Here is a 57,159-nt window from a genome sequence, read left to right on the forward strand (position 1 = left end):
AGGTACTTCGGCGGCTCCACCCCCCGGGCCCGCCCGCTAGCGGGTCGCGAACGGCTGGTCCGTGCGCACGATTTCGCGTCCCAGAGGGAGCAGCGATACGGGGATGAGCTTGAAGTTGGCGATGCCGAACGGGATGCCGATGATCGTGAGGCACAGGGCGACGCCGGTGACGATGTGGGCGAGGGCGAGCCACCAGCCGGCGAGCACCAGCCACAGGACGTTGCCGACGCAGGACGGTGCGCCCGCGTCGGAGCGCTCCACCGTCGTATAGCCGAAGGGCCACAAAGCGTAGACGCCGATTCGGAACGCGGCGATGCCGAACGGGATCCCGATGATGGTGACGCACAGCAGCGCGCCCGCCAACACATACCCCAGGAACAGCCAGAAGCCGCTCAGGACGAGCCAGATGACGTTCAGGATTGTCTTCACTGGTGGTGGCCTGCCATCTTCTCGAGCCGGGCGATGCGCTCCGCCATGGGCGGGTGCGTGGAGAACATCTTCGACATGCCCTGTCCGGGGCGGAACGGGTTCGCGATCATCATGTGGCTTGCGGTCTCGATGCGCGGCTCGGGAGGCAGCGGCAGTTGCTTGGTGCCCGCGTCGAGCTTGCGCAGGGCGCTGGCGAGGGCGAGGGGGTCGCCGGTGAGCTGGGCACCGGACGCGTCCGCCTCGTACTCCCTGGAGCGGCTGATGGCGAGCTGGATGAGGGACGCGGCGAGCGGGCCCAGGATCATAATCATCAGCATGCCCAGGATGCCGGGTCCGTCATCATCGTTCGAGCGGCCGATCGGGATCAGCCAGGCGAAGTTGACCAGGAACATGATCACGGAGGCGAGGGCGCCGGCGACCGACGAGATCAGGATGTCCCGGTTGTAGACGTGGCTGAGTTCGTGGCCGATGACGCCGCGCAGTTCCCGCTCGTCGAGGATGCGCAGGATGCCTTCGGTGCAGCACACGGCTGCGTTGCGCGGGTTGCGGCCCGTGGCGAACGCGTTCGGGGCCTCCGTCGGTGAGATGTACAGGCGTGGCATGGGCTGGCGGGCCTGAGTGGAGAGGTCGCGGACTGTGCGGTACAGCGCGGGGGCCTCGAACTCGCTCACCGGGCGCGCACGCATCGCGCGTAGAGCCAGTTTGTCGCTGTTCCAGTACGCGTAGGCGTTCGTGCCGATCGCGATGACCAGGGCGATGACGAGGCCGGTGCGCCCGAAGAAGCTGCCGATGACGATGATGAGTGCGGACAGTCCCCCGAGGAGAACGGCGGTCCTGAGCCCGTTGTGCCGGCGGTGCACGGTACGCCCTCCAAATGGTGCCGCAGGGGAACCCTCTGCCTACTGATGCTCTGCTTCCACTCTTCAGTGGACCCTCCCGTACCGGTCAACGCCAGACGAGGAGCACTAGTTCCCTTGTGCGCGCACCTGCGGGCGTGGTCCGTCCGGGTGACGGTCCACGCGCGCGTGCCCGATGGACGTCAGAAAAGGGCGGTCGCCGAGAAGCGAAGGGCCAGCTGTGGCGCTCCCGAGAGGGCGATGCCGAGGACTGCTGCCAGGGCGATCGCCGCCGTGAGCGGGGCCGGGACTCGGTGCTTGGCGGGTTCGCCTTGGGGAGCGCGGAACAGCAGTGCCGTCCATTGCAGGTAGTAGAAGAGCGCGATCACCACGTTGACGGCCATGACCACGGCCAGCCAGCCGAGGCCGGCGTCGACGGCCGCCGAGAAGACGGTCACCTTGGCGAAGAGGCCGATGATGCCCGGCGGCAGGCCGGCGAGGCAGAGCAGGAAGAAGCCGAGGAGCAGTGCCGACAAGGGGCTCGCCGCGTAGAGGCCCCGGTAGTCGCTGATGCGGTTGCGGGGGCTCGTACGGGCGACTAGGGCGGCCACGGCGAAGGCGCCGAGGTTCACGGCGGCGTACATGAGGGCGTAGGCGACGGTGGAGCCGATGGCTTTCTCCGCGTCCTTGGAGTATGCGGCTGCCGCGATCGGCACCAGGAGGTAGCCGGCCTGGCCCACGGAGGACCAGGCGAGCAGCCTTACCGCGCTGTACGCGCGCGTGGCCTGTTGCCGAAGGGCGCCGACGTTGCCGACCGTCATGGTGAGGGCGGCCAGGGCGGCGAGTGCCGGGCCCCAGACGTCGGCGTATGACGGGAAGGCGACGACGGTGACGAGGATGAGCCCGGAGAAGCCGACCGCCTTGCCGACGACCGACAGGTAGGCGGCGATCGGCAAAGGCGCCCCTACGTAGGTGTCGGGCACCCAGAAGTGGAAGGGCACGGCGGCCGTCTTGAAGGCGAAGCCGACGAGGGTGAGGGCGACGCCTGCCTGGGCGAGCGTGTGGAACTGGCTGTCGACCTGCTGGATCTTGTCCGCGATCTCGGTGAGGTAGAGAGTGCCCGTCGTGGCGTAGACGAAGCTGACGCCCATCAGGCTCACGGCGGTCGCGGTGACGGATGACAGGAAGAACTTCAGGGCCGCTTCGGAGGATTTCTTGTCGCCGCGCTTGATGCCGACGAGGGCGAAGGCGGGCAGGGAGGCGACTTCCAGGGCGACGATGAGGGTCGCGAGGTCGCGCGAGGCCGGGAGCAGGGCGGCGCCCGCGGCGGAGGAGAGCAACAGGAACCAGTACTCCCCTTCGGGGAGTTCCCTGTTGGCGTCCTTCAGGGCGGTGACCGAGAGCAGTGCCGTCAGGAGGGCGCCGCCGAGGACCAGGAGTTGGATGACGAGTGTGAAGCGGTCCGCCGTGTAGCTGCAGGCGTCGCCGTCGCCGGTCAGGCAGAAGGTGGCGCGGTCGCCGTCCAGGAGGGGCAGCAGCGTGAGCGTGGCCGCGGCGAGTCCCGCGACCGACACCCAGCCGAGCATCGGTTTCTTGGCGGCGCCGAGGAAGAGGTCGGCGACGAGCACGATGAGTCCGACGACCGCGGCGATGGTGGGGGGTGCGATCGCGAGCCAGTCGACGGACTGGACGAGGGACTGAGCCGCGGGCTGGGCCAGGGAGCTCATCGGGTGCCTCCTGCGAAGAGCTGCTGTACGGCCGGGTCGGTCAGGCCGAGGAGGGCCTTTGGCCAGAGTCCGGCGACGACCGTGAGGACGACGAGGGGGGCCCAGGCGGCGAACTCGTAGCTCTTGATGTCGGCGAGTTTCGGACTCTCCGGCTGTGGGGTGGCGCCCATGCAGACGCGGCGTACCACGAGGAGCATGTACGCGGCGGTGAGCAGCGTGCCGAAGGCGGCGATCGCCATGAACGTCAGGAACGCGGGGCGGCTGAGGTCGTCGGCGGGCTTGAACGCGCCGAACAGCGCCAGCATCTCGCCCCAGAATCCGGCGAGGCCCGGCAGCCCGAGCGAGGCGACCGCGGCGAAGGCGAGGAGGCCGCCGAAGCGGGGGGCCTTGCCGTAGAGGGCGGCTCCGGTCTCCTCGGCGAGGGCGTCGAGGTCGGTGGTGCCCGTGCGGTCCTTCAGCGCGCCGACGAGGAAGAAGAGCAGGCCGGTGATGAGGCCGTGGGCGATGTTGGCGAACAGCGCGCCGTTCACGCCGGTCGGGGTCATCGTGGCGATGCCGAGCAGTACGAAGCCCATGTGGCCGACGGACGAGTACGCGATGAGGCGCTTGAGGTCGCCCTTGGCGCCCTGTTTGGCGAGGGCGAGGCAGGCCAGGGATCCGTAGATGATCCCGACCACCGCGAGGGCGGCGAGGTACGGGGCGAAGGTGCGCATGCCCTCGGGTGCGATCGGCAGCAGAATGCGGACGAATCCGTACGTACCCATCTTGAGCATGACGCCGGCCAGCAGGACCGAGCCGACGGTGGGTGCGGCGGTGTGGGCGTCCGGCAGCCAGCTGTGCAGTGGCCACATCGGCGTCTTGACCGCGAGTCCGATTCCGATCGCCAAAACGGCGATGACCTGCACAGATGTGGTCAGCGACCGGCCGTTGTCAGTGGCGAGTGCCACCATGTCGAATGTGCCGGACTTGATTCCGATCAGGAGCAGGCCCAGCAGCATGACGACGGAGCCGAGCAGTGTGTAGAGGATGAACTTCCAGGCGGCCTGGGTCCGTTGCTCACCGCCCCAGCGGGCGATGAGGAAGTACATCGGGATGAGCACCATCTCGAACGCGAGGAAGAACAGCAGCAGATCGAGGACGGCGAAGGTGGCGAGGGTGCCGGACTCGAGCACGAGGACGAGTGCGACGAAGGCCTTCGGGGTCGGGCCCGCGGGCATCTTGAAGTAGCTGTACAGCGCGCAGAGGAAGGTCAGCAGCGCGGTGAGGACGAGGAGGGGGAGGGAAATGCCGTCGATGCCGAGGTGGATCCGCACGTCGAGCGCGGGGATCCAGCTGATGTCCGTCGTGGCCTGCATCCTGGACGGGTGGCGGTGGTCGAAGCCGAGCGTGAGGACGATCGCGGCGACGAGGACCGCGCCGGTGACGGTCACGCCGTGCCGGAGTACGGCCTGCTCGGGCGACTTTCCCTTCAGTCCGGGCGGGGCCGGCAGAAGAGCCGCGGCGGCGCCGATGAGCGGGCCGACGACGATGAATGCCAGAAGGATCTGCATCACGGATTCACTGATATCGATCACGCCTGCTCACGCTCCCGTGGCGACTAGGAGGGCGGCGACCACCAGGACGACGGCGCCGGCGAGCAGCGCGCTCACATAGGTCTGCACATTGCCGGTCTGGGCGCGCCGGACCGCCTCGCCGAGCCAGCGGGGCAGGGCGGCCGCGCCGCGTACGTAGGTGTCGACGACCTCGCGGTCGAGGAACTGGACGAGTGCGGCTCCGGCCTGGACCGGGCGGACGAACAGTGCCGTGTACACGGCGTCGAGGTGGAAGCCGACGGCCGCGTGACGGTGCAGTGGCCCGAGGAGCAGTCGGCCAGGGTCCGCCGGGTCGGGGGTGTAGGCCACGTCTTCGTAGGCGGGCGCGTGGCTTGCGATCGCCTCGGCTTCGACCAGGCCGGCATCGGCGTCGGGGTGGGCCGCGACCGCGCCCAGCGGGGTGTGTGCTGCCAGCGTGCGGGTGTGCTGCCAGGCACCGTAGGTGACGATCACGCCGACCAGCGCGAGCCCCGTGCCGAGGACGGAGGTGGTGAGGACCGGCGCCAGGTCGCGGCCGTCGAACCAGTCGGGCAGCGGGCCGTACGCCAGACCGAGGGCGAGCGACGGGACGGCGAGCACCCACAGCACGGCGGTCATGGTGAGCGGCTGCCTGCCGTGGTCGGGGGCCTCGACACCCCGGCCGCGGAAGGCGAGCAGCCACAGCCGGGTGGCGTACGCGGCTGTGAGCACGGCGCTGACCAGGCCGGCGACGAGGACGATCCAGCCCGCGGCGCCGGGGGCGTGCTCGGTGTGGCCGATGGCGACGTGCTCGGCGGCGCCGAGCACGGCCTCCTTGGAGAAGAAGCCGCTGAACGGCGGGATGGCGATGAGTGCGAGCAGCGCCACGGTCATCGTCCAGTAGGCGTCGGGGACGCGGGCGCGCAGGTCCTTCATACGGGACATGGCGGCGAGCGAGTTGGTGCCGGAGGCGTGGATGATCACGCCGGCGGTGAGGAACAGCAGCGCCTTGAAGGCGCCGTGGGACAGGAGGTGGAAGACGGCGGCACCGCGGTCGCCGACGGCGAGTGCACCGGTCATGTAGCCGAGCTGGCCGATCGTCGAGTAGGCGAGGACGCGCTTGATGTCGTCCTGGGCGAGCGCGGCGAGCCCCGAACCGGCCATCGTGACGGCGGCCATGACGGCGAGGACGACCATCGCGGCCGAGGAGGCCTGGAAGACGGGAAGGAGCCGGGCGATGAAGTAGACACCGGCGGCGACCATCGTCGCGGCGTGGATCAGCGCGGAGACGGGAGTTGGGCCGGCCATCGCGTCGGGCAGCCAGGTGTGCAGCGGGAACTGCGCCGACTTGCCCGCCACACCGGCGAGGAGGAGCAGCGCGATCAGCGTCGGGTGGTCCAGGCCGCCGCTCGCGACGGTGCCGAGGACCTTGGTGATGCGGAAGGAGCCGGCGTCGGTGGCGAGGGCGAACAGCCCGATCAGGAAGGGGACATCGCCGAGCTTGGTGACCAGGAAGGCCTTGATCGAGGCGGCTCGTGCCTCGGGGGTCTCCCAGTAGTGGCCGACCAGGAAGTACGAGCAGATGCCCATGATCTCCCAGCCGACCAGGAGCACGATCAGGTCGCCGGAGTAGACGACAAGCAGCATCGCGGAGGTGAAGAGGGAGACGAGGGCGGCGTACGAGGGGTAGCGCGGGTCGTCGCGCAGGTAGCCCGTCGAGTAGATCTGCACGCAGGAGGCGACCAGGCCGACCAGGACGGCGACGAGGGCGGCGAAGCCGTCGATGTGCAGGGCCAGTTCGATGGGGACGGAGCCGGTGGGCGTCAGCTCGGTGGCGGCGTCGACGGCCTGGTCGCCGCCCTGCCGTACGGCGACCACCACGGCGAGGGCGAACGCCGCGAGAGTGGGGAGTACGGCGAGGGGGCGCACGAAGCCGGGGGCCGTTCGGCCGAGGAGGAGGCCGGTCACGGCGCCCAAGGACGGAAGAAGGGGGACGAGGACGGCCAGGGTGGTCGTGGTCACGCGGTGGCCTCAGCCTTCTCGACCGGCGGGGCGGCAGCTGATTCGGGGCCACCGCTGCGGGGCCCGTCACTGCGGGAGCCGTCATCGTCGGGGCCATCTTCGTCGGGGCCGTCTGTGTCCGAGCCCTCGGCGGTGTCGCGGAGCTTGTCGATGTCCGAGGTGCCGCGGTTGCGGTGGACGGCGAGGACGATCGCCAGGCCGATGCCGATCTCGGCGGCGGCGATGGCGATGGTGAAGAGGGTCAGGGCCTGGCCGGAGTGCAGGGTGTCCTGGGCGGTCTTGCTCAGCCAGACGTCGAAGGCGACGAGGTTGAGGTTGACGGCGTTGAGCATCAGCTCGACGGACATCAGGACCAGGATCGCGTTGCGGCGCGCGAGGACTCCGTACAGGCCGGTGCAGAAGAGGAGGGCGGAGAGCACGGCGGGGTAGGCGAGGTGCATCAGCGGGTGCCTTCCTTCTCGCTCCGGGGCGGAGGCGTCTCACGCCGGGGCGGAGGCGTCTCGCTCGTGGCCGGAGGCGTCGCGCTCTCGGCCGGGGGCGTCGCGCTCTGGGTCGAGGGCGTCTCACGCCGGGCCGGAGGTGTCTCCCGCCGTGCTGGCGGAGCGGCGGGGGCGGTCCCGGTGGTTGGGATGTTCCTGGGACCCGGGGCGCCGGAGGTGGTCGCCGTGACCTCCTTCGCCTTGCGGGAGAGGACGATTGCACCGACCAGGGCGGCGAGGAGAAGGACGGAGAGGGCCTCGAAGGGGAGGACCCAGTTCTGGAAGAGGGCCTTGCCGGTCACCTCGGTGGAGCCGGCGGCTGCGCCCTCCAGGTCCATCCAGGTTGTGCGGAAGGCGTCGACGACGACCCAGACCAGGGCGCCCGCGGAGGCGACGGCCACAGTCAGGGCGGCCCAGCGGTTGCCGGAGTCGGCATCCGGGGAGCGGCCGATGGGGGCTTTGGTGAGCATCAGACCGAACAGGAGGAGGACGACGACGGAACCGACGTAGATGAGGACCTGCACCCAGGCGATGAACTCTGCGGTGAGCAGAAGGTATTCGACGGCGAGGCCGCCGAGCGCGACCACCAGCCACAGGGCGGCGTGCACCAGCTGCTTGGTGGTGACGGTGACGATCGCGGCGCCGAGGGTGACCAGGCCGACGAGGAGGAAGGCAATCTCGACGCCGGTCGGGGACAGGAAGCCGTGGCTTTCGGCGGCGGCCGAGTTGGCGGTGACGGTCACTGCGTGCGCCGCCGTGACCGTGGCTGTTGCGACACTCACGACTCGCCCTCCTGCGGATCGGCGGAGTCGGGCTGGGCGGAGCGCTCGGGCCGGGCCGTGGGTTCGGCCTGGGCGGAGGACTCGGGGTGGGCAGAGGACTCGGGGCGGGCCGTGGGTTCGGCCTGGTTGGGCGGTTCGGTCGAGACCGGGGCCGGGGGGTCGGTCTGGGCTGCCGCGAGCTTCTCGGCTGATTTGCGGGCGGCGGCCAGTTCCTTGGGCTCCTCGGCGGCGGGGTCCAGGGCGGGCGGAGCGGGAACCGTCCACATCCACTCGCGGAGCTTGTCGCGCTCGTGGGTGAGTTCGTGGATGTCGGTCTCGGCGTACTCGAACTCCGGGGACCAGAACAGCGCGTCGAAAGGGCAGACCTCGATGCAGATACCGCAGTACATGCACAGGGCGAAGTCGATGGCGAAGCGGTCGAGGACGTTGCGGCTGCGCTCGCGGCCGCCGGGGGCGGCGGGCGGGACCGTCTCCTTGTGGGAGTCGATGTAGATGCACCAGTCCGGGCACTCTCGGGCGCAGAGCATGCAGACCGTGCAGTTCTCTTCGAAGAGGCCGATGACGCCGCGGGTGCGGGGCGGAAGTTCGGGCTGGGCGTCCGGGTACTGCGCGGTGACGGTCTTCTTCGTCATCGTACGGAGGGTGACGGCCAGGCCCTTGGCAAGGCCGCTGCCAGGGATCGACAGGCGGGGCCGCCCGGAGGGCGTCGTTGAGGAGTGGTGGTCGGGTGACGGGCGGGACATCAGGAGATCACCACCTTGACGATGCCGGTGAGGGCGATCTGGGCGAGGGCGAGGGGGACGAGGAGGGTCCAGGCGAGTTTCTGGAGCTGGTCCTCGCGGAGGCGGGGGTAGGTGACGCGCAGCCAGATGACGACGAACGCCAGGACGGCAGCCTTGAGAAGGGTCCAGACCCAGCCGAGACCGTCGGCGCCCCAGGGGCCGTGCCAGCCGCCCAGGAAGAGGACGGTGGTCAGACCGCACAGGACGACGATTCCGGCGTACTCGGCGAGGAGGAACAGGGCGAAGCGGAGGCCGGTGTATTCGGTGTACGCGCCGAAGATGATCTCCGAGTCGGCGACGGGCATGTCGAAGGGGGGCCGTTGCAACTCCGCGAGGCCTGCCACGAAGAAGACGATCGCGCCGACGATCTGCCACGGCAGCCACCACCACTCGAAGGCGTCCACGATGCCGGGGAGGGAGACGGTGCCGGCCGCCATCGCGACGGAGGCAGCGGTGAGGAGCATCGGGAGTTCGTAGGCGAGGAGTTGGGCGGCGGTGCGGAGGCCGCCGAGAAGGGAGAACTTGTTGGCCGACGCCCAGCCCGCCATGAGTGAGCCGAGGACACCTACGCCCATGACGGCGAGTACGAAGAAGATGCCCGCGTCGACGACCTCGCCGACGGCGCCCTCGCCCGGGCCGATGGGGATGGCGAGGAGGACCAGGAGGTACGGGAGGAGCGCCACAGCTGGGGCGAGTTGGAAGACACGACGGTCTGCCCCTGCGGGGACGATGTCTTCCTTCTGCGCGAACTTGACGCCGTCCGCGACGAGTTGGGCCCAGCCGTGGAATCCGCCCGCGTACATCGGACCAAGGCGGCCCTGCATGTGGGCCATCACCTTGTGCTCGGCCTGACCGACGATCAGGGGGAACGTGAGGAACACGACGAAGACGACGAGGAGTCGCAGGGCGACGTCGAGAGCGTCGTTCACTGCGTGCCTCCGGAGGGGTCGTCGGGGTCGGGGGTCGGGGTGGAGGTGGGGGTGGAATTGGGGGTGGAATTGGACGTGGACGTGGAGGTATCGGGGCCGGGGGGTGCGTCTGGCTGTTTCGGGGGAGCTTCGGGTTCCGGGGACGGTCCGGCCTGCCGGGCCTTCGGAGCCTGTGGGGCCTGTGGGACCTGTGGGGCCTGTGGGACGGGGACCTCTTGGTCCGGGGCAGCCACCGGCTCCGGCTCCGGCTCCGGCTCCGGCTCCGGTGCAGCCTCAGGTCGCTGCTCCCGATCCGCCTCCTGCGCCGGTTCCTGCGTCGCTTCATGCGCCGGTTTTTGCGCCGGTTTTTGCGCCGGCTCCTCCGTCGCTTCGCCCGTCGCTTCCTTCGTCGGCTCGTGCTCGTCGAAAGCGGGGCGGGCGTGGTGCCAAGGGGCGTCCGAGGCGCGGGGGGCGGCGGGGCTTGGCGGCGCCGCGGGGGCCGTCGGCTCAGAGAGCGTCGGCTCAGGGGCCGTGGGCTCAGAGACCGTCGGTTCAGGAGCCCCCGGGGCGTCCGGAGTCGTGGGTGCCTGCGGAGCCCGAGCACCGGGATCCGCCGGAGGTGCCGCAGCCCCCGGGGCAGGTGTCGCCCCCTGGGCAGGTGTCGCCCCCGGCTCGTCGGCCGCCGGAGCCGTGGCCCCCTGCTGGCTGACCGACCCCTGACTCGCGCTCCGAGCCCGGCGCGGCGTCCCCGGCGCCCCCGGAGCGCCGGCAGCAGCACTCGCACCGGCAGAGCCCGTGCCCACCGGCCCCCTGTCCGCAGGCCCCGCTTCCGCGGAACCCGCACCCGTCGTCTGGCTGGCCGAGCCCTCGCCCGCCGTGCGGGCCCGGCGTGCCGGGCGGTCGCCGGTCGGGCGGGGGGTGCCGCGGGCGGGGCGGGCCGGCGCCGGCGGGAGCTGGCCCTTGAGGGGGCCCCACTCGTTGGGGTCGGGGACGCCGGGCGGGAGCATCTGGCGGCGCTTCGGGCCCCCGTGGCCAGCACCCGCCGCAGGCTCCCCGGGCTCCTTCGCGCCGGGCCAGGCCTTGGCGACGCGCGCGGCGAGGACGAAGTCCTTGCGGAGGGGGTGGCCCTCGAAGTTCTCCGGCAGGAGCAGGTGGTCCAGGCCCGGGTGGCCCTCGAAGGTGACGCCGAACATCTCGTGCGTCTCGCGCTCGTGCCAACCGGCGCCGGCGTACACGGACACGGCCGACGGGAGGACGGGCGCGGAGTGCGGGACCGTCGTACGGAGGAGGAGGCGCCGTAGCGGACTCAATGCCGCCACATGCGCCATGACGCGGAAGCCCATGGCCGGTTCGTCGACGGCGCTCAGCCAGTCGAAGTAGGTGCAGCCCAGAACCTCGCGTGTGGTCTCCAGGGCCGCAATCCAGGAGGCGGGCGGGACGTCGACGGTCAGGACCTCGTACGACTCCTCGGCTGTGGCCTCGGGGCCGAACAGTTCCTCGACAGGAGCGGGGAGCCAGCCGGTCATCGGGCGTCTCCCAAGTCCTGGGACGGGGATGGGGACGGGGAGGGGGAGGGTGCCACGTCCGGGGCCGGGGACGGGGCCGGGGCCGGGGCCGGGGCCGGGGGCTGGACCAGACCGCTCTGGAGGGCGGCCGTCGACGGTCGTGACACCGACCCGTACCGCTCGCCCAGGGACTCGCGGGCGATCTTTTCCTGGAGTTTCAGGATGCCCTGGAGGAGGGCTTCCGGGCGGGGCGGGCAGCCCGGCACGTAGACGTCGACCGGGATGATCTGGTCGACACCCTTGGTGACGGAGTACGAATCCCAGTACGGGCCACCGCAGTTGGAGCAGGCGCCGAAGGAGATGACGTACTTGGGCTCGGGCATCTGCTCGTAGAGACGCTTCACCGCCGGCGCCATCTTGTCCGTGACCGTGCCTGACACCACCATCAGGTCGGCCTGGCGCGGTCCGGGCGCGAAGGGGATCACGCCGAGCCGGATGAAGTCGTGCCGGGCCATGGACGCGGCGATGAACTCGATGGCGCAGCAGGCGAGGCCGAAGTTGAAGACCCAGAGCGAGTAGCGGCGGCCCCAGTTGAGGACCACCTTCATCGGCTCGGGGGCCAGCCGGGAGAGCGCGCCGAGGCGCTGGGGTTCCGGCACGAAAACCGGCTGCCCGGAGGTCACCGAATGCCCTGAGGTCTCGGGCTGTCCGGAGGTCTCGGGGGTCTCGGGGGTCTCGGGGGTCTCGGGGGTCTCGGGGGTCACGTCCATTCCAGGACGCCCTTCTTGTAGGCGTACAGCAGGCCCACGGCCAGGAAGCCGAGGAAGATGAACATCTCCACGAGCGTCGCCGCGCCGTAGCCGGGTGCGGCGAAGACGGTCGCCCAGGGGAAGAGGAAGATCGAGTCGACGGCGAAGATCACGTAGAGGAAGGCGTAGACGTAGTAGCGGACCTGGGTGTGGGCCCAGCCCTCGCCGACGGGGTCGACGCCGCACTCGTACGTCAGGAGTTTCTCGGGAGTGGGGACGATCGGCCGCAGCAGACGTCCCGCCCCGAATGCGACGGCGACGAACAGCACGCCGACGACGGCGAGAAGCCCGACGACCGAGTACGACTGGAAGTAGTCCGCCGCGACAGCGGTCCCGGTTGCCGTGACAACGGTCGGTTCCGGCACTTCAGCCCTCACTCCCTCTGTGCTGCGCCTCGTTCGACGATCTGTACGGACGGGAGTCTAGAGCCTGCTAAAGAAACGGTAAGCAGCCCGTCACGGCCGGGCGTGAGCGGAGTTGCCGCCCGGGTCCGCTCCGGGGTGGGGTTTTCCCCAGTGGATCCCGGAGGTCCGCCTCATGGCGCCGCGGCTCGCGGCCGGGCACGCTAGCGGATATGACCGAACGCAGCCCACTCCCCGGACCGCCGGACAGAACGTCCGACGTTGACCGGCTCCCTCCCGCGCGCTTCGCCCTCGACGGACAGACGTGGAAGGAGATCGCGCATCTGCTCGCCAATCTGCCGGTGGCACTGCTCGGATTCACCTATGTGGTGACAGTGCTGTTCACGGGCGTCGGGCTGACCGTGACCGTGATCGGACTTCCGTTGCTCGCGGCCGGGCTGATGGGTGCGCGCCTGCTGGGCAGGATGGAGCGGGCCAGGGCCCGGGCGCTGCTCGGGGTGCGGATCGACGAGCCGAGCCCGCTGCCGTTGCGCGGCCGGGGCGGGTTCTTCGCCCAGCTGTGGCTGGCGCTGAAAGACCCGGTGGGCTGGCGAACGGTCCTGTACGACTTCATACGGCTGCCCTGGGGCATCCTCACCTTCACGATCACGCTCACGTCGCTGTTCGTGCTGTGGCCGGTGCTGCCGTTCCTCGCGCGGGGGCTGACGAACGTGGACCGGGCCATGGTGCGCGGGCTGCTGTCGCCCTCCGAGGATCTGGAGCGGCGTATCGCCGAACTTGAGTCGGACCGGGGGGTCGTGGTCGACACCGCCGCCGCCGACCTGCGGCGCATCGAGCGCGATCTGCACGACGGGGCACAGGCCCGGCTGGTCAATCTGGCGATGGGGCTCGGGCTGGCCAAGGAGAAGCTCCTGGAGGGCCAGGCCGACGACACCGTCGCGGCCATGGTCGACGAGGCGCACGGCGAGGTGAAGCTCGCGCTGCAGGAACTGCGCGACCTGGCCCGCGGCATCCACCCGGCCGTCCTCACCGACCGAGGCCTCGACGCCGCGCTGTCCGCGGTCGCCTCGCGCTGCACCGTGCCGGTGAAGGTGACGGCCGACCTGGATGCGCGACCGGCCGCGGCGATCGAGGGCATCGCGTACTTCACCGTCTCCGAACTCCTGCAGAACATCAGCAAGCACAGCGGTGCGCGGTCCGCGTCCGTCGACGTGTGGCGGACGGACGAGCGGCTGCTCATCCAGGTGTGGGACGACGGGAACGGCGGGGCCAGCATCGACGGCGGTACGGGTATGGCGGGGCTCGCGGACCGGCTCGGCGCCGTCGACGGCCTCTTCGTCATCGATTCGCCGCCCGGCGGTCCGACCGTCATCACGGCGGAGCTGCCCTGGCGGGACCGGGACCGGGACCGGAACCAGCGCCGGGACGGAGACGCGGACCGGGACCAAGACCAGGACCGGCGGGACGAGCCCGCGCTGTAGTGGTCACAGTCACTCGGTCCGTCAGCCTGTCCGTTCGTCCGTCCGCGTTTCGTCCGTCAGCGCGTTTCGTCCGTCAGCGCGTGCCGCCCGGCGTTCCGGCGTCCCCCGCCGGCCGCCCGGCCGCCCGCCCAGCCGCCCGCCCGGCCGCCGAGGTAGGGAAAACCCCCGCTCCAAGACGCCGACGCGCTCCATGGTCGCTGGGCGCCGTGGACAGCAGGGTTGAGGTACGAGCAGACGAGCAGGACGAGCAGAACGGACGGGACCAATGGCCACGGATTACGGACAGGGGTACGGGCAGCACGGTGGGCCCGGATTCCACGGGGCGGGTGCCGGTGAACGGCGGCTGCGTCTCCCGGCCCCGTTGCGGGCGCCGATCGAGGCCCGCAGCTGGCGTGAGTTCGGCTACGTGATGCTGAGCCTGCCGCTCGGCATCCTCATGTTCACGTACGCCGTCACGATGTTCTCGCTCGGCGCGGGCCTGCTGATCACCTTCCTCGGAGTCCCGGTGCTCGCCGGCGCCCTGGCCGGCTGCCGCGGGTTCGGCTCGCTGGAGCGGGCGCGGGCGCGCCGGCTGCTCGGGGTCGAGGTGGCCGCGCCCGAACCGCTGCGGATGCGGAAGCAGGGGGCGATGGCGTGGATGGGCGCCGTACTCAGGAGCGGAGCGTCCTGGCGGCATCTGCTGTACGCGGTCGTGCAGTTCCCGTGGTCGGTGTTCTCGTTCGTGGTGGCGCTGAACTTCTGGGTGTACGGGTGGGCGCTACTGACGTACCCGCTGTGGTTCTGGGTCTTCCCGATGTACGGGGGGCAGGACGGACTTCAGCTCTACGGCGACGACACGCACAGCGTCTATCTGAACAACCCTTTCGAGATCACCGTGACCGCGCTGGTGGGGCTGCTGTTCACCATGGCCACGCCGTGGATCGTGCGGGGACTGACCACGGTGGACGGGCTGATGGTGCGCGGGCTGCTCGGGCCCTCGCGACTGGCGACGCGGGTGGTCGAGCTGGAGTCGGACCGGGGGGTCGTGGTCGACACCGCCGCCGCGGACCTGCGGCGTATCGAGCGCGATCTGCACGACGGGGCGCAGGCCCGGCTGGTCGCCCTCGCGATGGATCTGGGGCTGGCCAAGGAGAAGCTGACGGAGGACCCGGAGGCGGCCGCGCGGATGGTGGGCGAGGCGCACGGTGAGGTGAAGACGGCGCTGCAGGAGCTGCGCGACCTGGCCCGCGGTATCCACCCGGCGGTCCTCACCGACCGCGGCCTGGACGCCGCGCTGTCCGCGGTGGCCTCGCGGTGCACCGTGCCGGTGCAGGTCGATGTGGATCTGCCGGCCAGGCCCGCACCCGCGATCGAGGGCATCGCCTACTTCACGGTCTCCGAGCTGCTGCAGAACATCAGCAAGCATTCGCGGGCGACGCGCGCCACGGTGGATGTCTGGCGCGTCGAGAACCGGCTGATGCTTCAGGTCGTGGACAACGGGGTGGGCGGCGCCGATGGCTCCGCCGGGTCGGGGCTGGCGGGGCTCTCGGAGCGGCTCGGGGCGGTGGACGGGATCCTGGTGGTGGATTCGCCGGTGGGCGGGCCCACGCGGATCACCGCGGAGCTGCCCTGGCGGGGGTGATTCCCCAGAGGGGCCTGCGCGGCGCGGGGTGTTTTTCCCCCCGCGCCGCCCCTGCATGTTTCCCGTACCCGTACCCGTGCCCGTACCCGTACCCGTGCCCGTGCCCGTGCCCGTGCCCGTAAGAGGCCCGCCCCCCACCCGTTCCCGTACAGGGCCCGCCTCTGCCCGTTCCCGTACCGCGGGGCCCGTCCCACCCGTTCCCGCACCCCCATTTCGGCCTGAACGGCCTCGTCCTCGAACGCCGGACGGGGTGAATCGCTCCCCTCCGGCCCCGATGCTGGAATGCTGGGGAGCTGTCACACAAATGGGGGGCCGAAAATCGTGGAGGACAGGGTGCGGGTCGTCATCGCCGAGGATTCAGTGCTGCTCAGGGAGGGCCTGACCCGGTTGTTGACCGATCGCGGACATGACGTCGTGGCGGGGGTCGGGGACGGGGAAGCGCTGATCAAGACGATCACCGAGTTCGCGGACCGCGATGAGCTGCCGGACGTCGTCGTCGCAGACGTCCGGATGCCGCCGACCCACACCGACGAGGGGGTCAGGGCCGCCGTACAGCTGCGCAAGGCGCATCCCGAACTCGGTGTGCTCGTGCTGTCGCAGTACGTGGAGGAGCAGTACGCCACCGAACTGCTGGCCGGTTCGAGCCGTGGCGTCGGCTATCTGCTCAAGGACCGGGTGGCCGATGTGCGGGAGTTTGTGGACGCGGTGGTGCGGGTGGCCAAGGGCGGTACCGCCCTGGACCCGGAGGTGGTCGCACAGCTGCTCGGGCGCAGCCGCAAGCAGGACGTGCTCGCGGGGCTCACCCCGAGGGAACGGGAAGTGCTGGGACTGATGGCCGAGGGTCGGACCAATTCCGCCGTCGCCCGGCAGCTCGTCGTGAGCGACGGCGCCGTCGAGAAGCACGTCAGCAACATCTTCCTGAAGCTGGGGCTCTCCCCGAGCGACGGGGACCACCGACGTGTCCTGGCGGTGCTCACCTACCTGAAGTCCTGACGGTACCCAACCCGTCCGAACCACTCACCGTACATACCTGAACCACCGGACATCTGACACAGTGTCAGACGACTACCGAAACACCGGCCCGAACGGGAGCCGACCGAACGAGAGCCGACCGAAACGAGAGCCGACCGAAACGAGAGCCGGCCGAAACGAGAGCCGGCCGAGGGGCACGAGAACCGAAGGATGAGTGGGAGCGTCTTCAAAGGAAGCGTCGGGGGGCGGGCAAGTCGTGACAAGTCAGGTCGTCAAGCAGTCTCAAAATGGTGTCCACTGTGCGAATGACCCCGGGAAGGCGACCCTTACAGACGTAGGGTTGATCCTGGGACGGCCTGCGGGAAGGCCACTCCCAGACAGCCGCCTCGAGGGAGGTCCAGTTCAGTGACCAGCCAGGTCAGTAGCGCAGCGGAACAGGCCGACGGAGCCGTCGTAGGAGAACAGCGCAAACCGGCGGGGGCCAAAGAGCTCCGTCGGCTGGACCGGGTGATCATCCGGTTCGCGGGTGACTCGGGTGACGGTATGCAGCTCACCGGCGACCGCTTCACGTCGGAGACGGCGTCGTTCGGCAACGACCTCTCGACCCTTCCGAACTTCCCCGCCGAGATCCGAGCGCCCGCAGGCACCCTGCCGGGCGTTTCGTCTTTCCAGCTGCACTTCGCCGACCACGACATCCTCACTCCCGGCGACGCGCCCAACGTCCTGGTCGCCATGAACCCGGCGGCCCTGAAGGCGAACATCGCCGACGTGCCGCGCGGCGCGGAGATCATCGTCAACACTGACGAGTTCACCAAGCGGGCGATGGCGAAGGTCGGCTACGCAACGAATCCGCTGGAGGACGGTTCGCTGGACGGTTACAGCGTCCATCCCGTCCCTCTCACCACCATGACCGTCGAGGCGCTCAAGGAGTTCGACCTCTCCCGCAAGGAGGCCGAGCGGAGCAAGAACATGTTCGCGCTGGGTCTGTTGTCGTGGATGTATCACCGGCCGACGGAGGGGACGGAGCGGTTCCTGAAGGCCAAGTTCGCGAAGAAGCCGGACATCGCCGCCGCCAATATCGCGGCGTTCCGGGCGGGCTGGAACTTCGGCGAGACGACGGAGGACTTCGCGGTCTCGTACGAGGTCGCCCCGGCCTCGCAGACCTTCCCGACCGGCACCTACCGCAACATCTCCGGGAACCTGGCCCTGTCGTACGGTCTGATCGCGGCCTCGCAGCAGGCGGATCTGCCGTTGTATCTGGGCTCGTACCCGATCACGCCGGCCTCGGACATCCTGCACGAGCTCAGCAGGCACAAGAACTTCGGCGTCCGCACCTTCCAGGCGGAGGACGAGATCGCCGGCATCGGCGCGGCGCTCGGCGCGGCCTTCGGCGGCTCGCTGGCTGTCACCACCACCTCCGGCCCCGGAGTGGCTCTGAAATCGGAGACCATCGGCCTCGCGGTGTCCCTGGAACTGCCGTTGCTGGTCATCGACATCCAGCGCGGCGGCCCGTCGACCGGTCTGCCGACGAAGACGGAGCAGGCGGACCTGTTGCAGGCGATGTTCGGCCGCAATGGCGAGGCGCCGGTGCCGATCGTGGCTCCGCGGACGCCGGCGGACTGTTTCGACGCGGCGATCGAGGCGGCCCGTATCGCGGTGACCTATCGCACCCCGGTGTTCCTGCTCTCCGACGGTTATCTGGCCAACGGCAGCGAGCCGTGGCGGATCCCGGACACCGACGAACTCCCCGACCTCCGCGTCCAGTTCGCCCAGGGACCCAACCACACCCTGGACGACGGCAGTGAGGTGTTCTGGCCCTACAAGCGTGACCCGCAGACCCTGGCCCGGCCGTGGGCGATCCCGGGCACGCCGGGTCTTGAGCACCGCATCGGCGGCATCGAGAAGCAGGACGGCTCGGGCAACATCTCCTACGATCCCGCCAACCACGACTTCATGGTCCGCACCCGGCAGGCAAAGATCGACGGCATCCGGGTGCCGGACCTGGACGTGGACGACCCGTCCGGGGCGGCCGACACCCTTGTCCTGGGCTGGGGTTCGACCTATGGGCCGATCACGGCGGCGGTACGGCGATTGCGGGCGGCCGGGGACTCCATCGCGCAGGCCCATCTGCGCCACCTCAATCCCTTCCCGTCCAATCTGGGCGCGGTGCTGAAGGGTTACGACAAGGTGGTGATCCCGGAGATGAACCTCGGCCAGCTCGCCACCCTCGTCCGGGCGAAGTACCTGGTGGACGCCCACTCCTACAACCAGGTCAACGGCATGCCGTTCAAGGCTGAGCAGCTCGCCACGGCGCTCAAGGAGGCCATCGATGACTGACATCGGCAACGGGCTGCTGCAACTGGTCCCCAGGGCCGAGGGCGTGCAGTCCATGAAGGACTTCAAGTCCGACCAGGAAGTGCGCTGGTGCCCCGGCTGCGGTGACTACGCGATCCTCGCCGCCGTACAAGGCTTCATGCCCGAACTCGGCCTGGCGAAGGAGAACATCGTCTTCGTCTCGGGCATCGGCTGCTCCTCCCGCTTCCCGTACTACATGAACACCTACGGGATGCACTCCATCCACGGCCGCGCCCCCGCCATCGCCACCGGACTGGCCTCCAGCAGACGGGACTTGAGCGTGTGGGTGGTCACCGGTGACGGTGACGCACTGTCCATCGGCGGCAACCACCTCATCCACGCCCTGCGCCGCAACGTGAACCTGAAGATCCTTCTCTTCAACAACCGGATCTACGGCCTCACCAAGGGCCAGTACAGCCCGACTTCAGAAATCGGCAAGATCACGAAGTCGACGCCGATGGGCTCGCTGGACGCGCCCTTCAACCCGGTGTCGCTGGCGATCGGCGCAGAGGCCTCCTTCGTGGCCCGCACGGTGGACTCCGACCGCAAACACCTCACCGACGTGCTGCGCCAGGCCGCCGCCCACCCCGGCACGGCGCTGGTGGAGATCTACCAGAACTGCAACATTTTCAACGACGGCGCCTTCGAGGTCCTGAAGGACAGGCAGCAGGCCCAGGAGGCGGTGATCCGCCTGGAGCACGGGCAGCCCATCCGCTTCGGCACCGACCTCGCCAAGGGCGTCGTACGGGACAGGCTGACCGGCGACCTCGAGGCCGTCACCGTCACCGCGGACAACGAGGCCGACATCCTGGTCCACGACGCCCACTCCGTGTCCCCGACCACGGCCTTCGCGCTCTCCCGGCTCGCCGACCCGGACACCCTGCACCACACCCCCATCGGCGTGTTCCGCAGCGTCGAACGCCCCGTCTACGACACCCAGATGTCCGACCAGCTCGACACCGCCATCGAACAGCACGGCAAGGGCGACCTCGCCGCACTGCTCGCGGGCGGCGACACCTGGACGGTCGTCGGCTGATCGCTCAGTGACCTCCTACAGGGCCCGGGTCACCGCGTACGTCCTACCACAGGGCTCGGGCCATCAGGTCCGGGCCCTGTCGTATGCCTCGGCCCGGGCCATCAGGTCCGGGCCCTGTCGTACTCCTCGCGCGCCTTCACCACGTCGTCCATTCGCTCTTCCGTCCAGACCCCCAGCGCACTCACCAGCCGGGCGGCCTCGCGGCCAAGATCGGTGAGGGAGTAGTCGACCCGGGGTGGGATCACGGGCTTGGCGTCGCGATGGACGAGACCGTCGCGCTCCAGGGTCTGCAGGGTCTGGGTCAGCATCTTCTCGCTGACGCGGCCGATCGCGCGGCGCAGCTCGCTGAAGCGGTGGGAGCGTTCGTTCAGCTCGATCAGGACGAGGACGCCCCATCGGCTGGTGACGTGCTCCAGGACGAGGCGGTGCGGGCACATGGCCTCGCTCTCGGTGTTCCAGTTCCTTACCGGCATGTCAGTACCTTACTTTAAAGTGGGTACTTTCTATAGGTTAGTACGTCTCCTAGGGTTAGTGCCAAGCCACCCGCAAGGAGAGAGCAAACATGAGCATCGTCGTCACCGGAGCCACCGGACACCTCGGCCGCCACGTCATCGAGGGACTGCTGGAGAAGGTTCCGGCCGATCGGATCACCGCTGTCGTGCGGGACGAGGCGAAGGCCGCCGGGTTCGCGGCCCGCGGGGTGAAGATCGCGGTCGCCGACTACAACGCCCCCGAGACCTTCGACGGCCTCCTCTCCACCGGCGACAAGGTGCTGCTGATCTCCGGGAACGAGTTCCACCTCGGCCGCGTCGGCCAGCACCAGGTCGTCATCGACGCCGCCAGGGCCGCCGGCGCCGCGCTCCTCGCGTACACCAGCGCTCCCGGCAACCTCACGGCCGCCCTGGCCGACGACCACCGGGCCACGGAGGAGGCGATCCTCGCGTCCGGAGTGCCGTACTCCCTGCTGCGCAACGGCTGGTACAACGAGAACTACACCGAGAATCTCGCCCCCGTCCTCGAGCACGGCGCCGTCGTCCAGGCCGCGGGTGACGGCCGTGTCGCAGGTGCCGCGCGTGCCGACTACGCCGCTGCCGCCGTGGCGGTGCTGACCGGCGAGGGCCACGAGAACACGACGTACGAGCTGAGCGGCGACACCACGTTCGGCATCGCCGAGTACGCCGCCGAGGTGGCCAAGCACTCCGGCGAGGAGATCGCGTACAACTCCGTCTCCCCCGATGTCTACCTCGGCATACTGACCGGCGCCGGACTGCCCGAGGCCCTCGCCACTCTCCTGGTGGGCGTGGAGGCGTCCATCGAGAAGGGTGAGCTCGCCGGCACGACCGGCGATCTGTCCCGGCTGACCGGTCGCCCGACCACGCCGATCGCCGAGTCGGTCGCGGCGGCGCTGAAGGGCTGACTCCCCTCGGACCCTCGCTACCGCTGCCCTCACCCCCGACCGCCGAGCAGGTCGCCGCGTGCCCTGTCACGACCGTATGGCGATACGGGCATGACAGGCGGGGGTGCCCGGCGCTACCTTCTTGAAGGCCGTACGGGCGCGGCCGCACGGGCGAGGAGGACGCGGTGGCGAAGGCCAGGGGCGAGCAGCACATAGGTCTGCTGAACGGCATCGCCGCGTACGGCATGTGGGGCCTCGTCCCCCTCTTCTGGCCGCTGCTCGAACCCGCCGGGGCGGCCGAGATCCTCGCCCACCGGATGGTGTGGTCGCTGGCCTTCGTCGGGATCGCGCTCGTCGTGATGCGCCGCTGGGCCTGGGCCGGTGAGCTGATCCGGCAGCCGCGCAAACTCGGGCTGATCACGGTGGCCGCCGCCCTCATCACCGTGAACTGGGGCGTCTACATCTGGTCCGTGAACTCGGGGCACGTGGTCGAGGCCTCGCTCGGCTACTTCATCAACCCGCTGGTCTCCATCGCGCTGGGTGTACTGATCCTCAAGGAGCGGATGCGGCCCCTGCAGTGGACGGCGGTCGGTGTCGCCTTCGTCGCGGTGGTCGTCCTCACCCTCGGCTACGGCAGCCCGCCCTGGATCTCCCTCACCCTCGCCTTCTCCTTCGGCACCTACGGGCTGGTCAAGAAGAAGGTCAACCTCGGCGGCATCGAGTCGCTCGCCGCCGAGACGGCCGTCCAGTTCCTGCCCGCGCTGGGCTTTCTGCTGTGGCTGGGGTCGACCGGGAAGGCGACCTTCGCCGCCGAGGGCGCCGGGCACATGGCGCTGCTCGCGGCGACGGGTGTGGTGACCGCGATTCCGCTGGTCTGCTTCGGCGCCGCCGCGATCCGCGTACCGCTGTCCACGCTGGGGCTCCTCCAGTACCTCGCCCCGGTCTTCCAGTTCCTGCTCGGCATCCTCTACTTCCACGAGGCCATGCCGCCCGAGCGCTGGGCCGGGTTCGCGCTCGTCTGGCTCGCGCTGTCGCTGCTCACCTTCGACGGGCTGCGCACCGCGCGCCGGGCGGCCCGGACGCTCAGGGCCGAGACCAGGGTCCCCAGGACCACCATCGCGACCGGCACGGTCAGCGCCGCGCGGACCGCGGACAGCGTCGCGTCCGGCTCAGTGACAGCCGGCCTCGATCCCGTCGACGCCAAGCCGTAGACCGCGGTCACCGCCGAGATCCCGATCGCCGAGCCGAACTGCGTCGGCCGGGGGAGACTGTGACCTGGGCCGTCGTCGAGGCGTGAGTGACGCGGATCCGTGCGCCCTCCTGATAGCCGCGGACCTCGCCCTTGGTGGGTTTCCTATCGGGCTTCCTATCGGGTTTCCTGTCGAGCTTCTGAGTCGGCCCTGCGGGCTCGGTGGGCGCGGGCCTTGTGGAGGTTGCCGCAGTGCTCCATGGCGCACCAGCGGCGGCGGCCGGGGCGGGAGGTGTCGACGAAGAGCAGGTAGCAGTTGTCGGACCCGCACTCGCGGATGCGGTCGGCGTACGGGCCGGTGAAAAGGTCCACGGCGTCGCGCGCGACGGTGGAGAGGAGCTGGGTGCCCGTGGCATCGGGGGCCCAGGCGTACGTACCGTCCGGCGCGATGCGGCCGACCAGTGGCGGTTCGGCCGCGGCCGCGTTGAGGACGGCCAGGTCTCGGGGGTTCGGCGGGCGGCCGTGGGCGCGGTCGGCGGTCAGCAGGAACAAGGCGTCGCGCACGGTTCGAACGTGCGCCAACTCCCGCTGCTCTATCGACAGTTCGAGCCCAGGCGAAAGGCGACTGCGGGCCGCCCAGTGCGCCAGGTCCGACGGCTCGTGCAGCACCTCGTAGCGGGCGAACTCGCCCGGACCGCCCGTCGTCAGCAGTTCCAGGCAGAGCGCGCCCGGGTCGAAGCGGAAGGACTTCCCGCCGTACGACACGAGGGTCAACCCCGGCGATTCCATTGCGCGCTCGCTCACGTAACCACTATAAGTGGTTACCATGACTCACGCGACCCTGCACTGGAAGCTCGTCATCGACGCGGCCGACCCGCACGCCCAGGCCGACTTCTGGGCCGCCGCCCTCGGCTACGAGGTCGAGGACAACAGCGCGCTCGTCGAAAAACTGCTGGGCCTCGGTGCCGTACCGGCCGAGCTCACCGTCGAGTCCCACGGCCACCGGGCCTTTCGGGATCTGATCGCCGTACGGCATCCGGATGATCCGTACGAGGAGGAGAGCGGGACCGGGCTCGGGCGGCGGCTGCTCTTCCAGCGTGTACCGGAGCCGAAGACCGTCAAGAACCGCCTTCATCTCGACCTGCACGCGGGGGCCGAGCGGCGTTCGGACGAGGTCGCCCGGCTGGAGGGGCTGGGGGCGGCGGTGCTGCGGCAGGTGAAGGAGCCGGGCGGCGAGTGGGTGGTGATGACGGACCCCGAGGGGAACGAGTTCTGCGTGCAGTGACCGCGGACCACATCAACACAGCGGCCCAGGCCGCCAAGTGGAGCGGCACGGCGGGCCTGGCACCTTCGACCGCCGTTACCGCCGTTACCGCTGTTGCCGCTGTTGCCGCTGTTGCCGCTGCTACCGCTCCCCTGCGACGCGCGTCGAACATCAACGCCGAGGCGTTGCTGTACCGGAACGGGGACGCGCCGGCTTGGGCGGTGTGGGAGTTGTCCTGACTCCCCGTGGTGCCCCCGCAGTTCCCCGTTCTGGTGGGTGCAGGGTCAGTCGGACTGGCTGCGGGCTCGTTCGGTCAGGCGGCCCATGCGGGTGCGGGTCTTTTCGAGCTGTTCGATGTCGTCGGCGGCCGGGCCGCCGTCGGCCGTGAGTTCGGTCCACACGCCGATCAGGTCGCGTCCGAGGTCCAGACCCAGCGAGGGGTCACGTACCGCACGCCAGGCCGTGGCCGCGCTCTGTACGTTGCCGTACGCGGCATCCGCGTCCCGGTGCCTTCGGTGCACCCTGGCCAGGTCGAGCGAGAGCTGGAAGGACCGGGGCGCGTCGCCGCCCAAGTAGGCGATGTATGCGGTCAGTTCGCGCACCCGCAGCGCCTCCGGGTGCTCCGGGCCCAGTGCCTGCGCGGCCTCCGCGACAGCGCGCTCCGCCATGCCCGCGGCCTCTTCGATCCTGCCCTCCTGCACGGCCTCGTTGATCCGCGTCACGTGCTCCGACAGGAAGGCCGCCTCGCCCGCGCCTTCCGGCACCGGCGCCAGTACGGCTTCGGCGACGGCGTCGAAGCCCCGCACGGGAGGGGGCTTCGACTCCGGTTCGGGGACGGGTTCCAGATCGAGGTTCAGATTCAGATTCAGGTTCAGGTCGATCGGGGACCTGGCAGCCTTCCGCGCGGTCAGGTCGGGCGGCGGGCCGAACTCGCCCGTCGGGGAGACCGCGACGCCGGGCGGCCTGTCCGTATCCCCCGTCGACTCCGGCAGCGACCGCAGTGCGAAAGCCGACGGAGGGAGGACACTCGGCGCGGGGTCGGTGGGCGCCGAGGGCCATACCGGGTCGACCGGCGGGGCGGGGGGCACCGGGGGCGTCCCGCCCGACGACGTGGGCGGAACCGGCGGCGACGACGGCAGCGGTGACGATGACTGCGGAGGCGGTGGAGGCATCGGCGGTTGCCGCATCTGCCCGGGCTCAGGCTCGGCCGGGTACGAGTGCGGATCCGGGTACGGCTGCCGCTGCGGCTGCGGCTGCGGATCCGGGTACGGCTGTGGATCGGGGTACGGCTGCCGCTGCGACTGTGGATCCGAGTACGGGTACGACTGCGGATCCGGATACGGCTGGGACTGCGGCTCGCGCTGTGGATACGGCCGGGACTGCGGCTCGCGCTGTGGGTGCGGCTGGAATCGGCGTGGCTCGCCCACGTAGGAACTCGACCCGTCCACGTACACCTGAATCGGTACGACGAAGCCGGTGCGTTCGTCGTGGATCGAGGCGAGCACAGGCCGGCCGCTGGTGAGGGCGAGGCGGTGGAGGTGGTCGAGGACGGCGGCCTGGACGGTCTGGCCGGCGGCGGCGTAGACCGGCACGCCGCCGACCGTGGCGCCGCCGCCCGGAGCGGTGCCCCCCGGAGCGGTGCCTCCCGCGGAGGCGGGCACCCGTACCTCGACCGGCGTCACCGCGGGGTCCACACACTCCCCGGGATCGGCGCCTTCCTCCGCGCGCCGCCGTTTGAGTTCCCGCTTCTGTTCGCGGCTGAGTCGAGACATCGTGCCCTCACTCGGGGTGATCGGGGGAGGAAGGGGGGACAGGGAGGTCGGCGCCGAAAGGGATGTCCGCGCGTGTGCCCACCGGTCCACCCTGGTCCCGCGGACCACAGTGCGTCAACGCCGACGGTCGCGAGGCGGGGACGGCCCCGGTGCCGATCACCCTCGTACATATCCTCGCCTCCCTCCTCACTTCAGTCCCAGCCGGGGTGCGCCCACTGCACCCAGCCGGGGCACCGAATGGATGCCCACTGGACAACTAGATGCGTACGCATATATTGTCCACGCATGTAGTTGCGGCAGCCATCGTTCGCCGCGCGCACCCTAGGGGGACCCATGAGCCGCCATTTCCTGTTCCTGCTCGGCAGCAGCCGCTCCGACGGCAACACCGAACTGCTGGCCCGCGAGGCCGCCGAACAGCTGCCGGCGGAGGCCGAGCAGCGGTGGCTCAGCCTCGCCGACCATCCACTGCCGGACTTCGAGGACCTGCGGCACGACAGTGACCACGTCCGCCCGACCGAGGGCAGCACGGGCCTGCTCCTCGACGCGACGCTCGCAGCGACGGACATCGTCATCGCGTCGCCTCTGTACTGGTACTCGGTCTCCGCCTCCACCAAGCGCTACCTCGACTACTGGTCGGGCTGGTTGCGCACCCCCGGCGTCGACTTCAAGGCCACTATGGCGGGGCGCACGCTTTGGGGTGTCACCGCGCTTGCGCACGAGGAGCAGGAGGTCGCCGACCCGCTGATCGGCACCCTCAACCACTCGGCCGCGTACATGGGCATGCGCTTCGGCGGAGTCCTGCTCGGCAACGGCAGCAAGCCCGGTGACGTACTCGACGACACCGAGGCCCTGGCCCGTGCGAAGACCTTCTTCGCAGAGCAGCCGCCGCTCGCCCGCTTTCCCTACGACGGCTGAGGACCGGTTCCGGGGCCGGAGTCCGAGGGGTTCGTGGGGATCCGGAGGGGGCCGGTGCTCAGGCCGTGATGTCCTTCGTCGTGAATCGGGCCCACGCCGCCGACCCGAACACGGCCGCGTACAAGGCTTGCAGGCCGAGGTTGTGGACCAGGTCGTCCCAGTACACCGGGTCGCGCATGAGGTCGGCGAAGGACAGCCAGTAGTGGGAGAAGAAGTACGGCTGGAGCGCGTGGAGTTGGGGGATCTGGTCGAGGATCTGGATGGTGATGAGGAGTCCGACGGTCGTCGCCATCGCGGCGATGCCGCTGCCCGTCAGCGTCGAGATGAACAGCCCGAGCGCCGCGACACCGATCAGTGAGGCCGCGACGACCAGGGCGATGAGCAGGGCCCTGCCGAGTCCCTCCGCAAAGCTGATCCGGGTTCCGGAAATCGTCGTCAGCTCGCCCAGGGGGAACAGCAGCGCCCCCACCGCGAGCGCCGAGGCCGCCACGACGAGGGTCGCGACCAGGCAGAACGTCATGGTGGTCGCGTACTTGGTGAGGAGGAGGCGGGTCCGGCCGGCGGGCGCGACCAGGAGGTACCGCAGGGTTCCCGCGTTCGCCTCGCCTGCGATCGCGTCGCCCGCGATGACGCCGATCGCCATCGGCAGGAAGAAGGGGAGCGTCGCGGCAAGCGCCGTGAACACCAGGAACAGGCCGTTGTTGGTGATCTGCGCGATGAACGCCGGTCCTTCGCCACCGCCGCCGCCCGGGCCGCCCCCGGATCCGTCGTTCGTCTCGATCTTGATGGCGATACCGATGAGGACCGGCACCGCCGCCAGCACACCGAGCAGCGCGATGGTCCGCCAGCGCCGGAAAGTGGTGACCAGCTCGCTGCGGAACAGCCCGAACGTCCAGAGCGGACCGGGGACACGTGGAGACCTGGGCGCACGCGCAGGACTGGAGGCGCCCACAGGACCGGGGGCACCCACAGGACCGGAAGCACCCACAGGACCGGGGGCACCGGCAGCTACCGCTTCGGTCTGGGAAACAATCTCAGCCCGCGACATCGAAGCCCTCCCCCGTCAGCGCCACGAACGCGTCCTCCAGCGAGGCCCGTTCAACCCCGAAACCGCGGACCCGGACGCCCGCCGTGACCAACGCGGCGTTCAGGTCGGCGAGTTCGCGCTCCGGGGGCTCGGCGGTCACCCCCGTGTCCGTCACGACGAGATCCCCGACTCCTTGTTCCTTCAGTACGCGCGCCGCGTCCGCGGGATCGGGCGTCGTCACGACGAGACGCCCGCGCGCACCCGCCGCGAGATCGGCCACCGCGCCCTGCGTGATGAGCCGGCCCTGCGCCATCACGGCCGCATGCGTGCACACCTGCTCGATCTCGTCGAGCAGGTGCGAGGAGAGGAAGACGGTCGTGCCGTCCGACGCCAACTCCCTCACCAGGGCACGGATTTCGCGCATTCCCTGCGGATCGAGGCCGTTGGTCGGCTCGTCCAGGACAAGCAGGCGGCGGGGCTGGAGCAGCGCCGCCGCGAGCCCGAGCCGCTGCTTCATACCGAGTGAGTACGCCTTCGCCTTCTTGCCGGCGGCAGCGGCGAGCCCGACCCGGTCGAGGGCGGCGGCGACGCGTGTACGCCGGGTGCGGGGGTCGGCGGTCGGGTCGGCGGCGTCGTACCGGAGGAGGTTGTCGCGGCCGGAGAGGAAGCCGTACAGCGCGGGGCCCTCGATGAGGGCGCCCACCTGCGGGAGCACGGCGCGGGTGGCCCGGGGCATGGGCTGCCCCAGGACACGCGCCGTGCCCGAGGTCGGCTGGATCAGGCCCATCAGCATGCGGATGGTGGTGGTCTTGCCCGAGCCGTTCGGCCCGAGGAAGCCGAAGACGCTGCCCGCCGGGACGGTCAGGTCCAGGCCGTCGACGGCGAGCTGTCCGCCGCGGAAGCGCTTGGTGAGCCCACGGGTCACGATCACGGTGTCGTCGACCGGGGTCGTCTCGACCGCGCTCGCCGTGGCCGGAGCCGCCGCGGCCGTGCTCGCTGTTGCCGGGGCCGCCGCGACCGGAGCCACCGTGGCCGTGTTCACCACGCCCGGCTCCGCCCTGGCCGGGGCCGCCGCGCCCGTGCTCGCCGCCCCCGGGTTCGCCGCGGTGGCGCTCACCGCCCCTCCCGGCTCGCCCACCGGGTCGGGCTCCGCGGCGGACAGTTCCTCCATGGGCTCCCTCAATCAGTCGGAATTCGTCGCGCGGCTACGGGACTTTCGCTGCCGCGCGACGAGACTCACGAGTCCTGCTGGGCCTCCTACTGGGCCTCCTACTGGGCCGCGTTGGCCGCCTTGACCAGCGCGTCCTTGGTGACGGCACCGGCGTACACCTTGCCGTCGTCCGTGATCAGCGCGTTGACCAGGCGGGTCGAGAAGACCGTGCCCGAGCCGAACTCGCCGGTGACCTGGTCGCCGAGAGAGTTCAGGAACCCGTCGACGTCGCTGTTGCCGGAGGAGCCGGACGGTACGCCCGCGCCGCCCTTGCCGCCCGTGTCGAACTCGGCGATGGCGTTCCACCCCTCGCCGATGGTCTTGAGTCCCTCGAGCCCCTTGCTCAGGTCCTCTTCGGACTTCTGGGAGGACTCCGGCGCCTTCACGTCGTCGCCCTCGGTGACCTTCGCACCCTTGGGCGGGGTGAAGTCGAAGGTCGACGCGGCCGGCTTGGAGAAGTCGACCTTGGTGAAGCCCGCGTCCACGACGGCCGCGCCGCCGCTCGCCGGAGTGAGCGTGAACTTCAGCGGCAGCCCCGTCTTGGAGTCGACGGCGATGGTGATCGCACCGACCGTGGTGCCCGACTGCTTCGGCTTGATGAGCAGCTTGTACGCGTCACGGCCCGCGACCTGCGCGGTGCCGTCGACCGTCACGGAGGTGGTGTCGTCGACGGCCTTGAGGGCCTCGTCGGCGAGCTCCTGGGGAGTGGCCGGGACGTCCGCCTGGCCCTTCTCCGTCCCGGACTTGGGCGCGGTCGAGTGGTAGACCTCGTTCGACTTGCTGTCGTACCCCCACAGGTCCGTGCCGTTGTGGATGACGCTGTACTCGGAAGCGCTGTCCAGGAGGGAGACCTTGGCCTTGTCGGGGCCGTCGGCCGCGACGCGCAGTGTGTGCGTGCCGGTGGCCAGTTCCAGGAGCTTGGACGACGGGTCGGCGGACGAACCGCCACTGCCACCGCCCTGCACGGCCCCGGAAGCGAAGCTGCTCTCCAGGCCACCGAGGTCGGGAAGCCCCAGGTCGGTGCTGATCTTCACGGTGCCGGACAGTTGCTCGACGTCCGACTTGGCGATCTTCTCGATGAGCTGCTGGGCGCTGATCTTGGGCAGATCGGGGTCACCGGAGTCGGCGAGCGCCGGGACGAGCCCGATGGTCGCCGCCGCCACCCCCATCACCGCGACCGGGACGACGTAACGCGCCGCCTTCCGCCGGCCGGCGCGCACGTCCTCGGCCTCGGCCTCGCCGGCGTTCGTGCTGTGGTCGGATTCGTACGGTGCCATGTGTGCCTTACCTCCGTCGTCGGCGGCGGCTCGTCGTGCTGCACTGGTCCACTCTTAGCCGCCATTCTCACCCGAACCGGTGAGGAGTGGTGTTCTCCATCTGACCAAATCGACGGCAGAGATACGTCAGACCCCGGACTCAACTCCACGTACTCCTGCGGTATGACGTCACGCGATGGTGCCTCTCGCAACCCGTAGGGGTCGGAGGAGACACCGGAGGACACCGGAGGACACCGGAGGACACCGTACGAGGCACCCCCGATCCGATCCGTTCCTTGCGTGGCCGGCGGCTTGGCGCAGCCGACCGAAGTGAAGGCCACCCCGCTCCGGCGGCCTGGTGCAGCCGACCGGAGTGAAGGCCACCCCCCTCCGGCGGCTTGGCGCAGCCGATCGAAGTGAAGGCCACCCCGCTCCGGCGGCCGGGTACAGCCGACCGAAGTGAAGGTCACCCCGCCCGGTGCACCACCGCGTCGCACAGTTCCACCAGCGCCGCCTTCGCATCGCACTCCGGCAGCGGGGCCAGCGCGGCCCGCGCGTCCTCCGCGTACTGCACGGTGTCCCGCCGGGCCTGCTCAAGAGCCGGGTGCGTCCGCAGCCGGGCCAGCGCCTCGGCGTGCCGGGCGTCATCCGTCAGGTCGGAGTCCAGCAGCTCGCACAGCGCGATGTCCTCGGCGAGGCCGAGCCGGGCCACCCGCTCCCGCAACCGCAGCACCGGCATCGTGGGGATACCCTCGCGGAGGTCCGTCCCCGGCGTCTTGCCCGACTCGTGCGAGTCGGACGCGATGTCCAGTACGTCGTCCGCGAGCTGGAAGGCGACACCCAGCCGCTCCCCGTACTGCGTCAGCACATCCACGACGGCCTCGTCGGCCCCCGACATCATCGCGCCGAACCGGCACGCGACCGCGACCAGGGAACCGGTCTTGCCGCTGAGCACGTCGAGATAGTGGTCGACCGGGTCACGGCCGTCGCGCGGGCCCGCGGTCTCCAGGATCTGCCCGGTGACGAGGCGTTCGAAGGCCTCGGCCTGGATGCGGACGGCGTCGGGACCGAGGTCCGCCAGGATGTACGAGGCGCGCGCGAAGAGGAAGTCGCCGGTGAGGACGGCCACCGAATTGCCCCAGCGGGTGTTCGCGCTGGGCACTCCGCGCCGTACGTCCGCCTCGTCCATCACGTCGTCGTGGTACAGCGTGGCGAGATGCGTCAGCTCGACGACCACGGCCGAGGGCACGACACCCGGCGCGTAGGGATCCCCGAACTGCGCGGCGAGCGTCACGAGCAGTGGCCGGAAACGTTTGCCGCCTGCTCGCACGAGGTGCTGCGCGGCCTCCGTGATGAACGGAACCTCGCTCTTGGTGGCTTCGAGCAAACCCTCCTCGACAGCCGCCAATCCGGCCTGGACATCGGCTTCGAGAGCCTGGTCCCGCACGCTCAGCCCGAACGGCCCGACGACGGTCACGAGAGGTTCTCCTGTCTGCTGACGATCACATGGCGAACTCGGTCGATCATTCGGTCGGTGACGCGGTTTGTCGATGTGTCGCTGCCATCACTCAAGTCAGCGTATCCGGTCACGTTTCGATCACCACGAGCGCCCACCGTCCCCATTGCCGACTTCCCTCACGAGTTCCCCCAGGCGCGAGGGACAGTCCACAGCCCGACGAACAGGCAACCGCCACCCGAACGGGAGGCGCCTTCACGTCCGGCGGTGCGACTTCAGGAACGGTATGTTCTTGATCAATTAATACGATCAGATTTAAGTCGATATGCGCCGATTCGCCATACTCCCCTCTCCCCCCGTCAGTGCCCTTGAGGAGACCCGCCGCCGTGTCCCGCAGCACCGTCGAATCCGAGCCAGGCAGCGAGCCGCAGCCGCCCGCCGGGGACGACCACGCCTTCTTCGGCCAGCCCAGGGGGCTGCTCACCCTGTCCGGCCTGGAGGTCTGGGAACGCTTCTCGTTCCTCGGCATGCAGGCGATCCTCGTCCTCTACTTCGCCGACACCATCGCCCACGGCGGCATGGGCATGTCGCCGGGCACTGCCGCCTCCGTGTCGGCCGCGTACGGAACGCTCGTCTACCTGGTCTCGGTCGCCGGTGGCTGGCTCGCCGACCGGATGCTCGGCTCGTACCGCGCGGTCCTGTGGGGCGGCATCCTGATCGCCTGCGGCCACTACTCCATGGCGGTCCCGACGGCCACCATGACCTGGGTCGGCCTGGGGCTGATCAGCGCGGGCACCGGCCTGCTCAAGCCCAACGTCGCCACCATGGTCGGCAAGCTCTACCGCACCGAGGACGAGCGCCGTGACGCCGGGTTCGCCCTCTACTACATGTCGATCAACATCGGCGCCTTCGCGGGCCCGCTCGTCACCGCCTGGCTCGGCGATCACCGGGGCTGGCACTGGGGTTTCTCCGCGGCGGCGGTCGGCATGACGTTCGGCCTGATCCAGTACGTCGCCGGCCGCCGTCACCTGGCCGGACGCAAGCACGCGGCGGAATTCGCCCTCGCCCCCGAAACGATGCGCCGCACGGTCCTGCTGATCGTCCTCGGCGTCCTCGCGGCGGCCGTACTCGCCGCCCTCCTCACCGTGGCCGGCTATCTGACGATGGACCGCTTCGTCGACCTGCTCACCCTCATCTCGGTGATCGCGCCGGCCGTCTACTTCGCGGTGATGTTCAGAAGCCCCCGCGTGACGGACCCCGAACGCGGCCACCTGCGCCCGTACATCGTCCTCTTCCTCGCCTCGACCGTCTTCAACTTCATCCTCTTCCAGGCGTACTCGACGATGATGCTGCTCGCCGCGTCGAACGCCGAGAGCAGGATCCTCGGTTACGACTTCCCGGCCGGCTGGTACGCCTCCGCGCTCGGCGCCTTCGAGGTCGCCCTCGCGCCCGTCGTCGCCGCGCTGTGGGTCAGGATGGGCCGCAACCAGCCGCACGCCTCCAACAAGATCGCGATCGGCGTCGTACTCGGCGGGCTGTCCTTCCTCCTGATCGTGCTGCCGACGAGCGGCCACAGCAGTGACGACTACCTGATGTCGGCCTGGTGGATCGTCGGCTCGTACCTGCTGCTCGGCCTCGGCGACATCCTCCTCGAAACGTCCGGCATGTCCGCCACCACCAAGCTCGCCCCCGTCGCCTTCTCCAGCCAGACGATGTCCCTCTGGTTCCTGTCCCTCGCGCTCGCCAACGGCATCCAGGCGCAGACCGTGAAGCTCTACGACGACGTCTCCAAGCCGGCCTACTTCGGCGTCAACGGCGCGATCGCGGTGGCCGCCGGCCTCGCCGTGATGGCACTCGCGCCCTGGCTGCGCCGCACGATGCACCCCGTCCACTGAGGTGACCCCATGAGCATGCACATCCGTACGTCCTTCCCCTACCAGTCCGCTCACGAGGACGTCCTCATCCCCCTCCCGGACGGCACGCGTCTGTACGCCCGCATCTGGCGCCCCCTGACCGAAGAACCCGTACCGGCGCTCCTCGAATACCTCCCGTACCGCCTCACGGACTGGACCGCGCCGCGCGACTGGCAACGCCATCCCTGGTACGCCGGCCACGGCTACGCCTCCGTCCGCGTGGACGTCCGCGGCCACGGCAACTCGGAGGGCATGCCGGGGGACGAGTACTCGGAGGTGGAGCTGGCCGACGGGGTGGAGGTGGTCCACTGGCTCGCGTCCCAGCCCTGGTGCTCGGGCCGGGTCGGCATGTTCGGCATCTCCTGGGGCGGCTTCAACTCCCTGCAGATCGCGGCCCTCGCGCCCGAGCCGCTCAAGGCGGTCGTCACGGTCTGCTCGACGGACGACCGCTACGACAACGACGTGCACTACATGGGCGGTTCCGTCCTCGCCGTCGACATGCACGCCTGGGCGGCCACGATGCTCGCCTTCGTCGCCCGCCCGCCGGACCCGGTGCACGTCGGCGAGGTGATGTGGCACGACCTGTGGGTGAAACGGCTGGCGGCGGTCGAGCCGTACCTCCACACCTGGCTGTCGCACCAGACCCGGGACGCGTACTGGAAGCACGGCAGCGTCTGCGAGGACTACGACGCGATCCAGGCCGCTGTCCTGGCGGTGGGCGGCTGGCACGACCCGTACCGGGACACGGTGTTGCGGCTGGTCGAGAATCTGCCACCGGATCGCGTACGGGGCCTGATCGGCCCCTGGTCGCACCAGTACCCCGACAGGGGCCTGCCCCCCGGCCCCGCGATCGGCTTCCTCCAGGAGACCCTGCGCTGGTGGGACCACTGGCTGCGCGACGGGGACACCGGCGTGATGGCGGAACCGCTCCTGCGCTCGTACGTCATGGACTCGCACCGCCCGGCAACGGTGTACGACACGTTGCCGGGCCGCTGGGTGGGCGACGAGGCCTGGCCGTCCCCCTCCGTGACACCGGTCTCGTACGGCCTCCCGGGCACATCGCTGCTGATCCGCTCGCCGCAGCACACAGGCGTCGACGCGGGTCGGTTCTTCCCCTTCGGGAACGACGCGGATCTGCCGCCGGACCAGCGGGAGGAGGACGGGCGGTCAGCGTGCTTCGACTTCGAAGTACCCCACGAGACATGGGTGTTGGGCCGTCCGAAGGTGCGCTTGCGGCTGACTTCGGAGGTCGGGCGCGGCCAGGTGATCGCCCGGCTCTGCGACGTGGCGCCCGACGGCTCCTCCACGCTCGTCACCCGGGGGGTACTGAATCTGTCGGCGCGCCATGGCCGTCACCAGACGGTCCCCTGGAAACCGGGCTCCACGGAGGACGTGGTTCTCGAACTGAACGGCATCGGTTACGCGTTCCCGCCCGGTCACCGGATCCGTCTCGCGATCTCCTCCGCCTACTGGCCCTGGATCTGGCCCCAGCCGGGCTCGGAGGCGGGCTTCACCCTGGACCCGGCGGGCAGCACCCTCGAACTTCCACTACGGGCAAGGCAGTCGGCGTTCCCGATCTCCTTCGAGGAGCCGGAGGAGTCCGAACCCCTGGGAGTGGTCGTGCCGGCGACTTTGGACGAACCCCGCCCCGAACGCCTTGTCGTGCGCGACGTGGCCAAGGGCGAGTGGCGCCTCGAAGTCGACCCCCGCTACGGCGGTACCCGCCTCTATCCCGACGGACTCGAATTCACGGAGGACGCGGTGGAGACGTACACGATCAACGAGTCGGATCCGCTGTCGGCCCGCACCCGCTCGACATGGTCGATCCGTCTGCATCGCCCGGACCTGCCGTGGGACGCGCGGGTCCGGGCGACTTCCGAAATCTCCTGCGACGCCGATGACTTCATCACCTCGAACGAGGTGATCTGCCGGGACGGGGACGAGGTGGTCTTCCACCGGACTTGGGAGAAGAGGATCCCGCGGACGGCGGGGTAGGCGGCGGCGGAGTCCTCCGCCGGCAGCGGGGGCCGGTCGACAGGGGGACCGGTTGGCCGGGGGGACCGGTCGGCAGGGGGACCGGTCGGCCGGGGAGACCGGTCGGCAGCAGGGCAGCGGCCACCACCGCGAGTTGCCCGTATTGACCCTGATTGACTTCGGTGCCGCTTTGTTCATGCTTGGTCGCGTGAAATGGGTCACGTCCGGACAAGATCGACACCCCGGCCCGCCCCGCAAGGCCTCGCAATTACCCATTCGCGAAAGCCAAGTTGAGTTTCTTATTCCGGGCACAATCGGACGATTCCCCCTGTTCTGTGCGCAGGCGAAAGCGATCTACACCGCCAAATCGGGCCTTGTTCCAGACATGTGCTCTCGCATACGTTCACGTCGTTCCAGGCGGAACGCCGAATCCTGCCGCCGCCCGGAACCCCACCCATCCAGACGCTCACGGCAGGAGCGGGGGACCCAGGTAAGCCGCCGATCCGGACACCGGAACGGCTAGGGGTGAAGCCGCACCCACCACGCGGCCGGGCAGCTCCCGCCCGAACCCGACAGCTCACCTCGCAGGCGCCGGAGAGGAATTCGCCATGCCCGCACGAGGCAAGCACCGCCGCCCCAGGACCAGCCACCTCACCCGCGGCATGGTCGCCGCCGGAACGGGCGGAGCCGCGCTCGCACTTCCCCTGGTGAGCGCGACCGGCGCGCACGCCGCTACCGCGACCAGTGTTCCGGCTCAGGCAACCGCCGCGACGAAGGCCGCTCCGGCCGCCGTCCCCGACGTCAAGCTCGTCACGTACAAGGTCGTCGCGGGCGACACCCTGTCCAAGATCGCGCGGGAACACACCACGGACGCCGGCTGGCAGGCGCTCTACAAGGCCAACGCCGCGGTCATCGGCTCCGACCCGGCGCTGCTCCGCCCGGGCACCACCCTGACCGTGGGTACGAAGTCCGGGGCGTCGACCGCCTCGACCGCCAAGTCCGCGGCTACTCCTGCGACCTACAGCAACGATCTCGACGGCTGGATCAAGGAGTCCCTGGCCGTCATGGCCGAGTCCGGGATCCCGGGTACCTACGACGGCATCTACCGCAACATCATGCGCGAGTCCGCGGGCAACCCCGCCGCCATCAACAACTGGGACTCCAACGCCGCCGCAGGCACCCCCTCCAAGGGTCTTCTCCAGGTCATCGACCCGACCTTCGCCGCCTACCACGTGGCCGGCACCTCGATGGACCCCTACGACCCGGTCGCGAACATCACGGCGGCCTGCAACTACGCCGCGGACAAGTACGGCTCGATCGACAACGTCAACGGACCCTACTGACAGGGCAGTTCAGACGTACGTACGACTGTGATGGGGTCTGCCCCGGGCAAGCGGGCTCGCCCGGGGCAGACCCACCCGCGCCGCCCCCCGGCGCCGCAACCGGCAACCCCCACGCCGGATTCCCACGTCGAGTGCTCAGACGGGACAACCACGCCGGATTCCCATGTCGAGCGCTCAGACCGAATGGCCGGGCGCGGAAACCCAGGCGGGAAACCCGGGCGGGAGGGCCGGGCGCGGAAACCCAGGCCGGATGGCCGGGCCGGATGGCCGGGCCGGATGGCCGGGCCGGATTCCTAAGGGCCGCTAGCTGAAAAGTCGCTCGAGGACCACCGCGATCCCGTCCTCCTCGTTCGACAGCGTCACCTCATCCGCCACCGCCTTCAGCTCCGGATGGGCATTGGCCATGGCCACGCCCCGCCCGGCCCAGTCGAACATGGGGATGTCGTTGGGCATGTCGCCGAAAGCGATCGTGGCGGAGGCGGTGAGACCGAGGTGACGGGCGGCAAGGGCCAGACCCGTCGCCTTGGTCACGCCACATGGCTGGAGTTCGACGGTCCCCGGCCCCGACATGGTGACGGTCGCCAGCGAACCAGCCACCGCCCGCGCCGTCATCGCCAACTCGTCGTCCGACAGGAACGGGTGACGGAGCAACACCTTGCTGATCGGTTCCGCCCACAGGTCGTCGCGCCGCCGCACCCGCACCGCCGGGAGGGTCGGGTGCGGCATCACATACCCCGGCTCGGTGAGCGTGAGTCCGTCCACACCGTCCTGGTCCACGGCCGCGTAGACCTGCCCGACCTCCGCCTCGATCTTGCCGAGCGCCGTCTCGGCCAGCTCCCTGTCCAGGGCCACCGACCACAGCAGACGGTCCGCCCCCGCGTCGTACAACTGTGCCCCCTGCCCACACACCGCCAGCCCCTGACCGCCGAGTTCATCGAGCAGCGGTCGCACCCTCGGCGCGGGCCGCCCCGTCACCACCAGATGCCGGGCACCTGCTGCCATGGCCTTCGCCAACGCGGCCCGCGACCGGTCGGAGAGCGTGTCGTCGCCGCGCAGCAGCGTTCCGTCCAGATCGGTGGCGATAAGTGAATATGCAGTCGGAGCGGCCATGATCCGAAGAATACGGATCGAACGACACATCGGCCCGGCGCGAACCGGACGACGTCCGGTATCCCGTCAGCAACGCCGTTCACCGCACGGGGACTACGAGCGCCACGAGCGGTACGGCAACCGCCTCCTGGGCATCTACGACGCCTACCGTGGCCACAACCTGTCCGGCGACGCGCTGTGCGAGTTCGGCGAACAGCGCCGGCCGTACGAGGCCAGACGGCCGCCCCCGGGAGCGCCATGGACAGCGTAACTGGACACCCTCGAAAGAGACTTATGGGGCATTACGAACCCGCCAGCCCGCTGTCGGATCAAGTTCACCCCCCGTAACGTGTGCCGCGCCCAAACAGAACACCTGGAACCCGTGGACGCCACGGATCACGCAGACCACGCGTTCCACAAACTCCACCTGCCACCAGATCTCCCGCATGTCCTGCATACCCTGCATGTCTTACATGACCCGCATGTTCTGCATGTTCTGCATATCGCGTACGTACCCCGCAAGCCACGAGAGCGAGGCACCCCCGATGCCCCCCTTCGATGTCCCAGAGAGCGATCCCTTCGGCCCGCACAACCTGCCGTACGGGGTGTTCTCCCTGAACGACCCGCCCCCGAACGGCCCGGCCACCGCCACCGATCGAACCGTCGGTGTCCGCCTCGGCGACCACGTACTCGACGCGGGCGCGGCTGCCCGGGCACTCGGCTCCCCGTACGCGGAGCTGCTCGCCCGACCGACCCTGAACCCCCTCCTCTCAGCCGGCCGCACCGCCTGGTCCGACGTCCGCCGCGCCCTCACCGCATGGGTGACGGTCCCGGCTCACCGCGAGACCCTCGAACCCCACCTCCACCCCCTCTCCGGGGTGACCCTGCACCTCCCCTTCGAGGTCGCGGACTACGTCGACTTCTACGCCTCCGAGAACCACACCCGGAACGTCGGCCAGATCTTCCGCCCCGACGCAGCCGACTCCCTCACCCCCAACTGGAAGCACCTGCCCATCGGCTATCACGGCAGGTCCGGCACCATCGTGGTGTCAGGAACGGACGTGGTACGCCCCTCGGGCCAGCGCAAGGCACCCGCTGACGCGACCCCCGTCTTCGGCCCCTCCGTCCGGCTGGACATCGAGGCGGAGGTCGGCTTCGTGGTCGGCGCCCCCTCGGCCATGGGCACCCCCGTCCCCCTCGCCGGCTTCCCCGACCACGTCTTCGGCCTGTGCCTCCTCAACGACTGGTCGGCGCGCGACATCCAGGCCTGGGAGTACGTCCCCCTCGGCCCCTTCCTGGGCAAGTCGTTCGCCACCTCGGTGTCCGCGTGGATCACCCCGCTCGACGCCCTGACCGACGCCCGGGTCGCACCCCCCTCACGCACGCACCCCCTCCTCCCCTACCTGGACGACTCCGCGGAGGAACCGGGCGGCTACGACCTCCGCATCTCCGTCGCCATCAACGGCCACGTCGTCTCCGAGCCCCCCTTCTCCACCATGTACTGGACGGCCGCCCAGCAGTTGGCCCACATGACGATCAACGGCGCCTCCCTCCGCACGGGCGACCTCTACGGCTCCGGAACGGTGAGCGGCCCCTCCGACTCCGAGCGCGGCTCCCTCCTCGAACTCACCTGGAACGGACGGGACACCCTCGACCTCCCCACCGGCAAGCGCACCTTCCTGGAGGACGGCGACGAGGTGACACTGACAGCGTGGGCTCCGGGACCGGGCGGCGCGCGCGTGGGCCTGGGCGAGGTAACGGGACGAATCACGCCGAGCACCTGAGCGTCTCCCCGACCCGCAGGGGTCCGACGAGCCCCACGCCCCCAAAGCCGGAGTCGAAGCCGCAGTCGAAGTCGGAGTCGGAGTCGAAGCCGGAATCGGACTCGCAGCCGGAGCCGGCTCCGGAGCCGCGGTCGCGGTCGCAGTCGCAGTCGCAGTCGCAGTCGCAGTCGCAGTCGCCCAACCACGGAAGGGGCCGTGCCGGTACGTCCAGATGCTCGTCGCGTACGTTCGCGTCACCGGACCCCTCGCCTCCTGCCCAACGTCTGATCCGGCGGCGACGAGCGGGACGTACCGGCACGGCCCCGACCCACCCACGGCCCGCCCGCTCGATGGCAGACCCCACCCCGGAGAGCTACCCCCAGTCCTCCGGCTCGGGCTCCTCCCCCATCTCCGGCCAGTCCTGATCCGGAGCCTCGCCGACCGCTTGAGCCACCGCTTCCCCGGAAGCGTCGGCAGCACCCCCAAGCACATCAAGCCCTCCGAGCACCCCCAACACCCCCTCCCCCCACGTCGCCAGCTTCTTCTCGCCGACGCCGCTGATCGTCCCCAACTCAGCCACCGACTTGGGCCACACCGTGGCAATCTCCCGCAGCGTCGCATCATGGAAGATGACGTACGCCGGAACGCCCTGCTCGCGAGCCTGCTCGGCACGCCAGGCCCGCAGGGCCTCGAATGCGGGGACCAACTCCGGTGCCAGCTCGGCCACCGCGGCCTTGGCCTTCTTCTCGCCCCGGGAGGAGGACGCACGGGCACCCACAGGCTTCGGCGGCTCCTTCCGCAACGGCACCTCCCGCTCGCGCCGCAGCACCGTCCCACTCTCCTCGGTCAGCACCAGCGTCCCGTACTCGCCCTCGACGGCAAGCAGCCCCTGCGCCAGCAACTGCCGTACGACGCCCCGCCATTCGTTCTCGGACAGATCCTCACCGATCCCGAACACGGACAGCTGGTCGTGATCGAACTGGATCACCTTGGCGGTCCGGCGCCCGAGCAGGATGTCGACGATCTGGACCGCACCGAACTTCTGCCCGCGCTCACGCTGCAACCGCACCACCGTGGACAGCAGCTTCTGGGCCGCGACCGTACCGTCCCAGGTCTCGGGCGGCGTCAGGCACGTGTCGCAGTTGCCGCACGCGGGAGTGTGCGGGTCCTGGCCGAAGTAGGCCAGGAGCTGGGAGCGCCGGCACTGGGCCGTCTCGCACAGGGCCAGCATCGATTCCAGGTGGGCGGCCGCCCGTCGGCGGAACGCCTCGTCGCCCTCCGAGCCCTGGATCATCTTGCGCTGCTGGACCACGTCCTGAAGCCCGTAGGCCATCCAGGCCGTGGACGGCAGTCCGTCGCGACCCGCTCGGCCCGTCTCCTGGTAGTAACCCTCCACCGACTTCGGCAGATCGAGGTGGGCGACGAACCGTACGTCCGGCTTGTCGATGCCCATGCCGAACGCGATGGTGGCGACCACGACCAGGCCCTCTTCGCGCAGGAACCTCGACTGGTGGCGCGCGCGGGTCCCCGCGTCCAGACCCGCGTGATAGGGCACGGCCTCGATGCCGTTGCGGGAGAGGAACTCGGCCGTCGTGTCCACCGACTTGCGCGAGAGGCAGTAGACGATGCCCGCGTCGCCTGCGTGCTCCTCGCGCAGGAAGGACAGCAGCTGCTTCCTGGGGTCGGCCTTCGGCACTATCCGGTACTGGATGTTGGGGCGGTCGAAGCTCGCCTCGAAGTGCCGGGCGTCCGGCATGCCCAGGCGCTGGGTGATCTCCTTGTGCGTGGCGCGCGTGGCCGTGGCCGTCAGCGCGATCCGCGGCACGTCAGGCCAGCGCTCACCCAGCACCGAGAGCGCCAGGTAGTCGGGGCGGAAGTCGTGCCCCCACTGGGCGACGCAGTGCGCCTCGTCGATCGCGAAGACCGAGATCTTCCCGCGTGACAGCAAGTCCAGCGTCGTGTCCAGACGCAGCCGCTCCGGAGCGAGGTAGATCAGGTCGAGCTCCCCCGCGAGGAACTCCGCCTCGACCGTCCGCCGCTCGTCGAAGTCCTGCGTCGAGTTCATGAAGCCGGCGCGCACGCCCAGCGCCCGCAGCGCGTCCACCTGGTCCTGCATCAGCGCGATGAGCGGGGAGACCACGACGCCCGTACCAGGTCTGACCAGGGCCGGAATCTGGTAGCAGAGCGACTTTCCGCCGCCGGTCGGCATCAGGACGACCGAGTCACCGCCCATCACCACATGGTCGATGATCGCTTCCTGTTCACCACGGAAGGCGTCATACCCGAAGACCCGGTGAAGCGTGGCCAGCGCCTCGCTGTCGCCCAGCGTCTCCGTCGCACCCGCTTCGGTCATCACACTCGTCCCACCCATCGCCCGTCCCCCGTCCGTCGTACTTCGCCCACGACAGCCACCTTAGGCCTCCGCGCCGACAGCCTCTGAGTTATCCACAGGCCGCCCCTCGGACCGCCCTCAAGGCCGCCACCGCCATCGCCCTCTGCGGACTACACCCTCCACGCGTGGATCTACGAGCCCAACAACAGGCTTCAGGCTTCCCCTTCCCCGTATGTGAGGCGTGACAAGGGTGAGCGGCCTGTTCGCCGCCGTGCAATCGGGCGGCGAGGGGCCCCTGAAAACGCGTCGGACCCGCTCCCCGAGGGGAGCGGGTCCCGCCGCCTGCTCGGCCCGGCTCAGCGCACGAACACCCCTGCCTGACCCGCCAGGTCCAGGAAGTACTGCGGTGCCACACCCAGCACCAGCGTGACCGCCACGCCCACCCCGATCGCCGTCATGGTCAGCGGCGACGGCACGGCGACCGTCGGGCCGTCCGGCCGCGGCTCGCTGAAGAACATGAGCACGATCACGCGGATGTAGAAGAACGCCGCGATCGCCGACGAGATCACACCGACCACGACCAGCGCGCCCGCGCCACCCTCCGCCGCCGCCTTGAACACGGCGAACTTCCCGGCGAATCCGGAGGTCAGCGGGATTCCGGCGAAGGCCAGCAGGAAGACCGCGAACACGGCTGCCACCAGCGGAGACCTGCGCCCGAGCCCGGCCCACTTGGACAGGTGCGTCGCCTCTCCGCCCGCGTCCCGCACCAGCGTCACCACGGCGAACGCGCCGATCGTGACGAACGAGTACGCACCGAGGTAGAAGAGCACCGACGAGACGCCGTCCGGCGAGGTCGCGATGACACCCGCGAGGATGAAGCCGGCGTGCGCGATGGACGAGTACGCCAGCAGCCGCTTGATGTCGGTCTGCGTGATCGCGACGATCGCACCGCCCAGCATCGTGACGACCGCGACGGCCATCATGACCGGCCGCCAGTCCCAGCGCAGGCCGGGCAGGACGACGTACAGCAGGCGCAGCAGCGCGCCGAAGGCGGCCACCTTCGTCGCGGCGGCCATGAAGCCGGTGACCGGTGTCGGCGCGCCCTGGTAGACGTCCGGGGTCCACATGTGGAACGGCACCGCGCCGACCTTGAACAGCAGGCCCATGACGACCATCGCGACGCCGATGAGGAGCAACGCGTCGTTGCCCATGGTGTCGGCGAGCGCCGGGTCGACGTTCTGGATGGTGCCGTCGACGACCTGGGAGATAGTGGCGTACGACACCGAGCCCGCGTAGCCGTACAGCAGGGCGATGCCGAAGAGTGTGAACGCGGACGCGAAGGCGCCGAGCAGGAAGTACTTGACGGCCGCTTCCTGTGACAGGAGCCGCTTGCGGCGGGCCACGGCGCACAGGAGGTACAGCGGAAGCGAGAAGACTTCCAGCGCGATGAACAGCGTCAGCAGGTCGTTGGCCGCCGGGAAGATCAGCATGCCGCCGACCGCGAAGAGCAGGAGCGGGAACACCTCGGTGGTGGTGAACCCGGCCTTCACGGCGGCCTTTTCGCTGTCGCTGCCGGGTACGGACGCGGCCTGCGCGGCGAACGAGTCGACCCGGTTGCCGTGCGCCGCCGGATCGAGCCGCCGCTCGGCGAAGGTGAACACGCCGAGCAGTCCGGCAAGGAGGATCGTGCCCTGGAGGAACAGTGCGGGCCCGTCGACGGCGATCGCGCCCATGGCCGCGATGTGCGCCTTCGTGGTGCCGTATCCGCCGGCCGCGAGCGCAACGACCGCGGCGAACGCGGCGGCGAGTGCGACGGCGGACACGAACACCTGGACGTAGTAACGGGACTTGCGCGGGACGAACGCCTCGACCAACACTCCGATGATCGCCGCCCCGATGACGATCAAGGTGGGCGACAATTGCCCGTATTCGATCTTCGGCGCGTCGATCTTCGCGATCGGGTCGGCTGCGGTTGTCCACAGGCTGTGGACGGCTACTGTACTCACTTGGCCGCCTCCACCTCGGGCTGGGGGTCCGTTTTATGGACGTCTGACATGGTCTGCTTGACCGCCGGGTTGACGATGTCGGTGAGCGGCTTCGGGTAGACGCCCAGGAAGATCAGCAGGGCGATCAGCGGGGTGACGACCAGAAGTTCACGCACCCTGAGGTCGGGCAACGCCGCCACCTGTGGCTTCACCGGGCCGGTCATCGTCCGCTGGTAGAGGACGAGGGTGTACAGCGCGGCGAGGACGATGCCGAAGGTGGCGATGATGCCGACGGCCGGATAGCGCGCGAACACGCCGACCAGGACCAGGAATTCACTCACGAAGGGCGCGAGCCCGGGGAGCGAGAGAGTCGCCAGGCCGCCGATCAGGAAGGTGCCCGCGAGCACCGGGGCGACTTTCTGCACCCCTCCGTAGTCGGCGATCAGACGCGAACCGCGCCGCGAGATCAGGAAACCCGCCACCAGCATCAGGGCGGCGGTCGAGATCCCGTGGTTGACCATGTAGAGCGTCGCGCCCGACTGGCCCTGGCTGGTCATCGCGAAGATGCCCAGGATGATGAACCCGAAGTGCGAGATCGAGGCGTACGCCACCAGGCGCTTGATGTCCCGCTGGCCGACCGCGAGCAGCGCCCCGTAGATGATGCTGATGAGCGCCAGTACGAGGATGACGGGCGTCGCCCACTTCGAGGCCTCCGGGAAGAGCTGGAGGCAGTAGCGGAGCATCGCGAAGGTGCCGACCTTGTCGACGACCGCCGTGATCAGTACCGCGACCGGGGCCGTGGCCTCTCCCATGGCGTTGGGCAGCCAGGTGTGCAGCGGCCACAGCGGCGCTTTCACCGCGAACGCGAAGAAGAAGCCCAGGAAGAGCCATCGCTCCGTGTTGGTCGCCATCTCGAACGAGCCGTTGGCCCGGGCGTCGGCGATCTCCTGGAGCGAGAAGTTTCCGGCCACCACATAGAGACCGATTACGGCGGCCAGCATGATCAGGCCGCCGGCCAGGTTGTAGAGGAGGAACTTCACGGCGGCGTACGACCGTTGGGTGGCCGCCACTTCGTCGCCGTGTTCGTGGGCCTTGTCCCCGAAGCCGCCGATGAGGAAGTACATCGGGATGAGCATGGCTTCGAAGAAGATGTAGAAGAGGAAGACGTCGGTGGCCTCGAAGGAGATGATCACCATCGCCTCGACGGCCAGGATCAGGGCGAAGAAGCCCTGCGTCGGCCGCCAGCGGCCCGCAGCGAAGCTGCCAAGAGATTCAGCGCCCGTCTCGTGCGGGTCGGCGTCGTGCCAGCCCGCCAGGATGATGAACGGGATCAGCAGCGCGGTCAGCGCGACGAGCGCCACGCCGATGCCGTCCACGCCCAGCTCGTACCGCACCCCGAAGTCCGCGATCCAGGCGTGGGATTCGGTGAGCTGGTAGCGGCCGCCGTCGGGATCGAAGCGGACCAGGACCACGATCGCCAGCACCAGGGTGGCCAGTGAGACGAGCAGCGCCAGCCACTTGGCGGCGACTCTTTGCGCGGCCGGCACAGCGGCCGTGGCGATCGCCCCGAGGGCCGGGAGCGCCGCCGTCGCTGTCAGCAGAGGAAACGACATCGGTATCAGACCGCCCTCATCAGCAGGGTCGCGGCGATGAGAATCGCCGCACCGCCGAACATCGAGACCGCGTACGACCGTGCGTACCCGTTCTGCAGCTTGCGGAGGCGGCCGGAGAGGCCGCCCATCGAGGCCGCCGTGCCGTTGACGACGCCGTCGACCAGGGTGTGGTCGACGTACACCAGGGAGCGGGTGAGGTGCTCCCCGCCGCGCACCAGCACGACGTGGTTGAAGTCGTCCTGGAGCAGGTCACGCCGGGCCGCCCGGGTGAGCAGCGAACCGCGCGGGGCGACGGCCGGGACGGAACGGCGACCGTACTGGGCGTACGCGGTTGCGACGCCGATGACGAGCACCACCATGGTGGCCAGGGTGACCGTCGTGGCGCTGATGGGTGCGTGCCCGTGGTCGTGTCCGGTGATCGGCTCCAGCCAGTGCAGGAACCGGTCGCCGACGCTGAACAGGCCGCCCGCGAAGACCGACCCGAAGGCGAGCACGATCATCGGAATCGTCATCGACTTGGGCGACTCGTGCGGGTGTGGCTCGGCGTGCTCGCCGCGGTGCTCGGCCGCGGGCTCCACGCTCGGCTCGGCCGGGGACGCGGTCGGCGCGTTGCGCCAGCGCTCCTCGCCGAAGAACGTCATCAGCATCACGCGCGTCATGTAGTACGCGGTGATCGCCGCGCCCAGCAGGGCCGCACCGCCGAGGATCCAGCCCTCGGTGCCACCCTTGGCGAAGGCCGCCTCGATGATCTTGTCCTTGGAGAAGAAGCCGGACAGGCCGGGGAAGCCGATGATGGCGAGGTAGCCGAGGCCGAAGGTGACGAAGGTGATCGGCATGTACTTCCGCAGGCCGCCGTACTTCCTCATGTCGACCTCGTCGTTCATGCCGTGCATGACCGAGCCGGCGCCGAGGAAGAGCCCGGCCTTGAAGAAGCCGTGCGTCACCAGGTGCATGATCGCGAAGACGTAGCCGATGGGGCCGAGCCCTGCGGCCAGCACCATGTAGCCGATCTGCGACATCGTCGACCCGGCGAGCGCCTTCTTGATGTCGTCCTTGGCGCAACCGACGATCGCACCGAAGAGGAGCGTGACGGCGCCGACCACGGTGACGACGAGTTGTGCGTCCGGCGCCGCGTTGAAGATCGCGCCGGAGCGGACGATCAGGTACACGCCCGCGGTCACCATCGTCGCGGCGTGGATGAGGGCCGAGACCGGAGTCGGGCCCTCCATCGCGTCACCGAGCCAGGACTGCAGCGGCACCTGGGCGGACTTGCCGCAGGCCGCGAGCAGCAGCATCAACGCGACGGCCGTGAGCTTGCCCTCGGTGGCGTCGCCGACGAGTCCCGGCTCCTCATGGGTGCCGAGCAACGGTCCGAAGGCAAAGGTCCCGAAGGTCGTGAACATCAGCATGATGGCGATCGAAAGGCCCATGTCGCCGACGCGGTTGACCAGGAAGGCCTTCTTCGCGGCGGTGGCGGCGCTGGGCTTGTGCTGCCAGAAGCCGATCAGCAGGTACGAGGCGAGGCCCACGCCCTCCCAGCCGACGTACAGCAGCAGGTAGTTGTCGGCGAGGACGAGCAGCAGCATCGCCGCCAGGAACAGGTTCAGATAGCCGAAGAAGCGGCGGCGCCGCTCGTCGTGCTCCATGTACCCGATCGAGTACAGGTGGATCAGCGAGCCGACGCCGGTGATCAGCAGCACGAACGTCATCGACAGCTGGTCCAGCTGGAAGGCGACGTCCGCCTGGAAGCCCTCGACGGGGATCCAGCTGAACAGGTGCTGGCCGATGGCCCGGTGCTCGGCGTCCTTGCCCAGCATGTCGGCGAAGAGGATCGCGCCGATCACGAAGGAGGAGGCCGCGAGGGCGGTGCCGATCCAGTGGCCGACGGCATCCAGCCGCCGCCCGCCGCACAGCAGTACGGCCGCTCCGAGCAGAGGCGCCGCTACGAGCAGCGCAATCAGGTTGTCCACGATTCAGCGACCCCTTACAGCTTCATCAGGCTGGCGTCGTCGACCGAGGCCGAGTGGCGGGAACGGAACAGCGACACGATGATCGCGAGCCCGACCACGACCTCCGCGGCGGCGACGACCATCGTGAAGAAGGCGATGATCTGGCCGTCGAGATTGCCGTGCATACGGGAGAAGGCGACGAACGCGAGGTTGCAGGCGTTGAGCATGAGCTCGACGCACATGAACACCACGATCGCGTTCCGCCTGATCAGCACACCGGTGGCGCCGATCGTGAACAGGAGGGCGGCGAGGTAGAGGTAGTTGACGGGATTCACTTCGACGCCTCCTCTGTCTTCGTGCGCTCCAGGCGTTCCTCGGCGCGCTGTTCCAGGGCCTTCAGGTCGCTCAGTGCCTCGGTCGACACGTCACGGATCTGGCCGCGGTCCCGCAGCGTCTTCATGACGGTCAGCTCGGACGGGGTGCCGTCCGGGAGGAGGCCCGGGATGTCCACCGCGTTGTGCCGGGCGTACACACCGGGCGCCGGCAGCGGCGGCAGGTGCTTGCCCTCACGTACGCGCTTCTCGGACATCTCGCGCTGGGTCAGCGCCCGTTCGGTGCGCTCGCGATGGGTGAGGACCATGGCGCCGACGGCGGCCGTGATGAGCAGGGCGCCGGTGATCTCGAAGGCGAACACGTACTTCGTGAAGATGAGGGCCGCGAGGCCCTCCACATTCCCGCCCGCGTTCGCCGCGGCCAGGCCGTTGAACTCCGTGATGGACGCGTTGCCGATACCCGCGAACAGCAGGATGCCGAAGCCGAGTCCGCACACCAGGGCCAGCCAGCGCTGCCCCTTGATGGTCTCCGTCAGGGAGTCCGCCGCGGTGACACCGACGAGCATGACCACGAAGAGGAACAGCATCATGATTGCGCCCGTGTAGACGACGATCTGCACGATGCCAAGGAAGTACGCGCCGTTGGCGAGGTAGAACACCGCCAGGATGATCATGGTCCCGGCGAGCGAGAGCGCGCTGTGCACGGACTTCTTCATGAAGACGGTGGACAGCGCGCCGATCACGGCGACGGTGCCGAGGACCCAGAACTGGAAGGCCTCTCCGGTGGAGGTGGAGTAGGCGGCCAGGTTGCTCATGTGCCCACCCCCTCTTCCTCGGGCTTCTCGCCCCTGGAGACGGCGACCTGGCGCTGCGTACCGGGCGCGGCCTCCGTGACCAGGCCCTGGTAGTAGTCCTGCTCGTCCGTACCGGGGAAGATCGAGTGCGGGCTGTCGACCATGCCCTCTTCGAGTCCGGCGAGCAGCTGCTCCTTGGTGTAGATCAGGTTGGCGCGGCTGCTGTCGGCGAGCTCGAACTCGTTCGTCATCGTCAACGCGCGCGTGGGGCACGCCTCGATGCACAGGCCGCACAGGATGCAGCGGGCGTAGTTGATCTGGTAGACGACGCCGTACCGCTCGCCGGGCGAGTAGCGCTCCTCGTCGGTGTTGTCCGCGCCCTCCACATAGATGGCGTCCGCGGGACAGGCCCAGGCGCACAGCTCGCAGCCGACGCACTTCTCCAGGCCGTCCGGGTGGCGGTTGAGCTGGTGCCGGCCGTGGAACCGCGGGGCGGTGGTCTTCGGCTGCTCCGGGTACTGCTCGGTCAGCCGCTTCTTGAACATGGCCTTGAAGGTCACGCCGAAGCCGGCGACGGGGTTCTGGAAGCCCGGCTTCGTCTGCCCGGTCTCCTTAGGCTCCTCAGCCATCGGACCCCTCCTTTCCGTCACGAGATCCGCCAGTTGATCCGTCACTCGCAGTATCGGACCCACCACTGACAATCAGCTCCCGCTCGCGGCGCGGGCGGCGCCGTGGCACTGGTGGAAGCTCCTGCCCCGGCAGCGGCGGCACGGGGAATCCGCCGGCCATCGGGTCGAACGCCGGTGTCTCGGCGGGCACCTCCTCGGCTCCCTGCTTCTCCCGGAAGATGTCCGCGACGAACGAGAGCAACAGCAGGACGAGGACGCCGGCGCCGACGTACAACGCGATGTCGGCGAAGTCGTAGTTCTCGTTCCTGAGCGTCCGCACGGTCGCGACGAGCATCAGCCAGACCACGGAGACCGGGATGAGGACCTTCCAGCCGAGCTTCATCAGCTGGTCGTAGCGGACGCGCGGGAGCGTGCCGCGCAGCCAGATGAAGAAGAACAGCAGCAGCTGCACCTTCACCACGAACCAGAGCATCGGCCACCAGCCGTGGTTGGCACCCTCCCAGAAGGTGCTGATGGGCCACGGGGCACGCCAGCCGCCCAGGAAAAGGGTGGTCGCCACGGCCGAGACCGTCACCATGTTCACGTACTCGGCGAGCATGAAGAGTGCGAACTTGATCGACGAGTACTCGGTGTTGAAGCCGCCGACCAGGTCGCCCTCGGACTCGGGCATGTCGAAGGGTGCGCGGTTGGTCTCGCCGATCATCGTCACGATGTAGATCAGGAACGAGACCGGCAGCAGGACGATGTACCAGCGGTCCTGCTGTGCGTCGACGATCGTCGAGGTCGACATCGACCCCGAGTAGAGGAACACCGAGGCGAACGCGGCGCCCATGGCGATCTCGTACGAGATCATCTGCGCGCAGGATCGCAGACCGCCGAGCAGCGGGTACGTGGAGCCGGAGCTCCAGCCGGCGAGCACGATCCCGTAGATACCCACCGAGGCGACCGCGAGGATGAAGAGCATCGCGATCGGCAGGTCCGTGAGCTGCATCGTGGTGCGGTGGCCGAAGATCGAGACCTCGTTGCCGGCGGGCCCGAAGGGGATCACCGCGATCGCCATGAAGGCCGGGATGGCCGCGACGATCGGCGCGAGGACGTAGACCACCTTGTCCGCGCGTTTGACGACGAGGTCTTCCTTGAGCATCAGTTTCACGCCGTCGGCGAGCGACTGGAGCATGCCCCAGGGGCCGTGCCGGTTGGGGCCGATGCGCAACTGCATCCAGGCGACGACCTTGCGCTCCCACACGATGGAGAAGAGCACGGTCACCATCAGGAAGGCGAAGCAGAAGACCGCCTTGACGACGACCAGCCACCAGGGGTCGGTGCCGAACATGGAGAGGTCTTCCGCTGCGAGGTACGGCGTCATGCCTCCACCTCCTTGGGGGCCTCGGTGGCGAGCGTCGCCGGACCGATGCGGACGAGGGCGCCGGGCAGCGCCCCGGTGTCGGAGGCGACGCCCCCTCCGGTGGAGTTCAGCGGGAGCCAGACCACCCGGTCGGGCATCTCGGTGATCTGCAGCGGCAGTTCGACCACCCCGAAGAGGCCGGTCACGGCCAGGAGGTCGCCCTCCTTGACACCCGCCTCCGCGGCGGTGGCGGGCGACACGCGTGCGCGTGCGGCGTGCCTGGTCCCGGCGAGCGCGTCGTCACCCTCCTGGAGACGGCCCTGGTCGAGCAGCAGGCGGTGGCCCGCGAGCACGGCCTCCCCCGCGGCGGGCCGCGGCAGCCCCACCGCGGTCTCCAGGGGTTCGGTGGCCCGCGGCCCGTCCCATGCGCCCAGCCGGTCCAGTTCCCCGCGCGCGGTGCGCAGGTCCGGCAGACCGAGGTGTACGTCCATGGCGTCGGCCAGCATCTGCAGGACGCGCGCGTCGCTGGGCGCCAGTCGGCGTGTCATCTGGTCGGGCTTGAGCGCGGCCTCGAAGAGGCGTGCCCGGCCCTCCCAGTTGAGGAAGGTGCCGGCCTTCTCGACGACCGCGGCCACCGGGAGGACGACGTCCGCGTGCTCGGTGACCTCACTGGGACGCAGTTCGAGCGACACCAGGAAGCCCACTTCGGAAAGTGCTTCACGCGCGCGTGCCGGTTCGGGGAGGTCGGCGACCTCCACACCGGCGACGACCAGCGCCTGCAGCTCACCGGTGGCGGCCGCTTCGACGATCTGCCCGGTGTCGCGGCCGTGTCGGTGCGGGAGTTCGGATACTCCCCAGGCCACCGCGACCTCGTCCCGCGCGCGCGGGTCGGTCGCCGGGCGTCCGCCCGGCAGCAGCGTGGGCAGTGCCCCGGCCTCGATCGCGCCGCGCTCTCCGGCCCGGCGTGGAATCCACACCAACTGGGCGCCGGTCGCGGACGCGGCCCGGACGGCGGCGGTGAGTCCGCCCGCCACGGCGGCGAGCCGCTCTCCGACAGCGATCACCGAGCCTTCGGCCCGCAGCGCCTCGCCGGCCCTGGCCCCGTCGCCCTCCAGACCGAAGCCGCTTGCGAGCGCGTTCAGCCACTCGGTCTCGGTGCCGGGTGCGGCGGGCAGCAGCGTGCCTCCCGCCTTCTCCAGACCGCGCGTGGCGTGCGTGGCGAGTGAGAAGGTCTTCTGCCCGTGTCCGCGCCACGCCTTGCGCAGCCGCAGGAAGACACCGGGCGCCTCCTCCTCGGCCTCGAAACCGACGAGCAGGACGGCGGGCGCCTTCTCCAGGGAGGTGTACGTGACGCCCGTACCGTCGAGATCCCGTCCACGTCCGGCGACCTTGGCGGCCAGGAAGTCGGCCTCCTCGCTGCTGTGCACGCGCGCGCGGAAGTCGATGTCGTTCGTGTCGAGGGCCACGCGCGCGAACTTGCTGTACGCGTAGGCGTCCTCGACGGTGAGCCGGCCGCCGGTCAGCACGCCGGTCCTGCCGCGAGCCGCCAGCAGCCCCTGGGCTGCGGCTTCCAGAGCCTCGGGCCACGAAGCTGGTTCAAGGACCCCTTCCGGGGAGCGCACCAGAGGCGTCTCGATCCGGTCCCGCTGCTGCGCGTACCGGAAACCGAACCGCCCCTTGTCGCAGAGCCACTCCTCGTTGACCTCGGGGTCGGGAGACGCGAGGCGCCGCATGACCTTGCCGCGCCGGTGGTCGGTGCGGGTGGCACAGCCTCCGGAGCAGTGCTCGCAGACGGAGTGCGAGGAGATGAGGTCGAAGGGGCGCGAGCGGAAGCGATACGCCGCCGAGGTCAGGGCGCCCACCGGGCAGATCTGGATGGTGTTCCCGGAGAAGTACGACTCGAAGGGGTCACCCTCTCCGGTACCGATCTGCTGGAGCGCGCCCCGCTCGACCATCTCGATCATCGGATCGCCGGCGATCTGATTGCTGAACCGGGTGCACCGGGCGCACAGCACGCAGCGCTCACGGTCGAGGAGTACCTGCGTGGAGATCGGGACCGGCTTCTCGTACGTTCTCTTCTTGCCCTCGAAGCGTGACTCGGCCTGGCCGTGCGACATGGCCTGGTTCTGCAGGGGGCACTCGCCGCCCTTGTCGCAGACCGGGCAGTCCAGCGGGTGGTTGATGAGCAGCAGCTCCATCACACCGTGCTGGGCCTTCTCGGCGACGGGCGAGGTCAGGTGGGTCTTGACGACCATCCCGTCCGTGCAGGTGATCGTGCAGGACGCCATGGGCTTGCGCTGGCCCTCGACCTCGACGATGCACTGGCGGCAGGCGCCGGCCGGGTCGAGGAGCGGGTGATCGCAGAACCGCGGGATCTCGATGCCGAGTTGTTCGGCGGCCCGGATGACCAGGGTGCCCTTGGGCACGCTGATCTCCACGCCGTCGATCGTCAGCGCGACGAGGTCCTCAGGCGGAACCGCCGCATCCCCGCCTCCGGAGGGAGCGCTGGTGGTCACTGTCATGCGTTCACCTCCGTGTGGTGGTCCGCCCAGACGGTCGACTTGGCGGGGTCGAAGGGGCAGCCGCGGCCCGTGATGTGCTGCTCGTACTCCTCGCGGAAGTACTTGAGCGAGGAGAAGATCGGCGAGGCGGCGCCGTCGCCGAGGGCGCAGAAGGACTTGCCGTTGATGTTGTCGGCGATGTCGTTCAGCTTGTCGAGGTCGGACATGACGCCCTTGCCGGCCTCGATGTCACGCAGCAACTGCACGAGCCAGTACGTCCCTTCGCGGCACGGTGTGCACTTGCCGCAGGACTCGTGGGCGTAGAACTCGGTCCAGCGGGTGACCGCGCGCACGACACAGGTCGTCTCGTCGAAGCACTGGAGCGCCTTCGTGCCGAGCATGGAACCCGCGGCGCCCACTCCTTCGTAGTCAAGAGGGACGTCGAGGTGCTCGTCGGTGAACATCGGGGTCGAGGAGCCGCCCGGTGTCCAGAACTTCAGCCGGTGTCCGGGGCGGATCCCGCCGCTCATGTCGAGGAGTTGGCGGAGCGTGATGCCGAGCGGGGCCTCGTACTGACCCGGATTGGCGACGTGGCCGCTGAGCGAGTAGAGCGTGAAGCCCGGGGACTTCTCGGTGCCCATCGACCGGAACCATTCCTTGCCCTTTTGCAGAATGGCGGGAACTGACGCGATCGATTCGACGTTATTTACAACAGTTGGGCACGCATAGAGGCCCGCGACAGCAGGGAAGGGGGGACGGAGCCGCGGTTGACCACGGCGGCCTTCGAGCGAGTCGAGCAGTGCGGTCTCCTCACCGCAGATGTACGCACCCGCACCCGCGTGCACGGTGAGCTGGAGGTCAAGGCCACTGCCCAGGATGTTCTCGCCGAGGTAACCCGCCGCGTAGGCCTCACGTACGGCCTCGTGCAACCGCCGCAATACGGGGACCACTTCACCACGTAGATAGATGAAGGCATGCGAAGACCGGATGGCATAACACGCGATCACAATGCCCTCGATGAGGCTATGCGGGTTCGCGAAGAGGAGCGGGATGTCCTTGCAGGTTCCCGGCTCCGACTCGTCGGCGTTGACAACTAGATAGTGTGGTTTTCCATCGCCCTGAGGAATGAACTGCCACTTCATTCCGGTAGGGAATCCAGCACCGCCGCGGCCACGCAGGCCGGAGTCCTTGACGTACGCGATCAGGTCGTCCGGCGACATCGCGAGCGCCTTGCGTAGACCCTCGTACCCCTCGTGCCTTCGGTAGACGTCGAGTGTCCAGGACTTCTCCTCGTCCCAGAAGGCCGACAGCACGGGTGCGAGCAGCTTCTCGGGGCTCGTCTCGCTCCCACGGTCGAATTCGCTCGCGTGGGCGGTGCCCCCGTTTTCGGGTGCCAAGGTCATCACTCCCCCTCCTCGGCGACAGGACCCGCCGGGTGGGACGGGTCGGACGCCGACGTGTCCTGCGGCGCGTCGTGTGAGCTCAGGTGCTCGGCAGGCGGCTGGTCCTGGGGACCCCGACCACGCGGATGTACTACGCGCGCAGGCTGCGTCTCGCCCTTGGCCAGGCGCAGCCCGATCAGTGAGGCCGGTCCCGCACTGCCGCCCGCCTCGACGGCGCCCTCGCGCTCGTCGGGGAAGCCCGCCAGGATCCGGGCGGTCTCCTTGAAGGTGCACAGAGGGGCGCCCCGGGTCGGATCGACGGGGGCTCCCGCGCGCAGGTCGTCCACGAGGCGCTTCGCGGAGGCCACGGTCTGGTTGTCGAAGAACTCCCAGTTGACCATCACGACCGGCGCGAAATCGCAGGCCGCGTTGCACTCGATGTGTTCCAGGGTGACCTTGCCGTCGTCGGTGGTTCCGCCGTTGCCGACGCCCAGGTGGTCCTGGAGGGCCTCGAAGATGGCGTCACCGCCCATGACCGCACAGAGGGTGTTGGTGCACACACCCACCTGGTAGTCACCGCTCGGTCCGCGCCGGTACATGGAGTAGAAGGTCGCGACCGCGGCGACCTCGGCCGTGGTCAGGTCCAGCACCTCCGCGCAGAACCGCTGTCCCGTGCGCGTGACATGGCCCTCCTCCGACTGCACGAGATGCAGCAACGGAAGGAGCGCGGAGCGGGAGTCCGGATAGCGGGCGATGATCTCGCGCGCGTCGGTCTCGAGCCGGGCCCGGACGTCGTCCGGGTAGGCGGGCGCGGGCAGTTGGGGCATGCCCAGGCCTACACCCTGGGAGGGAGTGGTGGTCACCGGTCGACGCCTCCCATCACGGGGTCGATGGACGCGACGGCGACGATGACGTCGGCGACCTGGCCGCCCTCGCACATCGCCGCCATGGCCTGAAGGTTGGTGAAGGACGGGTCTCGGAAGTGGACCCGGAAGGGGCGGGTGCCTCCGTCGGAAACGGCGTGCACCCCGAGTTCCCCCTTGGGTGACTCGACTGCCGCGTACGTCTGTCCCGGTGGGACGCGGAAGCCTTCGGTCACCAGTTTGAAGTGGTGGATCAGGGCCTCCATGGAGGTGCCCATGATCTTCTTGATGTGGTCGAGGGAGTTGCCGAGACCGTCGGGGCCGAGCGCGAGCTGGGCGGGCCAGGCGATCTTCTTGTCGGTGACCATGACCGGGCCGGGCTGCAGCCGGTCCAGGCACTGCTCGACGATGCGCAGGGACTGGCGCATCTCCTCCAGGCGGATCAGGAAGCGCCCGTAGGAGTCACAGGTGTCGGCGGTCGGGACCTCGAAGTCGTAGGTCTCGTAGCCGCAGTAGGGCTGCGACTTGCGCAGGTCGTGCGGCAGACCTGCGGAGCGCAGAACCGGGCCGGTGGCGCCGAGGGCCATGCAGCCGGCCAGGTCGAGATAACCCACGTCCTGCATACGGGCCTTGAAGATGGGGTTCCCGGTGGCGAGCTTGTCGTACTCGGGAAGGTTCTTCGTCATCTTCTTCACGAACTCGCGGATCTGGTCCACCGCGCCCGGCGGCAGGTCCTGGGCGAGTCCGCCGGGGCGGATGTACGCGTGGTTCATCCGCAGGCCGGTGATCAGCTCGTAGATGTCGAGAATGAGTTCACGATCACGGAAGCCGTAGATCATGATCGTGGTGGCGCCCAGCTCCATCCCGCCGGTGGCGATGCACACCAGGTGGGAGGAGAGCCGGTTCAGCTCCATCAGGAGCACCCGGATGATCGTGGCGCGGTCGGGGATCTGGTCCTCGATGCCGAGGAGCTTCTCGACGGCGAGACAGTAGGCCGCCTCGTTGAAGAAGGGCGTCAGATAGTCCATGCGCGTCACGAACGTGGTGCCCTGCGTCCACGTGCGGAACTCGAGGTTCTTCTCGATGCCGGTGTGCAGATAGCCGATGCCGCAGCGGGCCTCGGTGACCGTCTCACCGTCGATCTCCAGGATGAGCCGGAGCACGCCGTGGGTGGACGGGTGCTGCGGACCCATGTTGACGATGATGCGCTCGTCGTCGGACTTGGCGGCGGACTGGACGACCTCGTCCCAGTCGCCGCCGGTGACCGTATATACGGTGCCCTCGGTCGTCTCGCGGGCCGCAGCCGCGGACGCGCCCGAGGAAGGGGTCTGCGTGCTCATGAGTACGACCTCCGCTGGTCCGGAGCCGGGATCTGGGCGCCCTTGTACTCGACGGGGATGCCGCCGAGGGGGTAGTCCTTGCGCTGCGGAAAGCCCTGCCAGTCGTCCGGCATCATGATCCGCGTCAGCGCCGGGTGACCGTCGAAGATCAACCCGAAGAAGTCGTACGTCTCGCGCTCGTGCCAGTCGTTCGTCGGGTACACGGCGACGAGCGAGGGGACGTGCGGGTCGGCGTCGGGGGCGCTGACCTCCAGGCGGATCAGCCGGTTGTGGGTGATCGAGCGCAGGTGGTAGACGGCGTGCAGTTCGCGGCCCTTGTCGTGCAGGTAGTGGACCCCTGAGACGCCGGTGCACAGCTCGAAGCGCAGGGCCGGGTCGTCGCGCAGGGTCTGGGCGACGCGGACCAGGTACTCGCGTTCGATGTGGAAGGTGATCTCGTCGCGGTCGACGATCGTCTTGTCGATCACGTTCCCGGGGACGAGTCCCTGTTCCTCCAGGGCGCCTTCGAGTTCGTCGGCGACCTCGTCGAACCAGCCGCCGTACGGGCGGGTCGTCGGGCCCGGCAGCCGGATCGAGCGGACCAGGCCGCCGTAGCCGGAGGTGTCGCCGCCGTTGTCGGCGCCGAACATGCCGCGCTGGACGCGGATCTCCTCGCCGCCCTCGCCACGCATGCCGGGCAGGTTGGAGGCGCCGAGGTCCTTCTCGGGGTTGACCCCGTTGCTGGCGTCGCTCACCGCAGCAGCCCCTTCATCTCGATGGTGGGGAGCGCCTTGAGCGCCGCTTCCTCCGCCTCGCGGGCCGCCTCCTCGGCGTTCACGCCGAGCTTGGAGGTCTGGATCTTCTGGTGGAGCTTGAGAATCGCGTCGATCAG

51 protein-coding genes and 1 riboswitch (2 of these 52 only partly in view) are annotated in these 57,159 nt (G+C 69.5%); of the genes, 15 read left to right on the top strand and 36 right to left on the bottom strand.

Annotation, left to right across the window (positions count from 1 at the left end; genetic code table 11):
- From ACFYPC_RS25150 to ACFYPC_RS25210, 13 genes are all read right to left on the bottom strand, one after another.
- Positions 1 to 20, bottom strand: the 5' end (the start) of a protein-coding gene (locus ACFYPC_RS25150; RefSeq protein ID WP_388680185.1) for a barstar family protein. It extends 1,138 nt beyond the left edge of the window; 20 of the gene's 1,158 nt are visible here — the first part of the coding sequence; it begins with the start codon at positions 18 to 20; its stop codon lies off the left edge, out of view.
- 16 nt (positions 21 to 36) lie between these two features.
- A complete protein-coding gene (locus tag ACFYPC_RS25155) occupies positions 37 to 429 on the bottom strand; it encodes a YccF domain-containing protein (protein WP_388680188.1) in 393 nt (130 codons plus the stop codon).
- Positions 426 to 1,289, bottom strand: a complete 864-nt coding sequence (gene htpX, locus ACFYPC_RS25160) for a zinc metalloprotease HtpX (protein WP_388680191.1) — start codon at positions 1,287 to 1,289, stop codon at positions 426 to 428. Before htpX ends, ACFYPC_RS25155 begins: the two co-directional genes overlap by 4 nt.
- Positions 1,290 to 1,468: 179 nt before the next feature.
- Positions 1,469 to 2,992, bottom strand: a complete 1,524-nt coding sequence (locus ACFYPC_RS25165; RefSeq protein WP_388680193.1) for an NADH-quinone oxidoreductase subunit N — start codon at positions 2,990 to 2,992, stop codon at positions 1,469 to 1,471.
- Positions 2,989 to 4,566 (bottom strand): NADH-quinone oxidoreductase subunit M, encoded by a 1,578-nt coding sequence (locus tag ACFYPC_RS25170; RefSeq protein WP_388680196.1) that lies wholly within the window; start codon positions 4,564 to 4,566, stop codon positions 2,989 to 2,991. The genes ACFYPC_RS25165 and ACFYPC_RS25170 overlap by 4 nt, the downstream gene beginning before the upstream one ends.
- Before the next feature lie 6 nt (positions 4,567 to 4,572).
- Complete coding sequence (locus ACFYPC_RS25175; RefSeq protein WP_388680199.1) at positions 4,573 to 6,564, bottom strand: NADH-quinone oxidoreductase subunit L; 1,992 nt, start codon at positions 6,562 to 6,564, stop codon at positions 4,573 to 4,575.
- The gene (nuoK, locus tag ACFYPC_RS25180; RefSeq protein ID WP_388680202.1) at positions 6,561 to 7,004 is read right to left on the bottom strand and encodes an NADH-quinone oxidoreductase subunit NuoK; all 444 of its coding nucleotides are present in this window, start codon (positions 7,002 to 7,004) and stop codon (positions 6,561 to 6,563) included. Before nuoK (ACFYPC_RS25180) ends, ACFYPC_RS25175 begins: the two co-directional genes overlap by 4 nt.
- The gene (locus tag ACFYPC_RS25185) at positions 7,004 to 7,786 is read right to left on the bottom strand and encodes an NADH-quinone oxidoreductase subunit J (RefSeq protein ID WP_388680665.1); all 783 of its coding nucleotides are present in this window, start codon (positions 7,784 to 7,786) and stop codon (positions 7,004 to 7,006) included. The genes nuoK (ACFYPC_RS25180) and ACFYPC_RS25185 overlap by 1 nt, the downstream gene beginning before the upstream one ends.
- 35 nt (positions 7,787 to 7,821) lie before the next feature.
- Positions 7,822 to 8,457: a 4Fe-4S binding protein gene (locus ACFYPC_RS25190; RefSeq protein WP_388680205.1), complete on the bottom strand. Its 636-nt coding sequence runs from the start codon at positions 8,455 to 8,457 to the stop codon at positions 7,822 to 7,824.
- 110 nt (positions 8,458 to 8,567) lie between these two features.
- Positions 8,568 to 9,536, bottom strand: coding sequence for an NADH-quinone oxidoreductase subunit H (locus ACFYPC_RS25195; RefSeq protein ID WP_388680208.1), 969 nt, complete (start codon positions 9,534 to 9,536; stop codon positions 8,568 to 8,570).
- Positions 9,533 to 11,041, bottom strand: coding sequence for an NADH-quinone oxidoreductase subunit C (locus ACFYPC_RS25200; RefSeq protein ID WP_388680210.1), 1,509 nt, complete (start codon positions 11,039 to 11,041; stop codon positions 9,533 to 9,535). The genes ACFYPC_RS25195 and ACFYPC_RS25200 overlap by 4 nt, the downstream gene beginning before the upstream one ends.
- Positions 11,038 to 11,790 (bottom strand): NADH-quinone oxidoreductase subunit B, encoded by a 753-nt coding sequence (locus ACFYPC_RS25205; RefSeq protein WP_388680212.1) that lies wholly within the window; start codon positions 11,788 to 11,790, stop codon positions 11,038 to 11,040. Before ACFYPC_RS25205 ends, ACFYPC_RS25200 begins: the two co-directional genes overlap by 4 nt.
- Complete coding sequence (locus ACFYPC_RS25210; protein ID WP_388680215.1) at positions 11,781 to 12,194, bottom strand: NADH-quinone oxidoreductase subunit A; 414 nt, start codon at positions 12,192 to 12,194, stop codon at positions 11,781 to 11,783. The genes ACFYPC_RS25205 and ACFYPC_RS25210 overlap by 10 nt, the downstream gene beginning before the upstream one ends.
- Positions 12,195 to 12,403: 209 nt before the next feature.
- On the opposite strand from ACFYPC_RS25210, the gene ACFYPC_RS25215 reads away from it, so the two are divergent.
- The 5 genes from ACFYPC_RS25215 to ACFYPC_RS25235 all read left to right on the top strand — a co-directional run bounded on the left by ACFYPC_RS25215 (position 12,404) and on the right by ACFYPC_RS25235 (position 19,656).
- On the top strand, positions 12,404 to 13,672 hold the full coding sequence (locus ACFYPC_RS25215; protein ID WP_388680217.1) for a sensor histidine kinase: 1,269 nt from the start codon (positions 12,404 to 12,406) through the stop codon (positions 13,670 to 13,672).
- A gap of 265 nt (positions 13,673 to 13,937) precedes the next feature.
- Positions 13,938 to 15,293 (top strand): sensor histidine kinase, encoded by a 1,356-nt coding sequence (locus ACFYPC_RS25220; RefSeq protein WP_388680220.1) that lies wholly within the window; start codon positions 13,938 to 13,940, stop codon positions 15,291 to 15,293.
- Between the two features lie 321 nt (positions 15,294 to 15,614).
- Entirely contained in the window at positions 15,615 to 16,286 is a 672-nt protein-coding gene (locus ACFYPC_RS25225) for a response regulator (protein WP_388680224.1), read from the top strand.
- A gap of 384 nt (positions 16,287 to 16,670) precedes the next feature.
- Entirely contained in the window at positions 16,671 to 18,602 is a 1,932-nt protein-coding gene (locus ACFYPC_RS25230; RefSeq protein ID WP_388680227.1) for a 2-oxoacid:acceptor oxidoreductase subunit alpha, read from the top strand.
- Positions 18,595 to 19,656 carry a 2-oxoacid:ferredoxin oxidoreductase subunit beta gene (locus tag ACFYPC_RS25235; RefSeq protein WP_388680229.1) on the top strand — a complete coding sequence of 354 codons (1,062 nt, stop codon included), beginning with the start codon at positions 18,595 to 18,597 and terminating at the stop codon, positions 19,654 to 19,656. Before ACFYPC_RS25230 ends, ACFYPC_RS25235 begins: the two co-directional genes overlap by 8 nt.
- Before the next feature lie 101 nt (positions 19,657 to 19,757).
- Here the strand turns inward: ACFYPC_RS25235 and ACFYPC_RS25240 are convergent, their stop codons facing one another.
- Positions 19,758 to 20,129 (bottom strand): winged helix-turn-helix transcriptional regulator, encoded by a 372-nt coding sequence (locus tag ACFYPC_RS25240; protein WP_388680232.1) that lies wholly within the window; start codon positions 20,127 to 20,129, stop codon positions 19,758 to 19,760.
- Between the two features lie 89 nt (positions 20,130 to 20,218).
- Between ACFYPC_RS25240 and ACFYPC_RS25245 the strand changes: the two genes are divergently transcribed.
- Positions 20,219 to 21,073: an NAD(P)H-binding protein gene (locus tag ACFYPC_RS25245; RefSeq protein ID WP_388680235.1), complete on the top strand. Its 855-nt coding sequence runs from the start codon at positions 20,219 to 20,221 to the stop codon at positions 21,071 to 21,073.
- 224 nt (positions 21,074 to 21,297) lie between these two features.
- Positions 21,298 to 22,263, top strand: coding sequence for an EamA family transporter RarD (rarD, locus tag ACFYPC_RS25250; RefSeq protein ID WP_388680668.1), 966 nt, complete (start codon positions 21,298 to 21,300; stop codon positions 22,261 to 22,263).
- A gap of 155 nt (positions 22,264 to 22,418) precedes the next feature.
- On the opposite strand, the gene ACFYPC_RS25255 is transcribed toward rarD, so the two are convergent.
- Positions 22,419 to 23,030 carry a CGNR zinc finger domain-containing protein gene (locus tag ACFYPC_RS25255; protein WP_388680671.1) on the bottom strand — a complete coding sequence of 204 codons (612 nt, stop codon included), beginning with the start codon at positions 23,028 to 23,030 and terminating at the stop codon, positions 22,419 to 22,421.
- 37 nt (positions 23,031 to 23,067) lie between these two features.
- On the opposite strand from ACFYPC_RS25255, the gene ACFYPC_RS25260 reads away from it, so the two are divergent.
- Complete coding sequence (locus ACFYPC_RS25260; protein WP_388680238.1) at positions 23,068 to 23,526, top strand: VOC family protein; 459 nt, start codon at positions 23,068 to 23,070, stop codon at positions 23,524 to 23,526.
- Positions 23,523 to 23,744, top strand: a complete 222-nt coding sequence (locus ACFYPC_RS25265; RefSeq protein WP_388680240.1) for a hypothetical protein — start codon at positions 23,523 to 23,525, stop codon at positions 23,742 to 23,744. Before ACFYPC_RS25260 ends, ACFYPC_RS25265 begins: the two co-directional genes overlap by 4 nt.
- Before the next feature lie 45 nt (positions 23,745 to 23,789).
- On the opposite strand, the gene ACFYPC_RS25270 is transcribed toward ACFYPC_RS25265, so the two are convergent.
- Entirely contained in the window at positions 23,790 to 25,277 is a 1,488-nt protein-coding gene (locus ACFYPC_RS25270; protein WP_388680242.1) for a tetratricopeptide repeat protein, read from the bottom strand.
- A gap of 333 nt (positions 25,278 to 25,610) precedes the next feature.
- Between ACFYPC_RS25270 and ACFYPC_RS25275 the strand changes: the two genes are divergently transcribed.
- Complete coding sequence (locus ACFYPC_RS25275; protein WP_388680245.1) at positions 25,611 to 26,192, top strand: flavodoxin family protein; 582 nt, start codon at positions 25,611 to 25,613, stop codon at positions 26,190 to 26,192.
- 58 nt (positions 26,193 to 26,250) lie between these two features.
- On the opposite strand, the gene ACFYPC_RS25280 is transcribed toward ACFYPC_RS25275, so the two are convergent.
- The 4 genes from ACFYPC_RS25280 to ACFYPC_RS25295 form a co-directional block, all read right to left on the bottom strand.
- Positions 26,251 to 27,240, bottom strand: coding sequence for an ABC transporter permease (locus ACFYPC_RS25280; RefSeq protein ID WP_388680248.1), 990 nt, complete (start codon positions 27,238 to 27,240; stop codon positions 26,251 to 26,253).
- Positions 27,227 to 28,390 (bottom strand): ABC transporter ATP-binding protein, encoded by a 1,164-nt coding sequence (locus ACFYPC_RS25285; RefSeq protein ID WP_388680251.1) that lies wholly within the window; start codon positions 28,388 to 28,390, stop codon positions 27,227 to 27,229. The genes ACFYPC_RS25280 and ACFYPC_RS25285 overlap by 14 nt, the downstream gene beginning before the upstream one ends.
- Before the next feature lie 98 nt (positions 28,391 to 28,488).
- On the bottom strand, positions 28,489 to 29,706 hold the full coding sequence (locus tag ACFYPC_RS25290) for an outer membrane lipoprotein carrier protein LolA (RefSeq protein WP_388680254.1): 1,218 nt from the start codon (positions 29,704 to 29,706) through the stop codon (positions 28,489 to 28,491).
- A 445-nt stretch (positions 29,707 to 30,151) separates the two neighbouring features.
- Positions 30,152 to 31,162, bottom strand: coding sequence for a polyprenyl synthetase family protein (locus tag ACFYPC_RS25295; RefSeq protein WP_388680257.1), 1,011 nt, complete (start codon positions 31,160 to 31,162; stop codon positions 30,152 to 30,154).
- Positions 31,163 to 31,527: 365 nt separating this feature from the next.
- On the opposite strand from ACFYPC_RS25295, the gene ACFYPC_RS25300 reads away from it, so the two are divergent.
- From ACFYPC_RS25300 to ACFYPC_RS25310, 3 genes are all read left to right on the top strand, one after another.
- The gene (locus ACFYPC_RS25300; RefSeq protein WP_388680260.1) at positions 31,528 to 33,036 is read left to right on the top strand and encodes a peptide MFS transporter; all 1,509 of its coding nucleotides are present in this window, start codon (positions 31,528 to 31,530) and stop codon (positions 33,034 to 33,036) included.
- Positions 33,037 to 33,051: 15 nt separating this feature from the next.
- Positions 33,052 to 35,049 carry a CocE/NonD family hydrolase gene (locus ACFYPC_RS25305; protein ID WP_388680674.1) on the top strand — a complete coding sequence of 666 codons (1,998 nt, stop codon included), beginning with the start codon at positions 33,052 to 33,054 and terminating at the stop codon, positions 35,047 to 35,049.
- A gap of 432 nt (positions 35,050 to 35,481) precedes the next feature.
- Positions 35,482 to 35,632: riboswitch (cyclic di-AMP (ydaO/yuaA leader) on the top strand.
- Between the two features lie 4 nt (positions 35,633 to 35,636).
- Positions 35,637 to 36,371, top strand: coding sequence for a transglycosylase SLT domain-containing protein (locus tag ACFYPC_RS25310; protein WP_388680263.1), 735 nt, complete (start codon positions 35,637 to 35,639; stop codon positions 36,369 to 36,371).
- A 303-nt stretch (positions 36,372 to 36,674) separates the two neighbouring features.
- Here ACFYPC_RS25310 and ACFYPC_RS25315 read toward each other — a convergent pair whose 3' ends face one another.
- Positions 36,675 to 37,481 carry an HAD family hydrolase gene (locus ACFYPC_RS25315; protein ID WP_388680265.1) on the bottom strand — a complete coding sequence of 269 codons (807 nt, stop codon included), beginning with the start codon at positions 37,479 to 37,481 and terminating at the stop codon, positions 36,675 to 36,677.
- Here ACFYPC_RS25315 and ACFYPC_RS25320 point away from each other — a divergent pair.
- Entirely contained in the window at positions 37,480 to 37,731 is a 252-nt protein-coding gene (locus tag ACFYPC_RS25320) for a hypothetical protein (RefSeq protein ID WP_388680267.1), read from the top strand. The genes ACFYPC_RS25315 and ACFYPC_RS25320 overlap by 2 nt on opposite strands.
- 274 nt (positions 37,732 to 38,005) lie before the next feature.
- Positions 38,006 to 39,244, top strand: coding sequence for a fumarylacetoacetase (gene fahA / locus ACFYPC_RS25325; protein WP_388680677.1), 1,239 nt, complete (start codon positions 38,006 to 38,008; stop codon positions 39,242 to 39,244).
- On the opposite strand, the gene ACFYPC_RS25330 is transcribed toward fahA, so the two are convergent.
- From ACFYPC_RS25330 to ACFYPC_RS25400, 15 genes are all read right to left on the bottom strand, one after another.
- Positions 39,228 to 39,542 (bottom strand): hypothetical protein, encoded by a 315-nt coding sequence (locus tag ACFYPC_RS25330; protein ID WP_388680270.1) that lies wholly within the window; start codon positions 39,540 to 39,542, stop codon positions 39,228 to 39,230. The genes fahA and ACFYPC_RS25330 overlap by 17 nt on opposite strands.
- A gap of 54 nt (positions 39,543 to 39,596) precedes the next feature.
- Positions 39,597 to 41,594 (bottom strand): DNA helicase RecQ, encoded by a 1,998-nt coding sequence (gene recQ / locus ACFYPC_RS25335; RefSeq protein ID WP_388680273.1) that lies wholly within the window; start codon positions 41,592 to 41,594, stop codon positions 39,597 to 39,599.
- A gap of 317 nt (positions 41,595 to 41,911) precedes the next feature.
- Positions 41,912 to 43,561, bottom strand: a complete 1,650-nt coding sequence (gene nuoN / locus ACFYPC_RS25340) for an NADH-quinone oxidoreductase subunit NuoN (RefSeq protein ID WP_388680275.1) — start codon at positions 43,559 to 43,561, stop codon at positions 41,912 to 41,914.
- Positions 43,558 to 45,153 carry an NADH-quinone oxidoreductase subunit M gene (locus ACFYPC_RS25345; RefSeq protein WP_388680278.1) on the bottom strand — a complete coding sequence of 532 codons (1,596 nt, stop codon included), beginning with the start codon at positions 45,151 to 45,153 and terminating at the stop codon, positions 43,558 to 43,560. The genes nuoN and ACFYPC_RS25345 overlap by 4 nt, the downstream gene beginning before the upstream one ends.
- A gap of 5 nt (positions 45,154 to 45,158) precedes the next feature.
- Positions 45,159 to 47,123 carry an NADH-quinone oxidoreductase subunit L gene (nuoL, locus tag ACFYPC_RS25350; protein WP_388680281.1) on the bottom strand — a complete coding sequence of 655 codons (1,965 nt, stop codon included), beginning with the start codon at positions 47,121 to 47,123 and terminating at the stop codon, positions 45,159 to 45,161.
- A 14-nt stretch (positions 47,124 to 47,137) separates the two neighbouring features.
- A complete protein-coding gene (gene nuoK / locus ACFYPC_RS25355) occupies positions 47,138 to 47,437 on the bottom strand; it encodes an NADH-quinone oxidoreductase subunit NuoK (protein ID WP_004927567.1) in 300 nt (99 codons plus the stop codon).
- Complete coding sequence (locus ACFYPC_RS25360) at positions 47,434 to 48,249, bottom strand: NADH-quinone oxidoreductase subunit J (protein WP_388680285.1); 816 nt, start codon at positions 48,247 to 48,249, stop codon at positions 47,434 to 47,436. Before ACFYPC_RS25360 ends, nuoK (ACFYPC_RS25355) begins: the two co-directional genes overlap by 4 nt.
- Positions 48,246 to 48,857, bottom strand: a complete 612-nt coding sequence (gene nuoI / locus ACFYPC_RS25365; protein WP_388680288.1) for an NADH-quinone oxidoreductase subunit NuoI — start codon at positions 48,855 to 48,857, stop codon at positions 48,246 to 48,248. Before nuoI ends, ACFYPC_RS25360 begins: the two co-directional genes overlap by 4 nt.
- Positions 48,850 to 50,223 (bottom strand): NADH-quinone oxidoreductase subunit NuoH, encoded by a 1,374-nt coding sequence (gene nuoH / locus ACFYPC_RS25370; protein WP_388680291.1) that lies wholly within the window; start codon positions 50,221 to 50,223, stop codon positions 48,850 to 48,852. The genes nuoI and nuoH overlap by 8 nt, the downstream gene beginning before the upstream one ends.
- Complete coding sequence (locus tag ACFYPC_RS25375; RefSeq protein WP_388680294.1) at positions 50,220 to 52,724, bottom strand: NADH-quinone oxidoreductase subunit G; 2,505 nt, start codon at positions 52,722 to 52,724, stop codon at positions 50,220 to 50,222. Before ACFYPC_RS25375 ends, nuoH begins: the two co-directional genes overlap by 4 nt.
- Entirely contained in the window at positions 52,721 to 54,106 is a 1,386-nt protein-coding gene (nuoF, locus tag ACFYPC_RS25380) for an NADH-quinone oxidoreductase subunit NuoF (RefSeq protein ID WP_388680297.1), read from the bottom strand. The genes ACFYPC_RS25375 and nuoF overlap by 4 nt, the downstream gene beginning before the upstream one ends.
- The gene (gene nuoE, locus ACFYPC_RS25385; RefSeq protein WP_388680300.1) at positions 54,106 to 54,948 is read right to left on the bottom strand and encodes an NADH-quinone oxidoreductase subunit NuoE; all 843 of its coding nucleotides are present in this window, start codon (positions 54,946 to 54,948) and stop codon (positions 54,106 to 54,108) included. Before nuoE ends, nuoF begins: the two co-directional genes overlap by 1 nt.
- The gene (locus tag ACFYPC_RS25390) at positions 54,945 to 56,288 is read right to left on the bottom strand and encodes an NADH-quinone oxidoreductase subunit D (RefSeq protein ID WP_388680302.1); all 1,344 of its coding nucleotides are present in this window, start codon (positions 56,286 to 56,288) and stop codon (positions 54,945 to 54,947) included. The genes nuoE and ACFYPC_RS25390 overlap by 4 nt, the downstream gene beginning before the upstream one ends.
- Entirely contained in the window at positions 56,285 to 57,022 is a 738-nt protein-coding gene (locus ACFYPC_RS25395; protein WP_388680305.1) for an NADH-quinone oxidoreductase subunit C, read from the bottom strand. The genes ACFYPC_RS25390 and ACFYPC_RS25395 overlap by 4 nt, the downstream gene beginning before the upstream one ends.
- On the bottom strand, positions 57,019 to 57,159 hold the 3' end of the coding sequence (locus ACFYPC_RS25400; protein ID WP_301983200.1) for an NADH-quinone oxidoreductase subunit B family protein. Its footprint extends 414 nt past the window's final position; 141 of the gene's 555 nt are visible here — the last part of the coding sequence; the start codon falls outside the window, past its right edge; it ends in the stop codon at positions 57,019 to 57,021. The genes ACFYPC_RS25395 and ACFYPC_RS25400 overlap by 4 nt, the downstream gene beginning before the upstream one ends.

The organism is Streptomyces sp. NPDC005808 (genome assembly GCF_042871385.1).
In the GTDB taxonomy this organism is placed as follows: domain Bacteria; phylum Actinomycetota; class Actinomycetes; order Streptomycetales; family Streptomycetaceae; genus Streptomyces.

Excerpts from the sequence above, each read along its gene's own strand:
- ACFYPC_RS25165 (WP_388680193.1), bottom strand. The coding sequence starts at position 2,992 with ATGAGCTCCCTGGCCCAGCCCGCGGCTCAGTCCCTCGTCCAGTCCGTC.
- nuoK (WP_388680202.1), bottom strand. The coding sequence starts at position 7,004 with ATGCACCTCGCCTACCCCGCCGTGCTCTCCGCCCTCCTCTTCTGCACC.
- ACFYPC_RS25190 (WP_388680205.1), bottom strand. The coding sequence starts at position 8,457 with ATGACGAAGAAGACCGTCACCGCGCAGTACCCGGACGCCCAGCCCGAA.
- ACFYPC_RS25200 (WP_388680210.1), bottom strand. The coding sequence starts at position 11,041 with ATGACCGGCTGGCTCCCCGCTCCTGTCGAGGAACTGTTCGGCCCCGAG.
- ACFYPC_RS25205 (WP_388680212.1), bottom strand. The coding sequence starts at position 11,790 with ATGGACGTGACCCCCGAGACCCCCGAGACCCCCGAGACCCCCGAGACC.
- ACFYPC_RS25215 (WP_388680217.1), top strand. The coding sequence starts at position 12,404 with ATGACCGAACGCAGCCCACTCCCCGGACCGCCGGACAGAACGTCCGAC.
- ACFYPC_RS25220 (WP_388680220.1), top strand. The coding sequence starts at position 13,938 with ATGGCCACGGATTACGGACAGGGGTACGGGCAGCACGGTGGGCCCGGA.
- ACFYPC_RS25235 (WP_388680229.1), top strand. The coding sequence starts at position 18,595 with ATGACTGACATCGGCAACGGGCTGCTGCAACTGGTCCCCAGGGCCGAG.
- ACFYPC_RS25240 (WP_388680232.1), bottom strand. The coding sequence starts at position 20,129 with ATGCCGGTAAGGAACTGGAACACCGAGAGCGAGGCCATGTGCCCGCAC.
- ACFYPC_RS25245 (WP_388680235.1), top strand. The coding sequence starts at position 20,219 with ATGAGCATCGTCGTCACCGGAGCCACCGGACACCTCGGCCGCCACGTC.
- rarD (WP_388680668.1), top strand. The coding sequence starts at position 21,298 with ATGTGGGGCCTCGTCCCCCTCTTCTGGCCGCTGCTCGAACCCGCCGGG.
- ACFYPC_RS25255 (WP_388680671.1), bottom strand. The coding sequence starts at position 23,030 with ATGGAATCGCCGGGGTTGACCCTCGTGTCGTACGGCGGGAAGTCCTTC.
- ACFYPC_RS25260 (WP_388680238.1), top strand. The coding sequence starts at position 23,068 with ATGACTCACGCGACCCTGCACTGGAAGCTCGTCATCGACGCGGCCGAC.
- ACFYPC_RS25270 (WP_388680242.1), bottom strand. The coding sequence starts at position 25,277 with ATGTCTCGACTCAGCCGCGAACAGAAGCGGGAACTCAAACGGCGGCGC.
- ACFYPC_RS25275 (WP_388680245.1), top strand. The coding sequence starts at position 25,611 with ATGAGCCGCCATTTCCTGTTCCTGCTCGGCAGCAGCCGCTCCGACGGC.
- ACFYPC_RS25280 (WP_388680248.1), bottom strand. The coding sequence starts at position 27,240 with ATGTCGCGGGCTGAGATTGTTTCCCAGACCGAAGCGGTAGCTGCCGGT.
- ACFYPC_RS25285 (WP_388680251.1), bottom strand. The coding sequence starts at position 28,390 with ATGGAGGAACTGTCCGCCGCGGAGCCCGACCCGGTGGGCGAGCCGGGA.
- ACFYPC_RS25290 (WP_388680254.1), bottom strand. The coding sequence starts at position 29,706 with ATGGCACCGTACGAATCCGACCACAGCACGAACGCCGGCGAGGCCGAG.
- ACFYPC_RS25305 (WP_388680674.1), top strand. The coding sequence starts at position 33,052 with ATGCACATCCGTACGTCCTTCCCCTACCAGTCCGCTCACGAGGACGTC.
- ACFYPC_RS25310 (WP_388680263.1), top strand. The coding sequence starts at position 35,637 with ATGCCCGCACGAGGCAAGCACCGCCGCCCCAGGACCAGCCACCTCACC.
- ACFYPC_RS25320 (WP_388680267.1), top strand. The coding sequence starts at position 37,480 with ATGATCCGAAGAATACGGATCGAACGACACATCGGCCCGGCGCGAACC.
- ACFYPC_RS25315 (WP_388680265.1), bottom strand. The coding sequence starts at position 37,481 with ATGGCCGCTCCGACTGCATATTCACTTATCGCCACCGATCTGGACGGA.
- fahA (WP_388680677.1), top strand. The coding sequence starts at position 38,006 with ATGCCCCCCTTCGATGTCCCAGAGAGCGATCCCTTCGGCCCGCACAAC.
- recQ (WP_388680273.1), bottom strand. The coding sequence starts at position 41,594 with ATGGGTGGGACGAGTGTGATGACCGAAGCGGGTGCGACGGAGACGCTG.
- ACFYPC_RS25345 (WP_388680278.1), bottom strand. The coding sequence starts at position 45,153 with ATGTCGTTTCCTCTGCTGACAGCGACGGCGGCGCTCCCGGCCCTCGGG.
- ACFYPC_RS25360 (WP_388680285.1), bottom strand. The coding sequence starts at position 48,249 with ATGAGCAACCTGGCCGCCTACTCCACCTCCACCGGAGAGGCCTTCCAG.
- nuoI (WP_388680288.1), bottom strand. The coding sequence starts at position 48,857 with ATGGCTGAGGAGCCTAAGGAGACCGGGCAGACGAAGCCGGGCTTCCAG.
- nuoH (WP_388680291.1), bottom strand. The coding sequence starts at position 50,223 with ATGACGCCGTACCTCGCAGCGGAAGACCTCTCCATGTTCGGCACCGAC.
- ACFYPC_RS25375 (WP_388680294.1), bottom strand. The coding sequence starts at position 52,724 with ATGACAGTGACCACCAGCGCTCCCTCCGGAGGCGGGGATGCGGCGGTT.
- nuoF (WP_388680297.1), bottom strand. The coding sequence starts at position 54,106 with ATGACCTTGGCACCCGAAAACGGGGGCACCGCCCACGCGAGCGAATTC.
- ACFYPC_RS25390 (WP_388680302.1), bottom strand. The coding sequence starts at position 56,288 with ATGAGCACGCAGACCCCTTCCTCGGGCGCGTCCGCGGCTGCGGCCCGC.